Origin of the sequence: Rhodococcus sp. D-6, from assembly GCF_040256695.1 — a bacterium.
GTDB classification, from domain to species: Bacteria; Actinomycetota; Actinomycetes; order Mycobacteriales; family Mycobacteriaceae; genus Rhodococcus; species Rhodococcus pyridinivorans.
This window is the reverse complement of record NZ_CP132970.1, coordinates 1,434,229-1,491,899: the sequence shown is the minus strand read 5'-3', so window position 1 is coordinate 1,491,899 and position 57,671 is coordinate 1,434,229. Positions and strand designations below refer to the sequence as shown.

At 69.1% G+C, this 57,671-nt stretch carries 42 protein-coding genes, 2 tRNA genes and 1 riboswitch (2 of these 45 only partly in view); of the genes, 20 read left to right on the top strand and 24 right to left on the bottom strand.

Annotated features, from left to right (window positions below):
* Positions 1-363: the final stretch of a quinone-dependent dihydroorotate dehydrogenase gene (locus RBB84_RS07040; protein ID WP_064255565.1), read on the top strand. Its footprint begins 708 nt before the window's first position; only the last 363 of its 1,071 coding nucleotides appear in the window; its start codon lies off the left edge, out of view; its stop codon occupies positions 361-363.
* 56 nt (positions 364-419) lie between these two features.
* Here RBB84_RS07040 and RBB84_RS07035 read toward each other — a convergent pair whose 3' ends face one another.
* Positions 420-962 carry a YbhB/YbcL family Raf kinase inhibitor-like protein gene (locus RBB84_RS07035; protein WP_064255564.1) on the bottom strand — a complete coding sequence of 181 codons (543 nt, stop codon included), beginning with the start codon at positions 960-962 and terminating at the stop codon, positions 420-422.
* Between the two features lie 30 nt (positions 963-992).
* A complete protein-coding gene (locus RBB84_RS07030) occupies positions 993-2,345 on the bottom strand; it encodes a M20/M25/M40 family metallo-hydrolase (RefSeq protein ID WP_064060328.1) in 1,353 nt (450 codons plus the stop codon).
* A gap of 133 nt (positions 2,346-2,478) precedes the next feature.
* Here RBB84_RS07030 and RBB84_RS07025 point away from each other — a divergent pair.
* Positions 2,479-2,564 (top strand) — tRNA-Leu (locus RBB84_RS07025).
* A gap of 279 nt (positions 2,565-2,843) precedes the next feature.
* A tRNA-Leu gene (locus RBB84_RS07020) sits at positions 2,844-2,929 on the top strand.
* 75 nt (positions 2,930-3,004) lie between these two features.
* Here RBB84_RS07020 and RBB84_RS07015 read toward each other — a convergent pair.
* Complete coding sequence (locus tag RBB84_RS07015) at positions 3,005-3,238, bottom strand: PLDc N-terminal domain-containing protein (RefSeq protein ID WP_033096644.1); 234 nt, start codon at positions 3,236-3,238, stop codon at positions 3,005-3,007.
* An 86-nt stretch (positions 3,239-3,324) separates the two neighbouring features.
* Between RBB84_RS07015 and RBB84_RS07010 the strand changes: the two genes are divergently transcribed.
* From RBB84_RS07010 to RBB84_RS06985, 6 genes are all read left to right on the top strand, one after another.
* On the top strand, positions 3,325-4,794 hold the full coding sequence (locus RBB84_RS07010) for an SDR family oxidoreductase (RefSeq protein ID WP_051424822.1): 1,470 nt from the start codon (positions 3,325-3,327) through the stop codon (positions 4,792-4,794).
* A 123-nt stretch (positions 4,795-4,917) separates the two neighbouring features.
* Positions 4,918-5,286, top strand: coding sequence for a universal stress protein (locus RBB84_RS07005; RefSeq protein ID WP_006551545.1), 369 nt, complete (start codon positions 4,918-4,920; stop codon positions 5,284-5,286).
* 61 nt (positions 5,287-5,347) lie between these two features.
* On the top strand, positions 5,348-5,728 hold the full coding sequence (locus RBB84_RS07000) for a DUF2784 domain-containing protein (RefSeq protein WP_064256279.1): 381 nt from the start codon (positions 5,348-5,350) through the stop codon (positions 5,726-5,728).
* Between the two features lie 14 nt (positions 5,729-5,742).
* Positions 5,743-6,978 carry a saccharopine dehydrogenase NADP-binding domain-containing protein gene (locus RBB84_RS06995; RefSeq protein WP_033096643.1) on the top strand — a complete coding sequence of 412 codons (1,236 nt, stop codon included), beginning with the start codon at positions 5,743-5,745 and terminating at the stop codon, positions 6,976-6,978.
* 293 nt (positions 6,979-7,271) lie between these two features.
* Positions 7,272-8,309, top strand: coding sequence for a sulfite exporter TauE/SafE family protein (locus RBB84_RS06990; RefSeq protein ID WP_006551542.1), 1,038 nt, complete (start codon positions 7,272-7,274; stop codon positions 8,307-8,309).
* A gap of 297 nt (positions 8,310-8,606) precedes the next feature.
* Positions 8,607-8,828, top strand: a complete 222-nt coding sequence (locus tag RBB84_RS06985; RefSeq protein WP_231912013.1) for a hypothetical protein — start codon at positions 8,607-8,609, stop codon at positions 8,826-8,828.
* Positions 8,829-8,992: 164 nt separating this feature from the next.
* Here RBB84_RS06985 and RBB84_RS06980 read toward each other — a convergent pair whose 3' ends face one another.
* The 4 genes from RBB84_RS06980 to RBB84_RS06965 all read right to left on the bottom strand — a co-directional run bounded on the left by RBB84_RS06980 (position 8,993) and on the right by RBB84_RS06965 (position 14,633).
* On the bottom strand, positions 8,993-9,337 hold the full coding sequence (locus RBB84_RS06980) for a lysoplasmalogenase family protein (RefSeq protein ID WP_082921021.1): 345 nt from the start codon (positions 9,335-9,337) through the stop codon (positions 8,993-8,995).
* Between the two features lie 126 nt (positions 9,338-9,463).
* Positions 9,464-10,513, bottom strand: a complete 1,050-nt coding sequence (gene meaB, locus RBB84_RS06975; protein WP_006551539.1) for a methylmalonyl Co-A mutase-associated GTPase MeaB — start codon at positions 10,511-10,513, stop codon at positions 9,464-9,466.
* Between the two features lie 7 nt (positions 10,514-10,520).
* On the bottom strand, positions 10,521-12,767 hold the full coding sequence (gene scpA / locus RBB84_RS06970) for a methylmalonyl-CoA mutase (RefSeq protein WP_350247312.1): 2,247 nt from the start codon (positions 12,765-12,767) through the stop codon (positions 10,521-10,523).
* Entirely contained in the window at positions 12,768-14,633 is a 1,866-nt protein-coding gene (locus RBB84_RS06965) for a methylmalonyl-CoA mutase family protein (RefSeq protein ID WP_064256280.1), read from the bottom strand.
* A 278-nt stretch (positions 14,634-14,911) separates the two neighbouring features.
* On the opposite strand from RBB84_RS06965, the gene RBB84_RS06960 reads away from it, so the two are divergent.
* Positions 14,912-15,583 carry a TVP38/TMEM64 family protein gene (locus RBB84_RS06960; protein ID WP_006551536.1) on the top strand — a complete coding sequence of 224 codons (672 nt, stop codon included), beginning with the start codon at positions 14,912-14,914 and terminating at the stop codon, positions 15,581-15,583.
* On the opposite strand, the gene RBB84_RS06955 is transcribed toward RBB84_RS06960, so the two are convergent.
* Positions 15,562-29,310, bottom strand: coding sequence for a non-ribosomal peptide synthetase (locus RBB84_RS06955; RefSeq protein WP_064256281.1), 13,749 nt, complete (start codon positions 29,308-29,310; stop codon positions 15,562-15,564). The two genes, RBB84_RS06960 and RBB84_RS06955, sit on opposite strands and share 22 nt — an antisense overlap.
* 577 nt (positions 29,311-29,887) lie before the next feature.
* Here RBB84_RS06955 and RBB84_RS06950 point away from each other — a divergent pair.
* The 3 genes from RBB84_RS06950 to RBB84_RS06940 all read left to right on the top strand — a co-directional run bounded on the left by RBB84_RS06950 (position 29,888) and on the right by RBB84_RS06940 (position 31,767).
* On the top strand, positions 29,888-30,592 hold the full coding sequence (locus tag RBB84_RS06950) for a DUF6875 domain-containing protein (protein ID WP_006551533.1): 705 nt from the start codon (positions 29,888-29,890) through the stop codon (positions 30,590-30,592).
* A gap of 81 nt (positions 30,593-30,673) precedes the next feature.
* On the top strand, positions 30,674-31,255 hold the full coding sequence (locus RBB84_RS06945; protein WP_033096639.1) for a SatD family protein: 582 nt from the start codon (positions 30,674-30,676) through the stop codon (positions 31,253-31,255).
* Positions 31,252-31,767: a hypothetical protein gene (locus RBB84_RS06940; RefSeq protein ID WP_006551531.1), complete on the top strand. Its 516-nt coding sequence runs from the start codon at positions 31,252-31,254 to the stop codon at positions 31,765-31,767. The genes RBB84_RS06945 and RBB84_RS06940 overlap by 4 nt, the downstream gene beginning before the upstream one ends.
* A 17-nt stretch (positions 31,768-31,784) precedes the next feature.
* Here RBB84_RS06940 and RBB84_RS06935 read toward each other — a convergent pair whose 3' ends face one another.
* A complete protein-coding gene (locus RBB84_RS06935; RefSeq protein WP_006551530.1) occupies positions 31,785-31,994 on the bottom strand; it encodes a DUF2945 domain-containing protein in 210 nt (69 codons plus the stop codon).
* A 77-nt stretch (positions 31,995-32,071) separates the two neighbouring features.
* Complete coding sequence (locus tag RBB84_RS06930) at positions 32,072-33,397, bottom strand: DUF2254 domain-containing protein (RefSeq protein WP_197481839.1); 1,326 nt, start codon at positions 33,395-33,397, stop codon at positions 32,072-32,074.
* A gap of 132 nt (positions 33,398-33,529) precedes the next feature.
* Positions 33,530-33,619: riboswitch (glycine riboswitch) on the top strand.
* Between the two features lie 142 nt (positions 33,620-33,761).
* Here RBB84_RS06930 and RBB84_RS06925 point away from each other — a divergent pair.
* Positions 33,762-34,829, top strand: a complete 1,068-nt coding sequence (locus tag RBB84_RS06925) for a DMT family transporter (protein WP_064256282.1) — start codon at positions 33,762-33,764, stop codon at positions 34,827-34,829.
* Between the two features lie 129 nt (positions 34,830-34,958).
* On the opposite strand, the gene RBB84_RS06920 is transcribed toward RBB84_RS06925, so the two are convergent.
* The 3 genes from RBB84_RS06920 to RBB84_RS06910 all read right to left on the bottom strand — a co-directional run bounded on the left by RBB84_RS06920 (position 34,959) and on the right by RBB84_RS06910 (position 38,108).
* On the bottom strand, positions 34,959-36,200 hold the full coding sequence (locus RBB84_RS06920; RefSeq protein WP_024100834.1) for an SPFH domain-containing protein: 1,242 nt from the start codon (positions 36,198-36,200) through the stop codon (positions 34,959-34,961).
* A 2-nt stretch (positions 36,201-36,202) separates the two neighbouring features.
* The gene (locus RBB84_RS06915; protein WP_006551526.1) at positions 36,203-36,643 is read right to left on the bottom strand and encodes an NfeD family protein; all 441 of its coding nucleotides are present in this window, start codon (positions 36,641-36,643) and stop codon (positions 36,203-36,205) included.
* A 631-nt stretch (positions 36,644-37,274) separates the two neighbouring features.
* Positions 37,275-38,108, bottom strand: a complete 834-nt coding sequence (locus tag RBB84_RS06910; protein ID WP_006551524.1) for a DUF3097 domain-containing protein — start codon at positions 38,106-38,108, stop codon at positions 37,275-37,277.
* Positions 38,109-38,190: 82 nt separating this feature from the next.
* Here RBB84_RS06910 and RBB84_RS06905 point away from each other — a divergent pair, with 82 nt between their 5' ends.
* The gene (locus tag RBB84_RS06905) at positions 38,191-39,000 is read left to right on the top strand and encodes a hypothetical protein (protein ID WP_064256284.1); all 810 of its coding nucleotides are present in this window, start codon (positions 38,191-38,193) and stop codon (positions 38,998-39,000) included.
* Between the two features lie 35 nt (positions 39,001-39,035).
* Here RBB84_RS06905 and RBB84_RS06900 read toward each other — a convergent pair whose 3' ends face one another.
* Positions 39,036-39,866, bottom strand: coding sequence for a class I SAM-dependent methyltransferase (locus RBB84_RS06900; protein ID WP_064256285.1), 831 nt, complete (start codon positions 39,864-39,866; stop codon positions 39,036-39,038).
* 169 nt (positions 39,867-40,035) lie between these two features.
* Between RBB84_RS06900 and RBB84_RS06895 the strand changes: the two genes are divergently transcribed.
* On the top strand, positions 40,036-40,716 hold the full coding sequence (locus RBB84_RS06895) for a helix-turn-helix domain-containing protein (protein ID WP_024100829.1): 681 nt from the start codon (positions 40,036-40,038) through the stop codon (positions 40,714-40,716).
* Positions 40,717-40,729: 13 nt separating this feature from the next.
* On the opposite strand, the gene RBB84_RS06890 is transcribed toward RBB84_RS06895, so the two are convergent.
* The 8 genes from RBB84_RS06890 to RBB84_RS06855 form a co-directional block, all read right to left on the bottom strand.
* Positions 40,730-41,806, bottom strand: coding sequence for a ferrochelatase (locus tag RBB84_RS06890; protein ID WP_006551520.1), 1,077 nt, complete (start codon positions 41,804-41,806; stop codon positions 40,730-40,732).
* A 22-nt stretch (positions 41,807-41,828) separates the two neighbouring features.
* Positions 41,829-42,635: an NADH-dependent enoyl-ACP reductase InhA gene (gene inhA, locus RBB84_RS06885; protein WP_006551519.1), complete on the bottom strand. Its 807-nt coding sequence runs from the start codon at positions 42,633-42,635 to the stop codon at positions 41,829-41,831.
* A gap of 46 nt (positions 42,636-42,681) precedes the next feature.
* Positions 42,682-43,431, bottom strand: a complete 750-nt coding sequence (fabG1, locus tag RBB84_RS06880) for a 3-oxoacyl-ACP reductase FabG1 (RefSeq protein WP_024100828.1) — start codon at positions 43,429-43,431, stop codon at positions 42,682-42,684.
* 65 nt (positions 43,432-43,496) lie between these two features.
* Entirely contained in the window at positions 43,497-44,477 is a 981-nt protein-coding gene (locus tag RBB84_RS06875; RefSeq protein ID WP_064060318.1) for a VWA domain-containing protein, read from the bottom strand.
* Complete coding sequence (locus tag RBB84_RS06870) at positions 44,474-45,433, bottom strand: DUF58 domain-containing protein (protein WP_064256286.1); 960 nt, start codon at positions 45,431-45,433, stop codon at positions 44,474-44,476. Before RBB84_RS06870 ends, RBB84_RS06875 begins: the two co-directional genes overlap by 4 nt.
* Entirely contained in the window at positions 45,430-46,554 is a 1,125-nt protein-coding gene (locus tag RBB84_RS06865) for a MoxR family ATPase (protein WP_051121564.1), read from the bottom strand. Before RBB84_RS06865 ends, RBB84_RS06870 begins: the two co-directional genes overlap by 4 nt.
* 327 nt (positions 46,555-46,881) lie before the next feature.
* Positions 46,882-48,819 carry an NlpC/P60 family protein gene (locus RBB84_RS06860; RefSeq protein ID WP_350247306.1) on the bottom strand — a complete coding sequence of 646 codons (1,938 nt, stop codon included), beginning with the start codon at positions 48,817-48,819 and terminating at the stop codon, positions 46,882-46,884.
* Between the two features lie 359 nt (positions 48,820-49,178).
* Positions 49,179-49,727 (bottom strand): DUF6676 family protein, encoded by a 549-nt coding sequence (locus tag RBB84_RS06855; RefSeq protein WP_024100824.1) that lies wholly within the window; start codon positions 49,725-49,727, stop codon positions 49,179-49,181.
* A gap of 342 nt (positions 49,728-50,069) precedes the next feature.
* Here RBB84_RS06855 and acnA point away from each other — a divergent pair, with 342 nt between their 5' ends.
* Complete coding sequence (acnA, locus tag RBB84_RS06850; protein ID WP_016695699.1) at positions 50,070-52,874, top strand: aconitate hydratase AcnA; 2,805 nt, start codon at positions 50,070-50,072, stop codon at positions 52,872-52,874.
* 105 nt (positions 52,875-52,979) lie between these two features.
* On the top strand, positions 52,980-53,546 hold the full coding sequence (locus RBB84_RS06845) for a TetR/AcrR family transcriptional regulator (RefSeq protein ID WP_064256288.1): 567 nt from the start codon (positions 52,980-52,982) through the stop codon (positions 53,544-53,546).
* A 17-nt stretch (positions 53,547-53,563) separates the two neighbouring features.
* On the opposite strand, the gene RBB84_RS06840 is transcribed toward RBB84_RS06845, so the two are convergent.
* Together RBB84_RS06840 and RBB84_RS06835 are read right to left on the bottom strand one after the other, a co-directional pair.
* A complete protein-coding gene (locus RBB84_RS06840) occupies positions 53,564-53,815 on the bottom strand; it encodes a helix-turn-helix domain-containing protein (RefSeq protein ID WP_026061044.1) in 252 nt (83 codons plus the stop codon).
* Positions 53,816-53,935: 120 nt separating this feature from the next.
* Complete coding sequence (locus RBB84_RS06835; RefSeq protein WP_064256289.1) at positions 53,936-55,567, bottom strand: ABC-F family ATP-binding cassette domain-containing protein; 1,632 nt, start codon at positions 55,565-55,567, stop codon at positions 53,936-53,938.
* Between the two features lie 167 nt (positions 55,568-55,734).
* Here RBB84_RS06835 and RBB84_RS06830 point away from each other — a divergent pair, with 167 nt between their 5' ends.
* Entirely contained in the window at positions 55,735-56,850 is a 1,116-nt protein-coding gene (locus RBB84_RS06830; RefSeq protein WP_064256290.1) for a lycopene cyclase family protein, read from the top strand.
* Between the two features lie 97 nt (positions 56,851-56,947).
* Positions 56,948-57,671, top strand: partial view of a Ku protein gene (locus RBB84_RS06825; RefSeq protein WP_064256291.1) — the 5' portion only. The gene runs 326 nt beyond the window's last position; the window shows 724 of its 1,050 coding nt (coding positions 1-724); its start codon is at positions 56,948-56,950; the stop codon falls past the right edge of the window.

Here is a 57,671-nt window from a genome sequence, read left to right as displayed (position 1 = left end):
ATCGTCGCCACCAACACCACCATCCGCCGCGACGGTTTGAACACCCCGCAGAGCCGCATCGAGGAGATCGGCGCGGGCGGCCTGTCGGGCGCCCCGGTCGCCGAGCGGTCCCTCGAGGTGCTGCGCCGGCTGCGCACGCGGGTGGGCGATCGACTCACCCTGGTCTCGGTGGGCGGCATCGAGACGCCGGAGCAGGCGTTCGAGCGCATCCTCGCCGGCGCGTCGCTGGTCCAGGGTTACACCGGCTTCATCTACGGCGGTCCGTTCTGGGCGCGGCGCATCAACCGCGGTATCGCCCGCAAGCTGCGAGCGCACGGCTACCGCTCCATCGCCGACGCGGTGGGCGCCAGCACACGAGTGTGACCTGCAACGGACGGGGCCCGGGTCGTACTCGACCCGGGCCCGTCCGTCACGACCTGTCAGCGCACCTCGTAGGTGCCGGTCAGCAGACCGCGGGCGATGGCGTGCCCGAAAACGTTGAAGCCGAGGAAGGCCGGGCTCGACTCGGGCGTGACACCCTCGAGCACCTCGACGTCGAGTGCGTGCACCGCGACGATATAGCGGTGGTGGCCGTGTCCGGCCGGCGGAGCGGCACCGATGAACCCGTGGGCTCCGCCGTCGTGGCGCAGGGTCACGGCCTGCTCCGGAAGAGCATTCGAGTCGGCGCTACCCGCACCCGTCGGCAGTTCCGTGACCGAGGCCGGGATGTTCGCGACGGCCCAGTGCCAGAAACCCGACGCCGTGGGGGCGTCCGGATCGAACACCGTGACGACGAAGCTCTTCGTCTCGGCGGGGAAACCCGACCAGGACAGCTGCGGGGAGACGTCGCCGCCCCCGGGGATTCCGAACGCACCGCTGGCCTGCGGGAGTTTCCATTCCTCGCCCTCGGCGAAGTCCGCGCTGGTCACCTCGAGGATGGGCAGCTCGGGCAGGAACTTGTACGGGTCGTAATCGAAAGCCATTCCGGTCCTTTCGTGGCGGTTTCGTGTGTTCTAGGCGTGCATGAGGAAGTGTTCCATGACCCGGGTGCCGAAGCGCAGTGCCTCGACGGGGACACGCTCGTCGACACCGTGGAACAGCGCGGCGAAGTCCAGATCGGGCGGCAACTGCAGCGGCGCGAAACCGAAGCAGCGGATGCCGAGCTTGGCGAACGCCTTGGCGTCGGTGCCGGCCGAGAGCATGTACGGCACGGTCCGGCCGATCGGGTCGTGCGCGAGGATCGCCGCGTTCATCGCGTCGACGAGGTCGCCGTCGAAGGTGGTCTCGTACGGCTCGAGACCGGTGATCCACTCCCTGGTGACATTGGGCCCGATCAGCTCGTCGACAGTGCGTTCGAACTCGGCGAGCCGGCCCGGCAGGATACGGCAGTCGACGACGGCGTGCGCGGTGCGCGGGATGACGTTGGCCTTGTACCCGGCGTCGAGCATCGTGGGGTTCGCGGTGTCGCGCAGGGTCGCGCCCACGATGCGGGCGATCGACCCGAGCTTGGCGAGCGCCCCCTCGAGATCGGGCGAGGCCGGGTCGAAGTCCAGCCCGGTTTCCTCGCTCACGGCGGAGAGGAACTCGGCCACGGAATCGTTGACGACCAGAGGGAACGTGTGGGATCCGAGCCGGGCCACCGCGCGGGAGAGGACGGTGACGGCGTTGTCCTCGTGCAGGAAGGAGCCGTGCCCGGCGACACCCGTGGCGGTCAGGCGCATCCAGCGCATGCCCTTCTCGGCCGTCTCGACCATGTACAGGCGACGTTCGGTGCCGTCGGGACGCGGCACGGTCAGGGAGAACCCGCCGACCTCCCCCACGGCCTCGGTCACGCCCTCGAACAGCTCGGGCCGGTGCTCGACCAGCCACTGCGAACCGAACTTGCCTCCGGCCTCCTCGTCGGCGACGAACGCGAACACCAGATCGCGCGGGGGCACGATGTTCTCGACCTTGAAGTAGCGGGCGACGGCGATCATCATGCCGACCATGTCCTTCATGTCGACCGCGCCGCGTCCCCACACGTAACCGTTCTCGACGGCCCCGGAGAACGGGTGCACGCTCCAGTCCGCGGCCTCAGCCGGCACAACGTCGAGGTGGCCGTGGAGCATGAGGGCACCGCGGCTCGGGTCGGAGCCGGGCAGCCGCGCGAAGACGTTGCCGCGGCCCGGCGCTCCGGATTCGACGTAGGTCGTCTCGTAGCCGACCTCCTCGAGCACGGAGGCCACCCACTCGGCGCATTCGCGTTCGCCGCGGGTAGTGGTGGGTTCGCCGGTGTTCGAGGTGTCGAACCGGATGAGGCGGGAGACGAGGTCGACGACCTCCTCCTCCGCCCGGGACGGCTGGTGGGCGCTCGTGTCAATGGCCATGGTCGTATGTCTACCACCGCCCGTCCACCATCTCGACAGTTCGGATCACCGCAGGTGGAGGTGGCGATTTGGGACCGTGAGCGTGGTGGGTTACTCTTTCACAGCGCCCACGACGAGTGGGCGCGAGCACCAGGTCCGAGTGGCGGAATGGCAGACGCGCTAGCTTGAGGTGCTAGTGTCCTATTAACGGACGTGGGGGTTCAAGTCCCCCCTCGGACACTCTGAGTCGAGACAGACGACGAAGGCCCCGAACATCATGTTCGGGGCCTTCGTCGTTGTCGGGAGAAGATCGAGCGGGCGACAACCGATACCGCATTCGTCATCCGCTGCGGCAACGTGCTGCAGCGGATGACGAACAAGCGAGCGGATCCGCGCGAGGCGCGTCGAGTGCCGCGAGCACGCCTGAAGTGCCGTTTTGGGGATCGGACGCCCCATGCGCTACTGTTTCTTCAGCGCCCGCGGGAGCGGGTTCTACCGACATGCCCCGTGTGGGCGTCGGTCCGAGTGGCGGAATGGCAGACGCGCTAGCTTGAGGTGCTAGTGTCCTATTAACGGACGTGGGGGTTCAAGTCCCCCCTCGGACACTCCGAAACCCGAAGGCCCCGAACCGATATCGGTTCGGGGCCTTCGGTCCGTCCGGGGTCGGCGCGAGCAGACCCTCAGTCCCGGCGGCCCTTGCGGAAGTAACGGATCGGGCCGAAGAAGTTCACCGCGATGGTCAGCGCCCAGCGCAGCTTGCTGCCGTTGATCTTGTCGGCCGGTCGCCTCGCCAGATCGGCCCAGGCCGCGACGGCGAGCGACAACTGCACCACCGCGAGCAGGACCACCAGCACCTGCTGGGGGCGGCTCAGTTCGGCGAACTTCTTCTTGGACAAGGGGGAGCTCGGGCTCATCGTTCCTCCGGTACCTGCACGGGAATTCGGACACGATCATCCTGCCCGATACGATCGGGCATACAGCAGCACACGGAAAAAGGCAGATGAACCCCCACAGCGACACCACCGCCGAACCCGCCACCGACGGCTTCACCCGCATCGACCCCGACGACCTGGCCACCTGTCTGCGGGTGCTCGACCAGGCAGCGGGTCTCGACGCCGAACATCCCGACGCGATCGCCGTGCAGCGGGCCGTGGGGCACATGTTCAAGAAGTTCAAGCGGCTGCGCCGCAACGAGGCCCGCAAGCAGCGCGTCGACGCCGACCGTCAGGTGCTGTCCGCGACCGCCACCGCCTCCCCCACCCGCATCGACGACGAGACCGCCGGACTCCCGCTGGCGTCGTCGACTCGCGGTGCAAGCGCGGGAACGCTGCTGCGTCCGCGGCACTGCTACATCTGCAAGGACAAGTACACCCGCGTCGACGCCTTCTATCACCAGTTGTGCCCGACGTGCGCCGAGGAGAACCACGCAAAACGCGACGCGCGCACCGATCTGCGGGGCCGTCGCGCCCTGCTCACCGGCGGTCGCGCCAAGATCGGCATGTACATCGCGTTGCGGTTGCTGCGCGACGGCGCGCACACCACCGTCACCACGCGGTTCCCCAACGACGCGATCCGCCGCTTCACCGCGATGGAGGACAGCGGCGACTGGCTGCACCGGCTGCGCATCGTCGGCATCGACCTGCGTGATCCCGCCCAGGTGGTCGCCCTCGCCGACGATGTGGCCGCGCAGGGTCCGCTGGACATCCTCATCAACAACGCCGCGCAGACGGTGCGCCGCTCCCCCGGTGCCTACTCGGCGCTGGCCGAGGCGGAGGCCGATCCGCTGCCCGCCGGTCCGCGCCCCGAGGTCCTGACCTTCGGCAAGCCCTCGGACGCCCATCCGGCTGCTCTGGCCGGGTCGCTGCCGGCCGAGTTGTCGGCGCACTCGTTGACCTCGCTGGCACTGGTGGCCGGATCGGCGACACCCGAGCGGGTCGCGGCCGGCGTCGCCGTCGACGCCGGTGGCCTGCTGCCGGATCTCGTGCACACCAACAGCTGGGTCCAGACCGTCGGCGAGGTCGAGCCGCTGGAACTGCTCGAGGTGCAGCTGTGCAACTCGGTGGCGCCGTTCATCCTCGTCAACCGTCTGCGTCCGGCGCTCGCCGCGTCCCCGGCCCGCCGCAAGTACGTCGTGAACGTCTCCGCGATGGAAGGGCAGTTCGGGGGTCGCCGCTACAAGGGCGCCGGGCATCCGCACACCAACATGGCCAAGGCCGCGCTGAACATGCTCACCCGCACCAGCGCCGAGGAGACGCTCACCGACGGCATCCTCATGACCGCAGTCGACACCGGGTGGATCACCGACGAACGGCCGCACCACACCAAGATGCGGCTGGCCGAGGAGGGATTCCACGCCCCGCTCGATCTCGTGGACGGCGCCGCCCGCGTCTACGACCCGATCGTCCAGGGCGAGGCCGGCACGGACCTGTACGGATGCTTCCTCAAGGACTTCCGCCCGGCACCCTGGTGATCCGGACGCGGTGATCCGGACCCCGTGATTTGGGGAGACCGGTTCCACACCGTGGATCGTGGCCCACTCTCCGGGCCGCGGCGATAATGGATAACGTCCCCGCAGGCCCGCACGAGGAGAGTCATGACTGTCGCTGTCGTTCACGCCGATACCCCCGAAGGCCGGATCGCTCTGCAGGCCGCGGTGCGGGAGGCCGCCGACCGGCAGCAGTCGCTGGTGGTGCTCCACCCGCTCGACGAACCCGACGAGGTGGAAGGCGTGCGGGCACAGGTGAGCGAGGTGGCCGGTACCGACGGCTGGGAGTTGCTCTCGGCCGTCCACGACGGCGATCCGGTCGGCACGACCGTCGAACTGCTTGCGCGCAGCGGCGCCGAACGCGTGGTCATCGGCAGCCGCGGGCGCACCGCGACCGGCAAGTTCCTCGTCGAGCGGGCGGTGCAGCGGCTGATCACCGAGTCGTCGGTGCCGGTGCTCGTCATCAAGGCCGGCTGAGGCACCGCCCGCCCTCCGGCAACCGCGTTCGTTCCGAGGCCGTTCGTTCTACCCTGGGCACATGGCGTTCCGGGTGGTCGCCGACCTCACGGCCTTCGTGCATCTGCTCTTCGTGCTCTACGTCGCGTTCGGTGGTTTCCTCGCGTGGCGGTGGCCCCGCACGATCGTCGCGCACGTCGTCGCGGTGGTGTGGGGAGCGACCTCGGTGGCCGTGGGGTTCGGCTGCCCGCTGACCGCGGTGGAGAACTGGGCACGCCGCGAGGCCGGCCAGGAAGGTCTGCCGCCGAGCGGATTCATCGATCACTACCTCACCGGGGTGATCTACCCGGAGTCCGCGCTCGGCGCGGTCCGCGCCCTCGCCGCGCTCGCCGTACTCATCTCGTGGGTGGTGCTGTGGCGCCGGATCCGTGTGACGAAGGTCGCCCCCGAGACTTACTCCTGAGTAGGGTGAGGGGCATGACTGTCTCCCGGGATCTCGACATCGTTATCTACGGCGCCACCGGCTTCGTCGGGCGCCTCACCGCCGCCTATCTCGCCGAGAACCTCCCCGACGGCGTCGCCGTCGGACTCGCAGGACGTTCACGCACCAAACTCGAGAAGCTCGCCGCCGACCTCGGAACCGACTGGCGGCTGATCGAGGCGAACGCCGACGATCCCGCCTCGCTGACCGCGCTCGCCGAGTCCACCCGCGTGGTGATCACGACCGTCGGTCCCTACGCCACGTACGGGCTGCCGCTCGTGCAGGCGTGCGCCGAGGCCGGCACCGACTACGTCGACCTCACCGGCGAGGTGCTCTTCCACCGCGAGAGCATCGACCGCTTCGACGACGTGGCCCGGCGCACCGGCGCCCGCATAGTCCACTCGTGCGGTTTCGACTCCGTCCCGTCCGACCTCGGCGTCCATGCGCTCTACCGCGCCGCGGAGGCCGACGGCAACCTGCCGCTCACCGACACGACCTTCGTGCTCGGCTCCTTCCGCGGCGGGGTGAGCGGCGGAACCATCGATTCGCTCCGGCAACAGCTCGACGCGGTCCGCAAGGATGCCGCCGCACGGAAGATCGCCGCGCGCCCGTACTCGCTGTCCCCCGATCGGGCTCGGGAACCCGATCTCGGTCGCCAGAACGACTTCGCGTTCGTCGACGGCAAATCCGTGGCGCCGGAGATTTCGGGGCGGCTCGCACCGTTCGTGATGGCCTCCTACAACACCCGCATCGTGCGACGCAGCAACGCGTTGCGCGACTGGGCCTACGGACGCCGGTTCCGCTACCGGGAGGTGATGAGTGTCGGCTCCTCACCGCTCTCCCCCGTCCTCGCCGGGCTCGTCGGACTCGGCACGGGAGCCCTCGCCGCCGGCCTGTCGTTCCCGCCCACGCGGTTCGTCCTCGACAAGCTCCTGCCCGCGCCCGGTGAGGGACCGTCGGAGGAGACCCGCGAGAACGGTTACTTCACGGTGGATCTGTACGCTTCGACCGAATCGGGAGCTCGCTACACCGCGCGGTTCTCCGCGCAGGGCGACCCAGGTTACAAGGCCACGGCCGTGATGCTCGGCGAGTCCGCCCTCTCGCTCGCCCTCGGCGGCGCGGCCCTGCACGCCGGTGGCGGTGTCCTCACCCCCGCGGTGGCCTTCGGGGACGTGCTGACCGAACGGCTCCGCACGGCCGGTTTCGAGATCTCCGCGCGCCGCCTCGGCTGACCTCGCCTCCGGCGCGCCCGATCGGCGCGCCGGGCCCGCCGAGTGTGGCTCCGTCGCTTCGACGGGCTATGCTCGACCGGACCGGACGATCCGCGCGCGGAACGAGACCTGAGGACGTGACCATGGCTGCGACGAGTACCGAGATGGCTCCGGCCGCTCGTCTCGCGCTCATGCCGTTCTGGCCGACCCGTCGCGGCGCCTGCTTCGATTGTCTGTGTTGCACCCGGGAGTGTTGCTGAGCGCTTCGCCGCTCGTCCAACTTTTCGGGTTCTTCCAGCTTTCGGAGCCAACGCATGTTCAATCTGCTCATCTTCACGCTCGTCGGTGTCGGCGCACAGCTCGTCGACGGCGCACTCGGCATGGCCTTCGGTGTCACCGCGACCACCCTGCTGCTGTTCAGCGGTGTCGGTCCGGCGCACGCGAGCGCCGCCGTGCACCTCGCCGAGGTCGGAACCACCCTCGTCTCCGGTGCCTCGCACTGGCGGTTCCGCAACATCGACTGGAAGGTCGTGCTGCGACTCGGTGTTCCCGGTGCCATCGGCGCCTTCCTCGGCGCGACCGTGCTGTCGGGACTGTCCACCGAGGCCGCCGAACCGGTGACCGCCGGAATCCTGCTGGCCATCGGCGTATACGTCGCGTTGCGCTTCTCGGTACGACCCCCTGCGGTCGCCCACGCCCGCACCTCCCCGCACACCGCGAAATTCCTGTCGCCTCTGGGCTTCTTCGGCGGCTTCATCGACGCGAGCGGTGGTGGCGGCTGGGGACCGATCACCACCAGCACCCTGCTCTCCCGCGGTAAGACGGCACCGCGCACCGTGATCGGTTCGGTGAGCGCGTCGGAGTTCCTCGTCGCGGTCGCGGCGAGCGTCGGCTTCCTGTTCGGGCTCGGCCACGACTCCCTGGGCAATCTCGTTATCGTCGCCGGTCTCGCGCTCGGCGGTGCCCTCGCGGCGCCGGTCGCGGCCTGGCTGGTCAGCCGCGTCCCTGCGACGCTGCTCGGTACCGGCGTCGGCGGTGTCATCGTGCTGACCAACGCGCACAAGCTCGCCAAGACTGTCGACCTCTCCGGCGCGGCGCTGGCGGTGCTCTACCTCGCCATCGTCGCTGCGTGGCTCACGCTGCTGATCGTGTCCTGGAAGCGTTCGCGCCTCACCCCCGCGGAGAAGAGCGGTTCGCTCGAACCGCTGGCGCAGCCGACGCCGGCGGCACTGCTCGAAGGTACCGACGCGACGCCTCTCCCCGGGGCCCGTCCGGAGCCTCGCGAGGTGCCCGGACACAACGAAACTCGCCTGAATTCCACCACGTCACCACGGACTCCCGACGGGGCCTGATAATCGCTGTTATGCCCGCGTGCGGTGGTGCTTCCCGATCCCGCCATCGAAGCGGCCGGCGGATTCGCGCACAGCATGCCGATCGACATGGCCCGGCACCGCCTTCACCGCGGCCGGCGTCGAACTCCCCCAGGCCTGCGTGTCGATCACCGTCGGCGGCCGCGATGCCGCGATGGTCCTCGATCCCGCAGTGCCGTGACGGTCGCCAAGCAGCTTCTCGGGCTGTAACGCACGGTGTCGCAGCCTTCGACCGCCCGAGCAGAACCAAGATCACATACAACTCGTACGGACGCTACGATGCGCCGTGGGAATCTGCCCCGATACGCCGTCGCATCCGCGACCCTCGCCGGCGCCCTGCTCCTCGGAGCGTGCTCCTCCGGCGACGACGCCACCTCCGACACCACCTTCCACGCCGACACCGTCAGCGAACCGACCGGCCTCGGCAGCGACATCCTCGCCCGCTTCGACTCGTGCGACGATGTCGCGCCCGCCGTCGCCCCCTACATCGAGCGGCACTGAGCCTGCGCTCCTCGAACGGCGTGGACGAGTACAGCGTCTACTGCGCATGGGAGACCCCGGACAGCGTCACCAACCTCGACGAGATCCGGTCGGTGGAGATCGTCCTGCCACCGGGATCCGGCAACGTCCCGTCGGCGAGCGACCTCGAAAGCGGCGGTCTCGAACTACTCCCCGACGCACGACGCGTAGATCGCCACCGGGACGACGAGAATCCCTGCCGCCGAAGCGCACACGGCGACCATGGCGAACACTGCGAAGGTGTAGAGACCGACCACCCATGGGCGGGTCCGCAGCACGCTCGACCGCCGGTGCGGCCGCAACGCGACGATGTAGGTGAGCTGGGCGCACAGGACGAGACCCACCAGCACCAGGAACGCGGCATCACCGTCGACGAGGTCGGGTGCGCTGTCCCCCAACCATGAGACTCCCAGTGCCACAAGCGTGCCCACGACCAGCCGGTCGCGCGGTGCGGACGTGACGAGAACGAGTCCGAGCGCGAGCAGCGGCATGAGGAACCACTGCGAAACGTCGGTGAACGCCGAATCGGGCGCGAGAACCTGAAAACGAGATGAGCCGCCGCGACGATCGCGAACGCACCGAGAACGGTGACGGCGATCGTGCGGCGGCTCACGGGATCAGGAGTCCTCGCCGGACGTTCCGGGGTCGTGCACCCCGTCGAAGGCGTCGAGCAGGCGTTGCGCGGCGAGTGCGGCGGTCAGCGAACCGTCGCGCACCCCGGCCTCGACGTCCTTGCGGATCGCCCGCACGCGCGGGGAGGTCTCGAGACGACGCAACAGCTGGTCGTGCACCATCGTCCACGTCCAGTCCACCTGCTGACGGCGCCGGTTCTCGTCGAACATGCCCGCCTCGGTGAGCACTTTCTTGTGCTCGAGCACAGTGTCCCAGAAGGTGTCCAGACCGTTGCCGGTCATGCCGCTCATGGTGATCACCGGCGGCTTCCAGATCGCGTCGTGCGGATGCACCATGCGCATCGCGCCGGCGAGTTCGCGGGCGGCGACCCGCGCGTCGCGTTCGAACTCCCCGTCGGCCTTGTTGACGGCAACGAGGTCGGCGAGTTCGAGCACGCCCTTCTTGATGCCCTGCAGCTGGTCGCCGGTGCGGGCCAAGGTCAGGAAGCAGAAGGTGTCGACCATGTTCGCGACGGTCACCTCGGACTGTCCGACACCGACGGTCTCGACGAGGATCACGTCGAAACCGGCAGCCTCGAGCAGCACCATCGTCTCGCGGGTGGCCTTCGCGACCCCGCCGAGCGTGCCGGCCGAGGGCGACGGGCGGATGTAGGCGTCCCGCTGCACCGCGAGCCGCGCCATCCGTGTCTTGTCGCCGAGGATCGAACCACCCGTGCGGGTCGACGACGGGTCGACGGCCAGCACCGCGACCCGATGCCCCTGCTCGAGCAGATGCATGCCGAGCGCGTCGATGAAGGTCGACTTGCCGACACCGGGCACACCGGTGATACCGACACGAATCGCGTTGCCCGCGTTGGGAAGCAGGCGCAGCAGCAACTGCTGCGCCCGCTCCCGATGGTCGTCGCGGGTCGACTCGACCAACGTGATGGCCCGCGCGAGGCCGGCCCGCTCGTTGGCGAGCACGGCCTCGGCGAGGGCGTCGACGTCGATCTGCCGTCGGCGGGTCTGCGCGGCGCCGACCGAGGAGTCGCTCATGCCGACGTCAGCCTCCGAGGTGGTGGCCGAGCTGCGCGGCGAGCTTGGTCAGCAGACCGGTCGCCGCATCCGCGATCACGGTGCCGGGCGGGAAGATCGCCGCCGCACCCGCCGCGTAGAGCTCGTCGAAGTCGCCCGGCGGGATGACACCACCGACGACGATCATGATGTCCTCGCGGCCCACCTCGGCCAGCGCCTGCTTGAGGGCAGGGACCAGCGTCAGGTGACCCGCGGCCAACGACGACACGCCGACGACGTGCACGTCGTTGTCGGCCGCCTGCTGGGCGACCTCTTCGGGGGTCTGGAACAGCGGTCCCACGTCGACGTCGAATCCGAGGTCGGCGAAGGCCGTGGCGATCACCTTCTGGCCTCGGTCGTGACCGTCCTGGCCCATCTTCGCGACGAGGATGCGGGGGCGACGACCCTCCTCCTCGGCGAACTTCTCGACCAGTTCGGTTGCGGCGGTGATGTTGGTGGCCTTGCCGGCCTCGTCGCGGTACACGCCGCTGATCGTACGGATCTCGGCCTGGTGACGGCCGTAGACCTTCTCCAGGGCGTCCGAGATCTCACCGACGGTGGCCTTCGCGCGGGCCGCGTCGATGGCCAGCGCGAGCAGGTTGTTGTCGAGACCCTGGCTCTGCGCACCGGCGGCGCGGGTGAGCGCGTCGAGGGCGGCGCGGGTGGCCTCCTCGTCCCGGTCGGCGCGCAGTTGCTCGAGCTTGGCCAGCTGCTCGGCCCGCACACGCGAGTTCTCGACCTTGAGGACCTCGATCTCGTGGTCCTCGGTCACCTGGTACTTGTTGACGCCGATGACGGGCTGACGACCGGAGTCGATGCGCGCCTGGGTGCGGGCGGCCGCCTCCTCGATGCGCAGCTTCGGGATGCCCTCCGAGATCGCCTGCGCCATACCGCCGGCGGCCTCGACCTCGGCGATGTGGGCGCGGGCCTTGTCGGCCAGCTCGTGGGTGAGCCACTCGACGTAGTGCGAGCCGCCCCACGGGTCGATGGGCCGCGTGGTGCCCGACTCCTGCTGCAGCAGCAGCTGGGTGTTGCGGGCGATGCGCGCCGAGAAGTCGGTGGGCAGTGCCAGCGCCTCGTCGAGCGCGTTGGTGTGCAGCGACTGGGTGTGGCCCTGGGTCGCGGCCATCGCCTCGACGCACGTGCGGGCGACGTTGTTGAAGACGTCCTGTGCGGTGAGCGACCAGCCGGAGGTCTGCGAGTGGGTGCGCAGCGATTTCGACTTCGGGTTCTTCGCCCCGAACTTCTCGACGAGCTCGCTCCACAGCAGGCGACCTGCGCGCAGCTTCGCGACCTCCATGAAGAAGTTCATGCCGATCGCCCAGAAGAACGACAGGCGCGGCGCGAACTTGTCGACGTCCATGCCGGCGTCGAGTCCGGCGCGGATGTACTCCATGCCGTCCGCGAGGGTGTACGCGAGCTCGAGGTCGGCCGTCGCGCCGGCTTCCTGGATGTGGTAGCCGGAGATCGAGATCGAGTTGAAGCGCGGCATCTTCGCCGAGGTGTACGCGAAGATGTCGGAGATGATCCGCATCGACGGCTTCGGCGGGTAGATGTAGGTGTTGCGGACCATGAACTCCTTCAGAATGTCGTTCTGGATGGTTCCGGCCAGCTGCTCGGGCTTGACGCCCTGCTCCTCCGCCGCCACGACGTACAGCGCCAGGATCGGCAGCACCGCGCCGTTCATGGTCATCGACACCGACACCTGCGACAGATCGATGCCGTCGAACAACTGACGCATGTCGAGGATCGAGTCGATCGCGACACCGGCCATACCGACGTCACCCTGTACACGCGGGTGATCGGAGTCGTAGCCGCGGTGCGTGGCCAGGTCGAAGGCCACCGACAGGCCCTTCTGACCGGCGGCGAGGTTGCGCCGGTAGAAGGCGTTGGACTCGGCGGCGGTGGAGAAGCCGGCGTACTGCCGGATGGTCCACGGCTGGTTCACGTACATCGTCGGGTACGGCCCGCGCACGAACGGGGCCAGACCCGGGTAGCTGCCGAGCGGGTAGCCCTCGGCGACGACGGCGTCGCGGTCGGCCTTGGTGTAGACCGGCTTGACGTCGATGCCCTCGGGCGTCGACCACACGACGTCCTCGGTGCTGTAGTTGTTCGCCTCGGCGACGGACTCGACGAGCGCGGCGGCCTGCTCCGCGGTGGGAGCGGTGGGCGCCGGCGCGGCCGGGTCCGTCAACGGGACGTCGGCGAAGCTGCCGATTTCGTGTTCGACGCTCACTTACGCTCCCAGAGTGTTCAGCAGGTCGGTGAGGGCGGCGACGGCGTCGATGCGCGCGGTGAGGAAGCCGTCCGGACGATCGTCCCCCTGCGCGTCCTTCACGGCCTTCTCGGGTCCGGCCAGCAGCACCGTCGTGATCCCCGCCGCACGCAGCGCAGAGGTGGCCGTACCGGCCTGCTCGCCGTAGCGGGTGTCGGTGCCGCACAGCACGGCGACGGACGTTCCGGTGTCGCCCACCAGGGACGACAGGTCGGCGTCGAGATCGAGCGGTCCGGGATTGACCGCTTCGATGCCACCGGCGGCGAGCAGGTTCGTCGCGAAGGTCGCCCGTACGTTGTGTTCGGCGATCGGCCCGAGCGGGGCGAGCAGCACCCGCGGGCGGGCACCGTGCGAGGCCAGGTAGGTGTCCGAGCGGTCGCGCAGCGCCTCGAACGGTGCGGCGTACCGCGCGGCGGACGCGCCGGCCTCGGCGACACCGACCGGCAGCGGCTTCTCGGCCAGGTTCGGGAACTCGTTGACACCGGTCACCGAGAACGTGCGGTGCGCGATGTCGGACTCGCGGCGGGCACGCGTCTGCGCGACACGCTCGGCGATCAGCCCTGCCTCGAGAGCGGCGCGGTAGCCACCGGCCGCCTCGATCTCCTGGAAGAAGCCCCATGCCTTCTCTGCGATCTGCGCGGTCAGTTCCTCGACGTACCAGGAACCGGCGGCGGGATCGAGAACGCGCCCGAGGTTGGACTCCTCGAGCAGCAGCAGCTGGGTGTTGCGGGCGATCCGGGCGGAGAACGCCTCGGACACCTCGAGCACACCGGCCGGCAGTGCGGAGTCGAACGGCAGGACCGTGACGGCGTCGGCGCCACCGACACCCGCGCCGAACGCAGCGAGGGTCGTGCGCAGCATGTTCACCCACGGATCGCGCTGGGCCATCATCGCCGCGGAGGTCACGGCGTGCTGCGGAGCGTTGCCGGCCTCGGGGGCACCGGCGACCTGGGCGACGCGCGCCCACACCTGACGACCCGCGCGGAACTTGGCGATGGTCTGGAACTGGTCGTCGGTCGCGGCGAGACGGAACTCGAGCTGACCGAGCGCGGCCGCAACGGGAACCCCGGCGTCGACGAGTGCTCGCACATAATCGAGGCCGGCGGCGATCGCGGCACCGAGTTCTTCGGCGTCGGACGAACCGGCGTTGTGGAAGGCGGTGCCGTCCACGGTGAGGGCACGCACCGCTTCGGTGCGGTCGGCGGCGGCCCGTGCCAGTTCGACGGCCTCGTCGAGAGATACGTCGGGACGCTCGGAGAACGCGCTGGTGAGCGGCGCTGCACCGAGGAAGATGCGCACGGCGGCGCGGTCCTCGATATCGGTGCGGTTGTCGAGCACGGAGTACACGGCGGTGGTCGCTGCGACCGCGTCGGCACCGGCGTCGAGACGGACCGGCGCGAGGTCGAGGAGCACACCGTTGAGCGCGGTGTCGAGCGCGTCCACGGGGACCGCGCCGGCGCCGAGACCGAGCCACACCGAGCTGACGCCGTTGTTCAGGGCGTCGAGGATGCGCTCGTTGACCGAGGCCGCGTCGGTGCCGGTGAACCGGACGTCGACGAGCCAGCCGGTGTTGACGTCGCGCGTGGACGAGCCGCCGCGGACGAACGGGAACTCACCGGGCAGCGGCGCTTCGTCGCGCTCGTCGCGGACGCCGTACAGCGGCGCGACGGTGACGTCGTCGTAGGTCGTGGTCTCGAGCAGACGCTGCGGCTCGGGTCCGAGTTCGGCCGGGTCGACACGTCGGGACTTGGCCAGCACCCCCGCCACCGCGTCCTGCCACTGCGCATATGCGCGCGCGGCATCCTCGGCTTCTGCAGCTAATGACACGGGCGATTCCTCCTACTGCGGGTTTGCAGGCTTTGTACGGACGGCGTTGTCGGCCGGAGGTGGGCAACCTCGAAATGGGTAGGTTGCCTTCGGTGTGATGCTATCCCCGCACATCGCGCGATCGTTGTGGGGATCACCACAGTTTTTCTAGCGCTCGATAACGACGTCCTCGATCGGAACGTTATCGTGCCGCCTTCGTCACTCTGCTCGCGGGGATGCAAGAGACCGCCCGGCCGGTAGTGTGGACGCTCGTGACGAGGCTTGCCGCAGACCGCAGAGTGCTCGGCATCCTGGGCCTGGTGGCGGCTCTCGTCGTCGTAGCTCTCGTGGTGCCGCATCCGACGATCGCCCAGATCCGGGAGTGGTCGGAATCGGTGCACGGCCCGGCAATTGTCCTGGCGTTCTTCGCCGTCCACGCCCTGGTCACGATCGCCCCGATTCCGCGCACGGTGTTCACCCTCAGCGCCGGCGTGCTGTTCGGCAGTGCCGTCGGTATCGGCGTAACGGTCGCCGCCTCCACGGTCAGCGCCGTCCTGGCGTTCCTGCTCGTGCGGGCCGTCGGACGCAAGGCCGTGGAATCGCGCCTCACGCACCCGGCGGCGAAAGCGATCGATCTGCGGCTGGCACGCCGCGGATGGCTCGCGGTCGGCTCCCTGCGGCTGATCGCCGCCGCCCCGTTCTTCGTCGTGAACTGTTGCTGCGCCGTCTCGGCGGTCCGTCTCGTCCCCTACACACTCGCGACGGTCGTGGGCATCCTGCCGGGCACCGTGGCGGTCGTACTCCTCGGCGACGCCCTGACCGGGCAGACCGATCCGCGGCTGATGGTGATCACCGGGGTGTGCATCGCGCTCGGTCTCGCCGGGCTGTTGCTCGAGGCTCGACTCCCCGAGCCCGCCGGTTCGGCGCTCGACGCCGTCGTCGAGCCGGATCAGGATCCGGCGACGAGATAGTCGGCCAGAATCGGACCGAGGACGGCGAGCGCGGCCGGGGTCATCATCTCCAGATGGTCGCAGTCGATCGTGTGCTCGGTGATCGTGCCGGACACCCACGGCCGCCACAGGGCCGGTGACGCACCGTCGTCCGTGCCGAGCGATCGCGCCGCGGCGACGAACAGCAGGTCGCCGTCGAAACATCGCACGTCGAGCGTCGGCGCGGCCCGATGGACGTGCGCATAGGCCGTGAGGATCCGCTCCAGGTCGGCGGTGGACAGTCCGGTCTCGTGCCCGAGACTGCGGTTCACCGCGTCGAGCAGCTGCTCGGAGGTCATCTCGTCCGGCGTCGCGTGAGGCAGTTCGATGCCCAGTCCCGCCAGCAGCTCCGCGTGGGTGTGGGCACGCCGCTCGCGTTCGAGCGGGTAGTAATCGAGGACGACCAGGTCGACGGTCTCCCCCGCGGCGCGCAGTTCGACACCCATGTGGTGGGCGATCAGTCCGCCCTGGGACCAGCCGAGCACGGTGTAGGGACCTTGCGGTTGCACGGCCCGCATCTCCTCGACGTAGCGGTGCGCCAGTTCGGCGGGCGTCGCGTCGAGGGGTCCGCCCGAGAGGTACGGCAGTTGCAGCCCGTACACCGGCCGATCCGGCAGGTGGCGCAGCAGTCCCGCGTACACCCAGGACAAGCCGATCGCGGGATGTACGCAGAACACCGGTGGGCGGTGACCGTGCCCTCGCAGGGGGATCAGCACATCGAACATGCCGGTCGTCGGAGCAGTGGTCGCCGTCGGCTCGTCGAGGCGATCCGCGAGGCCGGCCGGTGTGGGGTCGAGGAAGACCAGGGACAGGGGAACTTCCCGGCCCAGCTCGCTGCGCAGCTTCGATGCCACGGCGGTCGCGGCGAGCGAGTTGCCGCCGAGGTCGAAGAAGTTGTCGTCGATCCCGATCCGGTCGCGTTCGAGGACGGAGGCGAACGCGCGGGCCACGGCACCTTCGGTCGGTGTGCGCGGCGCCCGGTAGGAAGCCCCGACCGGCGCGGCCGCCGGTAACGCCGACCTGTCCACCTTCCCGCTCGGGGTGACGGGCAGGCCCGGTAGCACGACGATCACCGACGGGACCATGTACCGCGGCAGTCCGGCGGCCGCGAAATGCAGGATCTCGGGCGCCTCGATCGGAACGGTCCCGGTGGGCACCACATATCCGACCAGCCGGTCGCCGCTACCGTCGTCACGCACTACGACCACGGCCTGGGCAACGGCCGGATGCCGGAGCAGTGCCGCCTCGACCTCCTCGAGCTCGATGCGCAGACCGCGCAGCTGGATCTGGAAGTCACTGCGCCCGACGTAGACGGGCTCGGCGCCCGCCGCGGTGCGGGTCCAGCGCATCAGGTCCCCCGTGCGGTACATCCGGCGCCCCGGTGCGCCGAGGGGGTCGGCGACGAAACGCGTCGCGGTCAGGCCGGGTTGTCCCGCATACCCTCGCGCCAGACCCGGTCCGGCGAGGTACAGCTCCCCCACCGCGCCGCCGGCGACGGGTTGCAGGTACGAGTCCAGCAGGTACTCGTCGAAACCGGGCATCGGCGGTCCCACGGTGGGATTCTCGCCGGGGACGAGCGGATCGAGCAGGTTCGACATCACCGTGGCCTCGCTCGGACCGTAGCCGTTGACCATGTGACGGCTCCGGGCCCACGTCTCCACCAGGGACGGCGGGCACGCCTCGCCACCGACGCTCACGAAGGTCAGAGCCGGCAGCGCGTCCCGATCCAGCGTCGCCAGCACCGCGGGTGTGGTGTACAGGTGCGTGATCTCCTCGTCGGCGAGCACACGCTCGAGGTCGTCGCCGGCGGCGATACCGGGTGGCACCACGACGAGCCGCGCCCCGGCCGAGAACGCGACGATCGTCTCCAGCAACGAGGCATCGAACACCGGCAACATCGCCTGCGCGACACGCGACTCGCGGTCGGCGACCGTCGAGAGCCGATCGACCAGCTCGGCGATACCGCGATGCGTCACGGTCACCGCCTTCGGCGTGCCCGTCGATCCGGACGTGAAGATCACGTACGCCGTGTTGTCGGCGCGCACCGGCGCGCGGCGGTTGATATCCGGCACCGGCGTTGCCGGCGCACCGTCGAGGTCGAGGTCCCGGACGGGCACGACGGATACCCCGTCGGGCACCGCCGGTTCGGGTCCGTCGACAAGCACGCAGAGCGGTGTGACCGTCCGGATCATCGCGGTGACGCGGTCGCGGGGTTGGTCGGGGTCGGCGGGCACGTAGACGGCACCGGCGCGGACGACGGCGAGCATCGCGACGACCCGCAGGAACGATCGCCGGATCGCCACCAGGATGGTGGTCTCCGGTACTGCTCCGCGGGAGACGAGCAGATGTGCGAGCCGCTCGACCCGCTCGTCCAGCTCCGCGTAGGTCCACTGCCTGCCCGCATCGACGACGGCGACGGACTCCGGGGACCGTGACATCCAGTCGTCGAGGATCTCCGTCCACATCCGTGAAGGGGCGGTGCCGGGAGCGGACACGACCGGCACCTCGTCCCCGAACAGGCGGAGGCGGCCGAGCGGCACCTCCGGCCGGTCGACGACGGCCTCGAGGACCTGGGCGACCTGCGACACGATCGCGTCGGCCGCGGCCCCGTCGAACAGGTCCGGACGGTAACTCAGTCGCAGCCGCAGCGCGTCGTCGACGTGTGCGATGAGGGTCAGCGGATAGTGGCCGGAATCGTGTCCGGTGACCTCGCGCACCTGCATGCCCGCGATGTCGACCGCGTCGGACAGAGCCGCACGGTCGACCGGATACGACTCGAACACCGTCAGGGTGTCGAACCCGGCGGCAGGTCCGGCGACCTGCTGGATCTCGGTGAGGCCGAGGTGATGCCGGTCGAGCAGCGCGGTCTGCTCGGCACGGATTCGCTCGACGAGCACGGCGAGCGTCTCGTACGGGTCGAGCCGGACCCGCACGGGAACCGTGTTGACGAACAGGCCGATCATCTCCTCGACCCCGTCGACCTCCGCGGGCCGCCCGGAGACGGTCGATCCGAACACGACGTCGCGCTGCGAGGTGAGCTTCGCCAGCACGATCCCCCACGCGACCTGCACCACCGTGCCGACGGTGAGTCCGAGGTCCCGGACGAAGGCCTCCAGGCGCCGGGTGTCCGCAGGATCGAGCGCCCGTGTGGTCTCCTCGGACAGGGCCTGCACGGAGGACTGCTCGGCGCCTGGGGCGACCAGCGTGGGCCGATCCGGACCGGCCAGGTACCGCGACCAGGCGTCGCGCGCGGGCGCCGGGTCCTGCTGCACGAGCCACCGCACGTAGTCCCGGTAGGGACGTACCGGCGGGAGAACCCCGGTGTCCGCCTCGGTGCCGTACAGCACGAGGAGTTCCTTCAGCAACAACGGCGCCGACCAACCGTCGAGCAGGATGTGGTGGTTGGTGAACACCAGCCGGTGATCGTCCGGTCCCATCCTGATCAGGCTCAGGCGCACCAGCGGTCCGTGCGCCGTGTCGAAACGCTGCGTCCGGTCCTCGGTCTGCAGTCGGACCAGTGCCACCACACGATCCTCGGGGTCCAGATCGCTCAGATCCCGCTCACACAACGGCAGTTCGACCGACGCCTGCACGACCTGCACGGGCGGGGACTCCCCGTCGAAGACGAAGTTCACCCGCAGGTTCGGATGCCGCGCCGCCAGGGCGGCCACCGCCCGCCGGAGGCGTCGCGGATCGACGACACCGCCCAGGTGCAGGGTCAGTTGCACCGTGTACGCGTCGATCGAATCGTTCCGGAGGGCATGGAACAGGAAGCCGGTCTGCAAGGGGGTGAGAGGCCACACGTCCTCGAGGCCGGGATAACGGCGCTCGAGCTCGTCGAGGCGCTCCTGGCTCAACGGGACCAGCGGCAGATCCGACGGGGTGTGCCCTCCCGCGCCCGGTTCGGCGACGTGACGGGCGAGGCCGCTCAGCATGCGTCGCCACCGTTCGGCCAGATCCGACACCTCCGGGCGGGCGATCACCCCGGTCGCATAGGCGAGATCCGCGCGCAGCACCGGACCGTCAGCGGTGTCGACGACCATGGCGTTGACGGAGATCACCGCCGGTACCGGCTGAGCGGGATCGAGGCCACCGCCGAAGTCGATGTCCGTGACGGCGTCCGGCAGCGTGCTCCGGCCGTGGAAGTTGAAGGCGAGCCGGGGTGCCGGCAGGGGTTCGAGCGCGGCGCGGCCCTCGTCGTCGAGATACCGCAGCATCCCGTATCCGATCCCGTGGTCGGGAACGGCACGCAGGTGTTCCTTGACGGTCTTGATCGCGGTTCCCGCTGCGGTGCCGCCGCGTTCCACGGCCTCCACGTCGATACCGGTCAGGTCCAGTCGCACCGGATAGGCCGCGGTGAACCATCCGACCGTCCGGGACAGATCGGCTCCCGGCACGACCTGCTCCTCCCGGCCGTGCCCTTCCAACGCCACGAGCACCCGAGCGAGGTCGATCCCGCGCTCGGCGCGCTGCGCGACGACGGCTCCGGCCAGGGCTGCGAGGAGACCGTCCACGATGCTCCCGTGGAAGGCCACCGGGAGGACGCTCAGCAGCGCGGTGGTCGCGGGAGCGGGAACCTCGACGGTGACGGTGTCGACGGTGGCCCCGACGTCGACCGCGGGGTCCAGCTCTCTGGCGCCGAGCAGCGCATCCGGACCCGACAGGGTCGAGATCCAGAACGGCAGTTCGGCCGCGCGCGTGCCGCGGCGGGTCGCCTCGACGAGACCGTGCGCCCAGCGGCGCATCGAGGTGCCCGTCGGTGCGGGATCCGGGTCGAGTCCGTGTTCGAGTCGAGCCGCCGCAGCAGCGAGGTCGCCCAGCAGGATCCGCCAGGAGACACCGTCGATCACGGCATGATGTGCCACGAGCAACAGCCGCGACGCGGGTCCCGCCTCGAATCGCACCGCCTGCAACATCACTCCCCTCCCGGGATCCAACCGTCCGGTCGCGGCAGCGTGCTCGGCGGCGGCGATCGCGGTGAATTCGGGCCCCGTGAGGTCGTCGACCCGGACGCGGCGCAGGATCGACGACGCCGAGACGGATCCGATGGGCCGTGTCTCGAGATGCAGCGCGTCAGGCGTTCCGGGCTCCGCGTGGAGCCGCGCCCGCAGCATGTCGTGCCGATCCACGACCGCCTGCAGGGCCGCGAGAAGGTCGGCCTCGCGGAGTCGGTCCGGCAGCGGAACCGACACCGATTGGCAGAAGCGCGGATACGTTCGGCCGTGCCCGACCAGCCACCGCAGTATCGGGGTGAGCGGAACGTCGCCGACGCCACCGCCCGGCAGTTCCTCGAGCGTCGGCGCGGCCCGTCCGGCCAGGGTGACCGCCGCGGCGAGCGCTACAACGGTCTTGTGTTCGAACACATCTCGGGGCGAGAGCACCAGTCCCTCAGCTTTGGCCCGCGCGACCAGCTGGATCGACATGATCGAATCGCCGCCGAGAGCGAAGAACGAATCCTGTGTTCCCACCCGGTCGACGCCGAGCACGTCGGCGAACACCCGAGCGAGGACCCGTTCGGTGTCGGTGGTCGGTGCGATGTAGCTGTCGCTCCGCGTCGCGACCTCCGGGGCCGGCAGCGCGCGGCGGTCGAGTTTGCCGTGCACCGTCACCGGCAGGTCGGCCATGTGGACGAACGCGGCCGGAACCATGTAGTCGGGCAACCGCTCTCGGACGAAGCGACGGACGTCGTCGAGTCGCTCCTCTGCGGCGGGGTCGTTGACATAGCGGGCGAGGCTGCCGATGTCATCGGCCGGACGGTACACATCGGTCAGCGCTGCATCGGCCTTGTCGTCCGGGTCGTCGCGGAAGACGATCACCTCCATCGATCCCGGTTCCTGCGACCACGTCACGGCGACCCGGTAGCCGAGTTCGGCGCCGAGCAGATCGAAGTCCGCAGGACCGATGCCGTCCGATCGTGGCCGGAGGTCCGGTTCCGGTACGAGCGTGTGGCCGGGCATCGCATCGAGGGAGGTCGTCGCGGCGATCACGGACTGCAGGGCGGTGTGCGGTACGCCGGTCACGCGCAGGGCGTCGGGACGGTCGGTCCGTAGCCGGTCGGCGAACGCGGCGAGTGTTCCGAATCCCGCCCAGGTCCGGCACGGAACATCGGCGAGCGACCTGGGTCCGGTACCGGTGTGCAGCACCACGCTGTAGCGGTACAGGCCGAGTTCGTTGGCCGTCCGCATCCGGCCGAGTTCGATGTCGACCCCGGTGACACCGGGCAGACGACGGAGCAGACCGGTGAAGAACTCGGGGGCGAGCAGCAGTTCCCGTTCGGAGAGCGCGGCACGGCGGACGCGTTCGCGGATCGTGTCCGCGGTCTCGGTGCCGTCGGCACGGGCGAGTTCCACGGAGGCGGCGAAGTACGGCAGCAGCGCCAGGTTCCGGACATCGCCGAGATGGATCGATCCGCCGGGTGCGAGCAGCGGCAGGATCTTCCGGAGCACCTCGAGCAGATACGCCGCATCCGGGAAGTACTGGATCACAGAATTGAGCACGACGGTGTCGAAGTACCGCTGGGGCAACCCCTCGGTCGCGTGCGCCGGTTGCGTCCTCAACGTCACCCGATCGGCCCACGGCTGCGATCGCACGGCGGAGTGCAGCGTCTCGAGCGTCGGGGCCGAGAAGTCCGTGCCCCAGTACTCGGCACAGTCGGGGGCCAGTTCTCGGAGCAGGAGACCGGAGCCCACGCCGATCTCGAGCAGACGCCGGGGCCGGAGCCGCCGCACGGCCCGCACTGCGGCGTCGCGCCAGTCCCACATCTGCTCGACCGGGATGGGCTGCCCGGTGTCGGTGGCGTTCCAACCCGCGAAGGCGCCGGTGTCGCCGCTGTCCTCGGGCGGCGGCGCGGAGTACACGTCGTCGTACAGTGCCCTCCACCGCTCGACGGTGCCGGTCGCGCGGGTCGGGTCGGCGAGCAGTGTCTGTTCCCGGTCGAGCACCACATACGCGACCAGTCGTCCGGTCTCGTGGTGGCCCGGAGTCTCCCGCACGACCACGGCGGCGCGGGCCACCGCCGGATGCGCACCCAGGACCGCTTCGATCTCACCGGGTTCGACCCGGAAGCCGCGGACCTTGACCTGATCGTCGCAGCGGCCCACAAATTCCAGGTGCCCACCCGGGCCCTCGGCATCGCTCGTCGAGCGGATCCACCGCACGACGTCGCCGGTGCGGTAGATCCGCTCCCCCGGCCCGCCGAACGGAGATGCCACGAATCGTGCCGCGGTCGTGGCCGGACGACCGGGATATCCGCGGGAGACCCCGTCCCCGGCGATGTACAACTCGCCGGGGACACCGGGAGGCACCGGCAGCAGTCCGGCGTCGAGGACGAGGACCGCCACTCCCGGGATCGGCGTGCCGATCGGGACCGACGCGCGGTCTCCTCGGGCGAACGCGTCCTCGATGAGGTACATCGTCGCGCACACCGTCGTTTCCGTCGGTCCGTACGCGTTGACGAGCAACGTCGAGGGATGCGATTCGTGAAAGCGGCGTGCGACCTCCGGGGACAGCACGTCACCGGCCGTGACCACCTGGTCCACACCGTCCCACACCCGCTCCGGAACGACGGCGGGGTCGGCGAGGGCGTGGAACAGCGGTGTCGGGACGAACATCGTCGTCACACCGTGTTCGGAGATCATCCGCGCGACCGTCGACGGATCGAGCAGACCGGGTGGCGCGAGCACCAGTTCGGTACCGCCGATCAGGGCGGGCCAGATCTCGTACACCGACGCGTCGAAACCCGGTGAGGACACCAGCGACATCCGGTGTCGCGGTCGCGAACCGGTCCATCCGTGCTCGACGAGGTGCACGAGATTCCGATGCGTGACGGCCACGCCCTTCGGGACACCCGTGGAACCGGACGTGTAGATCGTGTACGCGGTGTTCGACGGGTGCAGCAGCGCGATCCTGTCGAAGTCGGTGAGCGGTCGCGCATCGTCGGGCAGGGCGTGGGACGTCGGGCGGCCCGCCTCGTCGACGACCACGACGACGGCGGGGGTCGCATGTGAGGTGAATCGACTGTCGGTGACCAGCACGCGGGGCGCGGCGTCGGCGAGGACGAAGGCGGTGCGTTCGCTCGGATAGGCGGGGTCCAACGGCAGATAGGCGCCACCCGCCGCCGACACCGCGAGAAGAGCGACGACCAGTGCCGGGGACCGATCCAGGGCGACGACCACCACGGACTCGGGCCCCACACCCAACTCGACAAGCAGACGAGCCAGCCGGTTGGCCCGGGCATCGAGGTCGCGGTAGGTCCATCGGCCGGCGACGCTGGTCAGCGCCGGTGCGTCCGGTGTCGCCGCGACCCGTTCGGCGAGCACGGCCGGAACCGTCCGGTCATCGGTGGTGGCAGCCGGGCCGTTCCACGCGTCGAGGAGCAGGTCGCGCTCCGATCGATCGAGCAGGTCGACAGCGTCGACCCGTCGGTGCGGCGATCTCACGAGGGAGTCGAGGACACGGAGATACCGGTCCGCGAATCGTTCGACGGTGTCGCGCTCGAACAGATCGCTCGCGTATTCGATGCTGCCGAGCAGCCCGCCGTCCTCGGCGGACGCGCGCTCCGACACGCTGATGTACAGGTCGAACCGCGCGATGTCGGTCGCGACGGGCAGCATCTCGACGTGGATGTCCGGATGGTCCAGACTCGGCAGCGGGTTGTTCTGCAATGCGAATGCGACCTGGAACAGCGGGTGATGGGCGGTCGAGCGCGTCGGGGCGAGCAGTTCCACCAACCGTTCGAAGGGCGCGTCCTGGTTCTCGTAGGCGGCCAGCGCCTTGGCCCGCACGCGGTCGAGGACATCGGCGAGCGTCCATCGTCCGGTGATGCCGTCCACGCGCAGCACCCAGGTGTTGACGAAGAATCCGACGAGATCGGCGAGAGCCTCATCGGTCCGCCCGGCCACCGGACCACCGATCGTGATGTCGTCTCCCGCACCGAGCTTGTGCAGGAGCACCACGAGTGCCGACTGGAAGACCATCGACGCGGTGGCCCCGTGCTCGGCAGCCAGGTCGTCCGCCGCGATGCGCAACTCCGCGGGGATCGTGAACTCCACCCGGCCACCGCGGAAGGACTGCACCGCGGGGCGGGGACGGTCGAGCGGAAGAGAAAGGCATTCCGGGACCCCGGCCAGTTCTTCTCGCCAGTAGGAGAACTGCCGGTGCAGGATGCTTCCCGTCTCGTCCTCGTCCCCAAGCACCTCCCGTTGCCACAGGGTGTAGTCGGCGTACTGCACCGGCAGCGGACCCCATCGCGGTTCGGTCCCGGCCGAGCGGGCCGCGTATGCCAGCAGCATGTCGCGCACCAGCGGCACCATCGACGCGCCGTCGCCGGCGATGTGGTGCAGTACGAGCACCAGCACGTGGTCGTCGGAACCGGTCCGCAGCAGGGTGGCTCGCACCGGGATGTCGGTGGACAGGTCGAAGGGCCGCCGCGCCTCGGCGCGCACGGCCGCCTGCTCCTCGTCGGCGGACACCGCCCGCACGGGCAGCGACAACGAGGCCCGCTCGAGCGGCAGGATGCGCTGGAAGGCGACTCCGTCCGCTTCCTCGAACACCGTGCGCAGCGACTCGTGACGCGCCACGACATCGGCGAACGCCGCCCTCATCGCGGCGAGGTCCAGCCGTCCGGTCAGGCGTGCCGCCATGGGGATGTTGTAGGTCGGCGACGGACCTTCGTAGCGGTGGATGAACCACAACCGGGACTGCGCGTAGGACAACGGGATCCGGTCGGGTCGGCGTCGGGGTGTCAACGGCGTCCGGGCGACACCGCACTCCGCGAGGCGCGGTGCCAACTCGGCGATCGTCGGTGCTTCGAAGAGCATCCTGATGGGTGCTTCGACGTGCAGTGCGGACCGGATCCCCGCCACGACGCCGGTCGCCGACAGGGAATCGCCTCCGAGTTCGAAGAAGTTGTCGTCGACGCCGACCCGATCCGGGGACAGATGCAGAACGTCCGCGAAGACCCCCGTGAGAGTCCGTTCCAGCCCCGTGCGCGGAGGACGATGGAGTACGCCCCGGCGGTCCGGGGCCGGCAGCGCGGCACGGTCCAGCTTGCCGTTGGCCGTGATCGGCATAGTTGCCAGCGGCACCACCGCAGCCGGGACCATGAAATCCGGGAGTTCCGCCGCGAGCGCATCACGAATCGTCGAGGCATCCGGGACCGAACCGGTGCGCGGCACCACGTACGCCACGACCCGGTCGGATCCGGTCTCGCGCCGGACCACCGCCGCGGCCTGCTCGACGTCGGGGTGGCGGAGCAGTGCTGCTTCCACTTCGCCGAGTTCGATGCGCCGCCCCCGCACCTTGACCTGCAGGTCGGCGCGCCCCGCGTAGATCAGCCGCAGACCCGAGGTGGCCGCTGCGCTGTCGTTCTCTGCGCTGTCGTCGTTCGTCGACCACCGCACGAGATCGCCGGTGCGGTACATCCGCGACCCCGCCGGCCCGAACGGGTCGGCGACGAACCGCGTCGCCGTCGTCCCCGGTCGCCGGTGGTATCCCCGCGCCAGGGCAGGTCCTGCCGGATACAGCTCGCCGATCACCCCGGGCGGCACCGGATTCAGGCGTGTGTCGAGCACGACGGACCGGAATCCGGGTCCGAGAGTGCCTGCGGTGACCGGTCTGCCGGGCACGAGGTCCTCCGACGCCATCTGCACGGTGATCTCGCTCGGCCCGTACCCGTTGACCATGCGGCGGCCCGGCGCCCATTTCTCCACGAGCCATGCCGGGCAGTCCTCACCGCCGACGCTCACGAAGGACAGGTCCTCGGGGACCGCCGGATCGATCGTTGCAAGGACCGCAGGAGTGGTGCAGAAGTGGGTGATCCGCTCGGCGCGCAATGCATGTGCGAGGTCGTCACCGGCGGACGCATCGGGCGGGCCGATCACCAGGTGCGCCGCCGAGCCGAACGCCACGAGCAACTCCAGTACCGCCAGGTCGAAGCTCGGGGATGTCCCGTGCCAGACCCGCGCGTCGTGGTCGGCGAGGGTGCGGGTGTGCGCGACGAGGTTCGACAGTCCCCCGTGGGTGACGACCACGCCTTTCGGCTGTCCCGTCGATCCGGAGGTGTAGATGAGGTAGGCGGGTTGATCCGAACGCGCGGGCGCGCACCGGTCCGTGTCGGTCACCGGAGACCCGGTGTATCGCGTCGTCTCCGTGACCACCTCCGGATCGTCGACCGCGGTCCACGGCACGGTGCCGGGAAGCAGGGACCGTTCGCCGGTAGTGGTGAGTCCGAGCACGGCGCCGCAGTCGCGCAGCATGTACTCGATCCGGACGGGTGGATAGGCGGGGTCCACCGGGACGAAGGCCGCGCCCGTCTTCGCCACGGCCCAGATCGAGACGATCGAGTCGACGGACCGGGCCATGCCGATCGCGACGAAACGTTCCGGTCCTGCGCCGCGCTCGGCGAGCATGCGGGCCAGCCGATTCGATCGTTCGTCGAGTTCCCGGTAGTCGATCCGGGTCTCGCCGCACGACACTGCGGTGGCCGCGGGGGTGCGGAGTGCAGCGTCGGTGAGGATTTCCGGCAGCAGGCGTTCGGTCACCGGCGGCGGACCCGTCACGGGAGCGAGTGCGGTCCGTTCGGCTGCGTCGAGCAGATCGATGTCGCCGACCCGTATCTCCGGATCCTCTTCGACCGTCAGGAGGATACGTTCCAGTCGGCGGGCGATGCGCTCGACGGTCGGCGCGGTGTAGACGTCCGTGGCGTATCGGATGCGGAGCACGTCCGTGGACGTCGACTCGCGCCCGGCACCGTCGCCGGATCGCGGACGCTCCAGATCGATACGCAGGCCGACGTCGCCGAGGACGGCGTTCTCCACCTCCCTGTCCGCATCGCCCCGTCCTTCGACGGTGACGCGGAAGAGTGGGGCGCGCGATCCGTTCCGTGTCGGCGCCAGCGCGTCGAGCAGTGTCGCGGCAGGTATGTCGGCGTGTGCGAGAGCGTCCCGAGTCCCCCGGGAGATGTCCTCGAGGAGATCTCGGAACGGCTCGTCGAGGCGCACCCGGGTGCGTAGGGGCAGAACCGTGCGAGCAGGAGCGGTACCGGCCGGGGCAGGGACACCGAGGACGACGTCGTCGGTACCACTCGACCTGGCGACGAGGATCGCGGTGGCAGCCTGCAGGATCGGGACACGATCGTCGGCACATTCGGCGCTCGCTCGACCCGGTCCGATGCCGAGGGGATGGACGAACTGCGCCCACGCCGAAGCAGATCCCGCGTTGCCCGCCCGTCCACCGGCAGGTGCCTGCGTGGACGGTGACAGGGCGGGCGGGGTAGGTGCACCGGCCAGAAGGTGCCGCCAGTGATCGAGCACGGTGTTCCGCCGGTAACGAGGTGCGGCCGCTCCGGCGCTCGGCGGGTGGATCGAACCGACCGGCGTTCGAGGGTCGGCTGCGACGAACTGCTCGAGGATCTCGGTGAAACAGATGCACTGCGCCTGTATCTCGTTCTCCTCGTATCTGTTCGGATTCGCCCGGAATTCGATCACGGTGCCGACCGGCACACTGCGGCGGTGGACGGTGATCAGCCGGTCCCCGACGGGCCCGCGCGACAGGACATGTGGTGTTCCCACGATGTCGCCCAGTACGGGTTGCTGATCGAACAGCATGACGTTGACCAGGGGGACCGAGAAGCGGGACACCGGTTCGGATGTCGCCCGGCGGATGTCGTCGAGTCCGCACGCCTGGTGTCGGAGGGCTCCGACGAGCTCGACCTGCATCAGCCGGACGAGATCCTCGACGGGTTCGCTCGGATCCACCCGGATCCGCAGGGGAACCACGTTGACGAGCATTCCGGCGGAGCGTCGCAGCTCGGCCGTCGTCCGCGCCGACACCGGGATGTTCACGAGCACGTCGTACCGTCCCGACCGCCGCGAGAAGAAACAGGCGGCGGCCGCGAGTACCACTGCGGCCGAGGAGGCGTCCCGCGTCGGCGGGGACCCCGACAGGTAGACGTCCGCAGTGTCCGACAGATCCGTCTCCGCCGTGATGGTCCGGACCGCCGGGGGCACCTCGGTGGTGTCGACATGGGGCAGGTCGCGGATCCGCTCGCTCCAGTACTCACGGTCCGCGACGAATCGGTTCGACGCGCGATACTGCCGGTCCTTCTCGTACAACGTCCGCAGATCCGCCGGCGGCTTGTCCGGCGGCGGCTTGTCCGGCGGGGCCCCGTCCTGGCCGGAACTCCGGGAGGCGAGTGCCCTGGAATAGAGTTCGGCTCCCCTGCGAACGATGATCATCGCTCCGAACCCGTCGAGCGCGATGTGATGGGCTTTGACGTACACGAGGTAACTGGCATCACCTGTGCGCAGAACCACTATGCGGCACAACCGGTCTGCCATCAGGTCGACGGGTGCTTCCACATCCCGCCGGAGCCACTCCTCGGCCACCCCCCGCGGATCGGATTCGTCACGGAGGTCGACGACCTCGGTGGGTACATCGAGGTCCCGGTCGACGACCTGGTACGGACGGCCGTCCACGTCGACGAGGCGCAGGAGGACGGTCTCGAACTCCCGACCGGCGGTCGTCGACGCCCACTTCAGCAACTCGAGATCGAGTTCTCCACGGAACTCCACGTATTGGGCAATGACGAAAGGGACTTCGGGTACGAGTTGCTGGGCGAGCCAGATACCGTACTGGGCCGGAGTCAGCGGAAACGCACCCGCGCGCGCGTCGTCGGAGTTCTGCGCGGTGCCTGCGACGGGAGTGGCCACAGCGCCCCCTTCACGAGGATGTGTGCAGCGGCAGCGGCGAACGGGAGCGCCTCGTCGAGCCGGATGCCCTCGAGCATCGTGCACAGCTCGCGAGCGGGAACGACCGAGTCTGCACGCCGCTTCGAGAATGTATGCGTCAGCGTAGGACGGGGACGGGGTTGCTGCAATGCCGTGCAGTAGAACGAGATCGAGATGCGACCAGGACATCTCGCAGAGGACGACGCTCGCACATCCCGACATTCGGCATTTTGACACCATAAACCTTAGGTTTGTTTGATGGGATGGATAGAAACCTTCCGTCCGCGCTATGCTCGTTTTACAAACTTAGAATGCAAAACTCTCGGTAAACTCCGGACGAAGGGGAATTCACGCCCGGCCCGACGGTCGCACGAGTACTGAATCCACGAGAGCGGACGATGCACGAGGCCGGACCGGTGCAGTCGATTATGTTGCACTGCAACAATTTCCACTTCTTTCATGTCTATTGCTCGAAACAGCCTTCCGACAATCCTTCCCGGGAACCCTCCCCAGTTCCCACGAACACGCGACATCCATCCCCTGGAGGGAGGAAGCGCAGATGCCGATCCAGAGACGAATCGGACCTCGTTCGGGCACGGTCTGGGTGGACCTGTTCGGTGAAACCTCCGAGTACGCAGACGAAGCGAGCGCCCACCTGTTGAGAAGGTGGGCGAGCGGGTATCTCACCGAACCCAACCCCGACCTCGGCCGCAGCGGGCCCGTGTGCCCGTTCGTTCGCCCGTCGATCGGCAAGCAGCTCTTCGGAGCTGCATTCGTCCACGGATCCGGAATCGACGCCGGGGCACTCGGCACGATCGTGGAGGACCAGTTCGACCTGTACACGACGCTCTCACGCGAGGACGATCGCGACCGGAGCCTGAAGACGCTCGTGACCGTACTGCCCGACCTCACCGGCTTCGAGGTGATCGACGTCGTCCACACGGAATTCAAGTCGCGGTTCGTCGAACACGGTTTCATGCTCGGCCAGTTCTACCCGGGCTGCACCCAGCCGGGTCTGTGGAATCACGACTTCCATCCACTCGACGCCCCGTTGCCGATGCTGGTCGCCCGCCACATGATGACGACCGATTTCCCGTTTCTCGTTGGTCGCCAGGAATGGCTGTGCGCCTACTTCAAGAAGTTCGCCCCGGCACTGCCGTCGACACTCCGCCTCACCATCGCGAAACGGATGAAGTACGACGGCGATGCGGTGGACGCGATCACCGCCCATCATGAGCTGACGGGGAACGAGCCGGGCCGATAGGCTGTACGCGTCCCTGTCCCACATTCCGAGCGTCAAGCTTCAGGTCTTGATTATCGACAATCAAGCCCTCACACTTGACGCATGTTCGTCTTGACGGTCGACCAGCGGAGCAGCCGCCGAGACATCGACCGCGTGGCGGACCTCCTCACCGAACTGCAGGATGTTCCGCTGGTACGGCCCTTCGATCGCACCGCGGGCGACGAGGTCCAGGCCGTCGCGGACGATCCCGCCCTCGTCGTCGATCTCGTCCTCGACCTCCTCCGGAGGGAACGCTGGAGTATCGGGGTGGGAATCGGCCCGGTAGAGACCCCGCTCCCCGAACAGACACGCGCCGGCCGCGGACCCGCCTTCGAACACGCCCGCACCGCCGTCGAACGCGCCAAGAACGCCCCTGGGCAGGTCGCGGCCGAAGGCGACGACACCGAGGCCACCGCCGACGTCGACGCCGCGCTCACCCTGCTCGCCACCGTCGTCCTGCGCCGCACAGACCAGGGGCACGAGGCGGTCGACCTCGCTCGTCAGGGCCTGTCGCAGGCGCGGATCGCCGAGCGTCTCGGCATCAGCAAACAAGCGGTGTCCCAGCGCCTCGCCACCGCCGGGTGGCAGGCCGAACTGGCCGGACGCGAACTCGTGCGGCGACTCCTGGAAAGGGCCGACCGTTGACCGTCCTCTCACTGGTGTGCCTGGCCGTGGCTGCTCTCGCACCCGCACTCGCGCTGCGCCCGAGCATGCCGGTGTGGCCGGCCGCCTCGTTGAGCATTGCGGGTCTCGCCGGTTCAGCCCTCGCCGCCACCGCGACCACACCGGTTCAGGGAGTCGCGCTCGCGGCCACGCTGATTCTCACCGCCACGGCGGCGATCACCGGGGGCGGACCCGCGGTCCTCGTGGCGTTCCGGATCGCGCGGCGGCAACCCGATGCCGGTCCCGAGCCCACCCCTCCCCCGGGCCCGCTCCGCGGCGGACGCGTCATCGGCGTGCTCGAACGCGGAGCGGTCACCGCCTCGATCCTCGCCGGATGGCCTGAAGGGATCGCCGTCATCATGGCGGTGAAGGGTCTCGCCCGTTATCCCGAACTACGCGAGCCGAACGCCTCCGAACAGTTCATCATCGGCACGTCCACCTCGGTGCTGTGGGCGGTCGCGGTGTGCGGAGTCGGGCAGGCGCTGATCACCTGACGCCGGGATCTCCACCGTCAGGTCTTCTTCAGCGCACTCCCCTTGTGCATCGCGACGTGATCGGTCTTGTCGCTCCGGATCTCGTACTGCGGCTCGTCCTCGCTGCACCGCCGCGTGCGCCCCTTGAACTCCACGTCCTCCGTGTGCTTCGCGATGATCACGCCCTCGACGTATCCGGCTTCGGAGTTCCATCGGACGTGGTCACCGACGGAGAAGTGGGTCGCCATGTCGTCGTCCTCCCGATCGGCTCGCTTCCTGTGGCAGTCGGATAGCCGTCTCCCATCGGTCCTACACCCCAGGACGATCAGTCCGTCCGATGCTCCGCGGGATCCGCGGACCCCTCGGCGACGGCACGGAAACGTTCGAGGTCCTCCGGACGGAACTCGGGCCGGGCGACCACCGCGTCGACGAGCAGACGCAACTGGTGCTGCAAGGCCGGCACCGACCCGGTGCGCCCCTGCTCGGAGAGATGATCGATGAGCATGCGCAGCACCCGGGCGAGCGCCGTGGCCACGTGCAGCTGCGCCGAGCCGGCCTGCCGGATCTGTTCGAAGGCGTGCTCGACGTACTCGTCGGGCGACAGGATCCACGGACGCAGCAGAATCCGGCCGTCCGCACCCCCGATCGCCGGCACCGGACTGTCGGTGACCAGCAGGGTGCGCAGCAGACTGCCGAGCCGGAGCACCACCTCGGTGGCGGTCGTCGGGTCGTTGATCGCCTGGCTCAGTGCGCGCAGCGCGATGTCGACGAGTTGCCGCAGCGCGAAGTCCACGTCCTGTTGCATGGTGCGCGTATTCGAGATCTCCACGGCCGCCTCGAGCCGCCGCAGGACCACCGCCCGTTCCGGCTTCGGATGGATCCGTAGCAGCGGTTCCCCGCAGTGAATGTACGCGCCGGGACGCGTCTCCATCCGCACGACCGAACCCGGCGGTACCACGGCGAGAACGAGCTCGGCCGGCGCCTGGGTCACCCAGCCGTCGCGCCGGGCGTACACCGTCGCCCCCTCGGTGAAATCCGGCTCCGGCACCCGGTCGACGTGGATCTCGCCGCGCGAACTCCGGCTCGTGTTCGAGATGACCTTCTCGGCCTCCGAGGCGATGCTGCGCACCACCTCCCCGACCTGCAGACCGTGGGCCAGCCGGTTGAGATAGGCGATGATGAGCACCACGGTCGACACCGCGAGGACCACAGCGAGGGTGGTCGACAGTGTCGGGGCAGGTGCGGCGTCGTCCGCGCCGATGTGGCGCAGTGTCAGCACGCAGTAGACGAAGGTCGCCACCAGCACCCCGATCACCGTCTGGCTGGCCCGATCCCGGATGAAGGACCGCATCACCCGCGGCGAGAACTGGCTGCTCGCCAACTGCAGGCTCACGACGGTCAACGAGAAGACGACACCGGCGGTGGTGATCGTGGCACCCGCCACGGTGCTCAGCAGCCAGATCGCGGCGTTGCTGTTCATCTTCATGCCCCACGCGAAGGGGCCGAAGGCCCGATCGATGTAGCCGCTCACCTCCGCGAGCACGGCTCCGGCGACGACGACCAGCGCGGGCAGCGCGAACAGACTCTCCCGGAATCGGTATACGCCCGCGGCGATCCGCAACTGCATCCACGGTCTCGGCAGAGCACTCATGTCGACCAAGCTAACCATCCGGTCTCCGCACCGCGGGCACTCGCAGCGAACTGTGGGCACGCGCACCGGATGTCCCCTGCGGCGCGGTCACGACGAGTCCATGAGATACTCGACGGACAATTGAACAGCCACCGAACCGCGGCGGGAGAGTCCCGCACACAGCGGGCGCCGAAGGAGCAACCTCCCCGGGAATCTCTCAGGCCCCCAGACCGCCGCGGCGAGGCTCCTCTGGAAAGCAACTCTTCCGGGTTCACCGAAGGTGTAAGCGGCTCCGTCCGCGAAAGCTCTCAGGTCCGATGACAGAGCGGGGAACGACAACACCCGCTGGTGCTCGTTTCGTGCACCCTGGACCCGAGGTAGACGTGTGACCGTTTCCCTGGGCGCGCCCCTGCGCGCCGATGATGCCCTGGGCGCGCCTTCGCGAGCCGATGATGCCCTGGGCGCGCCTTCGCGAGCCGATCATGCGCTGCTCGAGCAGCGCGCCGAAATTGCACCGACCGAGTCGCGTGGCACTGTTCTCCCTTCCTCCCCCGCCCCGAAGTCGCCGCCGCGTACGAACCGGCGACTCGGGATCGCCGCGATCGTGCTGTCCGCGACCGCGATGGGCGCCGCAGGATTGTTCGGCCGCAAGGCCACTCCCGAAGGCGCGGTGCTCGGTGAAGCACTGACGCTCGGGCGGATGGCGGTCGGAGCGATCGGCATGCTCGTCCTGATCGCGCTGTCCCGCCGCCTCGGACAGTTGCGCCGGACCCGCCTGTCCTGGTCGGTCGTCGGTGGCGGTGTGCTCCTCGGACTGTCCCTCGCGACCTATCTGTCCGCCACGGTGTTGACCGACCTGTCCCGTGCCGTGGTTCTCCATTACCTCGGCCCCGTCGTCGCGACGGCCCTCGCCCGGGTGTTCCTGAAGGAGAGGGTCGGTCGCCTCGACGCCCTGTCGATCGGCACGGCGTTCGCCGGCATGTTGCTCGCCGCCGGCCTGGTGGGCGGTGAATCGTCCGGGGGCGAGCACGAGACGCTGGGTACCGTGCTGGGCGCTGCCTCGGGAGTCTTCTACGGCGGGGCCCTGCTGTGCTACCGCTATCGCACCGACATGCCGTCCGACGTCCGGTCCCTGTGGAACTTCGTCTTCGGCGCCGTCGCGGCAGGTGGGATGGTCGCGGTGACTCGACCCGACCTGTCGGGGATGACCGCGACGCACTGGTTGTGGGCCGGTGGGTTCTTCGTCGTCTGTGGTCTGTTCGCGCTGGGGCTGCTCGTCGTCGCAGGCAAGCACCTCCGCGCCGCGGAACTGTCCGGCCTGTCCTACCTCGAAGTCGTGGTCGCGCTGATGATCGGCATGGTCGCCTTCGGAGAGTCCGTGACCGTGCTCGCCGCCGCGGGCGCCGGTCTCATCGTGGTGGCGATGGCACTGCCGATGCTCGGCCGCCGATGACACTGCCGATGCTCGGCCGCCGATGACACTGCCGATGCTCGGCCGCCGATGACACTGCCGATGCTCGGCCGCCGATGACGAGTGGGAGGGCGCGCCGGTCGGCGCGCCCTCCCACTGAACCGGTTTCCGTTACTGCTGTTGCGGCGGCTCGGCCGGCTGCTCGGATGCGTCGTTCGTCATCCAGCGCTGCGCCGGCGGCGTTGCGGGCAACGCCGACTGTCCTTCACCGGCACCCCCCTGCGTCCCCTCCGTGGCGAGACCCGTCCGCACTGCGGGGTCGACCGGCTTGCGCGCGACCGCCTCGGCTTCGGCGACGGCCTGGGCCACCTCGGGGTCGCGCTTGGTCGCGAACCAATCCTCGACCTCGGCACTGTCGTCCTCGGGCCGTTGCAGTTCCTCGTCGACAGGACTCGGCTCGAAGCGGAAGACGCCGTCCTCGCCGGGCGCGCCGAGCGTCCGCGCGAATCCTTCGAGCGCCTTGCCGAAGTCGCTCGGCACCACCCACATCTTGTTCGCATCGCCCTGGGCCATCTGCGGCAGGGTCTGCAGGTACTGGTAGGCGAGCAGCTCCGGAGTGGGCTTGCCGGCCTTGATCGCGGCGAAGACCTTCTCGATGGACTTCGCCTCGCCCTGGGCCTCGAGGTAGCGCGCCGCGCGATCACCCTGCGCGCGCAGGATCCGCGACTGCCGGTCGGCCTCGGCTTCGAGGATCGCGGCCTGCTTCGCACCCTCGGCGGAGAGGATGCGCGACTGCTTGTCGCCCTCGGCGGTCTTGATCGCGGATTCACGGTGACCCTCGGCCGTGAGGATCATCGCGCGCTTCTCGCGGTCGGCCTTCATCTGCTTCTCCATCGATTCCTGGATCGACGGCGGCGGATCGATGCTCTTGAGTTCGACCCGGGCGACACGCAGGCCCCATCGGCCGGTCGCTTCGTCGAGCACACCGCGGAGCTGACCGTTGATGGAGTCGCGGGAGGTGAGCGTCTCCTCGAGGGTCATTCCGCCGACGACGTTGCGGAGCGTGGTGACGGTGAGCTGCTCGACCGCGGCGATGTAGTTGCTGATCTCGTAGACCGCCGCCTGCGGGTTCGTCACCTGGAAGTACACGACCGTGTCGATGCTCAGCGTCAGGTTGTCCTGGGTGATGACCGGCTGCGGCGGGAACGAGACGACACGTTCGCGTAGATCGACCTTCGCGCGGATGCGGTCGACGAAGGGCACCAGGAAGGTGAGCTGACCCGACGCCGTCCGGTAGTACCGGCCGAGACGTTCGATGACCGCGGCCTCCGCTTGCGGTACCAGCGATACCGATTTGGCCACGACCACCACGACCAGTGCCACCACTACGGCGAGCACGATCAGAGCTTCCATCCTCAGACACCCCTCCACACGACGGCAGTCGCGCCGTCTATCTGCATCACTGTCACTGTCGTTCCCGGCCCGTACACCTCGGTGGCGTCCAGCGGCCTGGCGGTCCACACCTCACCGTCGATCTTCACGCGCCCGGAATGCTCCCCCACCTGCTCGAGGACCAACGCGTGCTTGCCCGGGAGAGCGTCGATCCCGGTGGGCAGAGCGGGCGGCTGGGAGTACCGGCGCCTCAGCATCGGCCGGACACCGAGCAGCAGAACCAGCGAGGCCACGGCGAAAATCACCGCGTCGATCCAGACGGGCAGATCGGTCACCGCGGAGACACCGCCGGTGACGAGCGCTGCACCGCCGAGCATCAGCAGCGCGAAATCGCCCGTGAGCGCTTCGCCGGCCGCCAACGCCACTCCGGCGATCAACCAAATCAATGCGGCCACGATCACCATCGAACCACAAATCGGACATCCTGGCAGATGCCCTGGTGGAGGAAGCGGTCTTGGTCCCTCGTCCTCGAGGCTGCTTTCCGCAGGGAAGATCTCAGGTCGGTAATTCTATATTCTTCGGCTTTCCGTCCCGACCGGAATGTCACCCCGGCTTCATAAGTGGAGGCAACCGAAACGCATCCTTCTGCCGTTGTGAAATCGGTGATACCGTCCCCGAACTACCGGCATCACCCCCGCGCGTTCGCTCCTCGTGGGAGCTCGATCAGCTCGTCACGCGGTTCCACGCGGCCATCGACGACATCGAGGACCCGTACGAGCGCGCCGTCGAATGGATCGTCGAAGCGGGCCGCACCGTTCGCTACCACCCGGTCGCACGACGATTCGTCGACAACGAAGCCGCCCTCCCCCTCCACCGACAGCTGATGTCCGCATCCGTTCCCCAGGCTTCGCACCCGAGGAGTCCGGCAATGGAAGTCACTCCCGCACAGCGCGTTCGCGCAAACATCGAGGACGATGTACCCGTCGCCGACCGCACCTTCGTCCGGTCGCCGGCAGACCGCCGCATCCGGCCGATGTTCCTGTTCCGGGCGCTGTCGCTCCAGGACACCCACCCCACCGTCATGGTTGCGCTCGGTCAGCCCTCGTCGGGTTCGGTGACGAAGTCGACGAGGCGCTCCACGGCGCCGATGAGGTGCGATTCGAGATCGCGGAAGGAGTTCACGGCGTTGTAGACGCGCCGCCAGCCGTCCTGCGGCGTGCCCCAGCCGAGTTCACGGCAGACGCCGGTCTTCCAGTCCTGTCCGCGCGGAATGGAGGGCCAGGCGTCGATGCCCACGGCCTTCGGTTTCACGGCCTGCCACACGTCGATGTAGGGATGGCCGGTGACCATCACGTGCGGACCTAGATTCGCGGTGAGATGCTCCTCCTTGGACCCGGTGACGAGGTGGTCGGCGAGCACACCGACGCGTCGGCCCGAGCCGGGTTCGAACTCGGCCAGCCTGGCGCCGAGATTGTCGAGGCCCTCGAGTTGTTCGACGACCACGCCTTCGACCCGCAGGTCGTGCCCCCACACCCGTTCGACGAGGGCGGCGTCGTGCACGCCCTCCACCCAGATCCGGCTTCCCCGCGCCACGCGTGCGCGCAAACCCTCCACCCGGGTGGATCCCGAGGCGGATCTCGTCGGTGCGGAGGCGGGACGGATCTTCGGTTTGACGAGGGTGACGGGTGCTCCGTCGACCAGGAAGGCCGCGGGGCGCATCGCGAACAGACGGGTGCGTCCCTGCGCGTCCTCGAGCCGCACGAAGTCGCCGTCGTGGGTCTTCTCGATTCCCACGATCGCGCCGCACCAGCCGGATGCGGCGTCCTCGACGACGACGCCGCGCTCCGCTGCGAGTTCGGGAACGGCCTTCTTCTTGGTGCGGGCGTGACCGGCGTAGATGTCGCCGCCGTAGATATCGCGTGGGCTCACGCCAGTCCACCCTAGGACATTGCGCGGGACCGCTCGCGCTGCCACGCCGGACCGCCGTGCGCGGTCGCCGTATGCTTTCGGGGTGAGTTCTCCGAGCCTGACGCTGACCGTGTGGGCGGGGTCGTGGCTGTCCGGTCACGCCTCCCCCGACGATGTGATCGATGCGCTGCACGAGTGGGCGCCGATGCATCTCGTGGGTGCCCACGATGCGGCGACGGCCTCCGCGGCGGATCTGCCCGACAAGGGTGTCGCCGACGGTGCCGCCCTGCTGCTCACCCTGATCCGCCGCGTCGATTCCGCCGCCGGCGCCGGTCTGCATCTCGTCCTTCCCGCCCCGGGCGACGTCCGCGCGTTGCCTGCCGGTACGGCGTTCGCCTCCGCGGCGCTGGCTGCCGGTGAAGGCGTCGTCGTGGGAGCGCCCGGAACCCCGGGGCTGGGTCTGGTACCCGTGATCGAGGGTCCGGACGTCCTACGGTGGAACGTCTTCACGCTGCCGGCGGTACCCGAGATCGCGGTCGACGGTGGTCTCGGTGCGGCCGAGTTCGCGATCCGCGAGGCGGTTCGTGATGCCGCCTCCGCGTTGAGCGGAATCCCGACGGTGGGCACCGACGGGCGCCGCACCGATCCGCGGACGGAGATCGCCGAGAAGGTCGCCGAACTCGCGCGGCACCGCTATCCCCCGTCACTGCCCGCACGTGCCGTGCGCGTCCTCGACACCGCAGACCAGGTCGCGGCGATCCTCACCGTGGCCGGTCGCGGAGGGGGTCTGCGGGCCGGTTCGGTGTCCGCCGCCACCGGCCGCGAGGGCGCGCTGCAGCCGCTGTGGGGCGCGGTCCGCGAGGCCCGCACCGGTGCGGTCGCGGCGGCTCTGCGGGCCGAGCACCATCACTGACCGCGGCCGACAGTGCGCGTCGACTCCAGTGCGCGTCAACTCCGTTGCGCGGTGACCAACAGGTACTCCCAATTCATCGCTCCCCCACCGAGATCGTGACGTTGGGCGAGTTCGAGCAGGTCGAGATCGAGAGCCGCGACCCGATCGTGGTCGTCCGCGATGTTGCGGTACACCGCGATGGTGGGGCCGTAGGCGGACTTGAAGAACTCGCGGAAGTCCTCCCCGGTCGCGAAGCGTTCGACGCGCAGGTTCTCGGTGCGTGCCTGCAGGTCGGTGACATGGTCGCCGATCAGCTCGCGCACGTGCACCTCGTCGCCCCACAGCGGCGGCGGCTGTGCACCCGGCGGGGGCGGTGGCGCATACGGTTTCATCGTCGCGAACATCTGCCCGATGAAGCCGGTGGGGGTCCAGCTCAGTAGCCCGATACGTCCGCCCGGGCGGGTCACCCGGAGCAGTTCGTCGGCCGCGGCCCGGTGGTGGGGCGCGAACATCACTCCCACGCAAGAGATCACGGCATCGAAGCTCGCATCGTCGAACGGGAGCGCTTCGGCATCGGCTTCCTGCCAGTCGAGCGTCGCACCTGCCGCTTCGGCGTCACGGCGGCCGACCTCGAACAGTTCCGGGGTCAGGTCGGTCGCGAGCACCGTCGCACCGGTGAGCGCGGCGGGGATCGACGCATTGCCCGATCCGGCGGCGATGTCCAGGACACGGTCGCCCGGACCGATTCCGGTCGCGGCCACGAGAGCGGGGCCGAGTTCGGCGATGACCTCGGTCGCCACCGCTGGATAGTTGCCGAGTGCCCACATCGCCCGGTGCTTGGCCTTCAGGGCGAGATCGGCGTCGTGTGTCGTGGAGATGTCGGTCATCAGAGGATTCCTCCTGTCGAGGGACCCGGCTTCGGCACCGTCTCGGAAGCGGCCCGGGTCACAAATCGACTGTAGGAACGCGGACGCGGTGTCCTCCAGTACACAATCTGTACTGCACCGCCGCTCATCCGTGCTGGTCGCGGCGGTCCGACCGGCCTACGATCCGATCATGGGCCCGCCCTACCACCAGTTCTGTCCCGTCGCCAAGGCGATGGAGTTGTTCGACGAGAGGTGGACGCTGCTCGTGGTGCGCGAACTCGTGCTCGGCAGCGAACGGTTCAACGACCTCCGACGCGGCCTGCCCCGCATGTCGCCGACGCTGTTGTCGAAGCGGATGCACCAGCTCACAGCGGCGGGCATCGTGCAGCGCCTCGAGGACGGAAACGACGTCCGATACGTGCTCACCCCGGCGGGACGCGATCTCGAGACCGTCGTCGACGCACTCGGTGCGTGGGGCACGCGGTGGACCGGGAAACTCGGCGAGGTCGACCTCGATCCGCGACTGCTGATGTGGGACATGCACCGGCACGTCGACCATGCGGCCCTGCCGGAATCCCGGGTGGTCGTGGAGTTCGTCTTCCCGACGGTCACTCACGCGTCGCGCCGGTGGTGGATGGTCATCACGCCGCACGACGTCGACGTGTGCGACGAGGACCCGGGATTCGAGGTCTCGATCCGGGTGACGACGGGACTGCGGGAGCTGACCGAGATCTGGCGTGGCGAAGCGACCTGGCCGGACGCGTTGCGCTCGGGCGCCGTAGTCGTCGACGGTCCGAGCGCCCTGCGCCGATCGCTGCCCCGCTGGTTCGACTCCCCTCTGGCCTCACCGGCCGGGCACTCCGCCCGGTGAGGCTCGGAGGCATCTATCCGTTCGCGGCGGGCCGGGACGGGCGTTTCGGCGGCTCACAGCACCCGACGGCGCACAGGCTCCCGTTGCACGCGGACCCGAGCAGCGGTTCGGTGCCGCAGCGACGGGCGGTGACCCCCTCCCGCTGTTCCTCGACGAGCTCGCGGACGAGTTGCGCGAAGCGCGGGTCGGTTCCGGCCGTCGCCGCACGAGAGAAGCCCATGCCCAGCTCAGCGGCCCGATCGCGAGCCTCGGTATCGAGATCCCACACGACCTCGAGATGATCGGAGACGAACCCGACCGGCACGACCACGACGGCTCGGACTCCCCGTTCGTGCAGCGCATCGATGTGGTCGACGATGTCGGGTTCGAGCCACGGCACCTGCGGCGGACCGGACCGCGACTGCCACACCAGGTCGTAGTCGCCCTCGCCGAGCGCCTCGGCCACCAACCGCGCCGCTTCGGCGACCTGCCGGCTGTAGAGACGGCCGCCCTCCTCCGGCGGACCACCGGTCGCGTCGAAGGAGGTCGGAACGGAGTGCGCGGTGAACACCACGCGCGCGGAATCGCGCACGTCGTCGGCGAGTTCGACGCGGGCCGCGCGCACGGCGTCGGTGACGGCATCGAGGAACAGCGGGTGGTCGTAGAAGTGCCGCAGCTTCGTCAGCTGCGGGGCGTCCTCGACGGCGTCCCGCGCCCGCGCGATGTCCTCGTGGTACTGCCGGCAACCCGAGTAGCCGCCCCAGGCGGAGGTCGCGAACACCAGGGCGTTACGGATCCCTTCGTCGCGCATCCGCGCGACGGTGTCCTCGACCATGGGATGCCAGTTGCGGTTGCCGAAATAGATCGGCAGATCGATACCGTGCACGTCGAACTCGGCGCGGACGGCGTCGATGATCGCCCGGTTCAAGGCGTTGATCGGCGAGACACCCCCGAAGTGCAGATAGTGCTGCGCGACCTCGTCGAGTCGTTCCGGCGGGATCCCTCGTCCGCGGGTGACGTTCTCGAGGAACGGCCGCACGTCGTCGGGTCCTTCCGGTCCGCCGAACGACAGCAGCATCAGCGCGTCGTACGCCCCGGGGGTGTTCGTCATGGGAGTGCCTTCCGTCGTACGGTCAGCTGCCGAAGCCGACCTGGGAGTGGAAACCACCGTCGACGTAGACGATGGATCCCGTTGTCCCGGGTAGCCAGTCGGACAGCACCGCACACACGGTCTTCGCCACGGGCGTCGGATCGTCGACGTCCCAGCCGATCGGGGACGCCGCCGACCAACCCTCGTTCAGACGGTTCATCTCCGCGCCCGGGCCGGTCGCGTCGCCCGCGATGGCCTTGGCCGCGAGCGTCTTGATCGGGCCGGCGGCGACGAGGTTCGAACGGATACCGCGCGGGCCGACTTCCTTGGCCACGTAGCGGTTCACCGACTCGAGCGTCGCCTTGGAGACACCCATCCAGTTGTAGAACGGCACGGCCCGGGACGGGTCGAAGTCCATTCCGACGATCGAACCGCCCTCGTTCATGACGGGTAGGACGGCCTTGGCGAGCGCGCCGTAGGAGTAGGCCGACACCTCGAGCGCCACCGCGACGTCCGTCCAGGGCGCGTCGAGGAACGGGCTGCCCAGGCAGGACCGGGGTGCGAAACCGATGGAGTGGACGACACCGTCGATCCCCTCCGGTGCGAGTTCGCGGATCTTGTCGGCGAGACCGTCGAGATCCTCCTGGTTCTGCACGTCGAGGCAGATCGCCGGCGGCACCGGCTGCGGGAGACGCTGCGCGATCCGGTCGATCAACCGGAGTCGCTCGAAGCCGGTGATGATCACCTTCGCGCCCTGTTCCTGCGCGGCCTTCGCGGTGTGAAAGGCGATCGAGGCATCGGTGATGATGCCGGTGACGAGAATGGTCTTGCCCTCGAGCAGTCCGCCCATGAGTGTGTCGGTCCTCCAGTGAGATTCGGATGTGGTCGCGAGACCGTCAGTGGCCCATGCCCATGCCGCCGTCGACCGGGATCACGGCGCCGGAGACGTAGGCGGAGTCGTCGGAGGCCAGGAAGCTGACGACGGCTGCGACGTCCTCGGGCTTGCCGAGTCGCTGCAGCGGGATGAACTTCTTCGCCGTGTCGCGCAGGTCGTCTGACAGATCCGCAGTCATGTCGGTCTCGATGAAACCGGGAGCGACGACGTTGGCCGTGATCGATCGCGAACCGAGTTCGCGGGTGACCGAACGGGCGAGCCCGATGACACCGGCCTTCGAGGACGCGTAGTTGATCTGACCGGCCTGACCGGCGAGGCCGACCACGGAGCCGAGGAAGATCATGCGGCCCCAACGGGCACGGAGCATCGCACGGTTGGCGCGCTTGGCGCACCGGAAGGCGCCGGTGAGGTTCGCGTCGATCACCGAGCTGAACTGGTCCTCGGTCATGCGCATCAGCAGGGTGTCGTCGGTGATGCCCGCATTCGCGACGAGCACCTCGACGGGACCCTGATGCTCCTCGACCTCCTTGAACGCGGCGTCGACCGAGTCGGCGTCGGTGACGTCGCACCGCACACCGAACAGGTCGTCGGGCGCGCCCGAACCGCGGTGGGTCACGGCGACCCTGTGGCCGTCCGCCTGCAGGCGACGGGCGACGGCGAGGCCGATCCCGCGGTTTCCACCGGTGACGAGGACGGATCGGGGGGTGGCACCCGCGCGCGTGGACGCTGCGGCACTATCTGCGTCAGTCATGCATTCCAACCTATCTGGTGGCCTGGCCGGGACGGAAAACGCTCCGTGAGCGTGCACAAGGTGGATCAGGGCAGCCGCTGGCGCAACACCATCGCGGCGCCGAGCCCCGCGATCACCGAGAACGCTCCGAGCATGAGCCACGGACGGCTGGCGTCGCCGCGGGTCGTCTCGAAGCCGATCTGCTCCTCGAGCGTGTTGTAGGCGTCCTCGAGTTCTTCGAGGCTTGCCGCCGTGAAGAAGCTCCCGCCCGAGAGATTCGCGATCTCCTTGAGCGACGGATCGTCGACGGGCACGGGGATCCGATCATCCTCGATGGTGACGGTGCCCGTCTGGGTGCCGAACGAGATGGTCGAGACCGGGATTCCCTTCTCCGCCGCCTGCCGCGCCGCGGTGAAGCCCCCGCGGGGATCGTCGGGACTCTCGGGGACGGTCTGTTTGCCGTCGGACAGCAGCACGATCCGCGCGGGCGGCGCCTGGTCGCTACCGCCGAGCACGGCGGCGAGCGTGTCGATCGACTGCATCGCCGTGAAGATCGCCTCGCCGGTCGCAGTGCGCTCGCTGAGCTGCAGGTTGTCGATCGCGGACTTGCTCGCCTCCCGGTTGGTGGTCGGCGAGACCAGGACCGAGGCGGTACCCGAGAACGCGACGAGACCGAGGTTGATGCCGGGCGTCAGGTCGTCGGCGAACTGCTTGGCCGCCTCCTGTGCGGCGGCGAGTCGTGTGGGCGCGACGTCCGTGGCCTCCATCGACAACGACACGTCGATGACAAGCACGACCGTGGCCCGGTTGCGCGGCACCCGCTGTTCGGCGGTCGGGCCGGCGAGCGCCACGGTGAGGAAGACGAGTCCGACGAGCAACAGTGCGACGGGAATGTGCCGAGCGCGTCCCGGGCGGGCGGGCGCGACCTTCTCGAGCAGCTCGAGATTGGTGAAGCGCAGCGTGTTCGTCTGGCGCCGGCGCTGGACCAGCACGTATGCGCCGCCGAGGGCGGCGACGACGAACAACAGCAGCAGCCACCACGGTGAAGTGAAACCGGACAGGCTCATCGTCCCCCCTGCCGTGAGGGTGCGCCGAAGCTGTGCCGCCGGGCCGCGACGAATCGGACGACATCGCCGATCCAGTCGCGGTCGGTGCGCAACGTCAGCACCGGTGCACCTGAACTGCGCAGCGCCTGGTGCACGGCCGCGCGATGCTCGACGGCGGCCTGCGCATAGTCGGCCCGCAGTTCGGGAGTAGTCGTGAATTCACGGGTGCGGCCCGTTTCCGGGTCGTGCAGCACCACGTCGCCCAGATCGGGCAGTTCGAGGTCGCGGCGATCGACGATCTCGACAGCGAGCAGTTCGTGCCGGCCGGACAGTGCCCGCAGGGAGCGCTCCCAGTCGAGAGGGCCGAGGAAATCGCTCACCACGACCGCCAGACCGCGGCGGCGCTGGGGACGTCGCAGCGACTCGACGAGCCCCTGGAGATCACCGCGGGTCCCGTCGGGTGCGTGCGGGGTTGTCGCGACGGTACGCAACAACGATTGGGCGTGCAGCCGCCCACCACGCGCGGGGACGCGGGCCGTCTCGTTGCCGGTGGAGATCACCGCGCCGATCCGATTCCCGCTGCCGGTGGTCAGATGCGCGAGCGCGGCCACCGCTGCGATCGCCAGGTCGCGCTTCTCACACATGCCGGTACCGAAGTCCAGGCTGGCCGAGAGGTCGACCGCGAGCCACGTCTCGAGTTCCCGGTCGGCGACGGTCTGCCGCACGTGCGGGTGCGTCGTGCGCGCGGTGACCGACCAGTCCATCTGCCGCACGTCGTCACCCGGCTGGTACTCGCGGGCGTCCCCCGGCTCGGAACCGGGGCCCGGGATCAGACCGAGATGGTCGCCGTGCAGGACGCCGTCGAGACGGCGCCGCACGGTGAGCTCGAGGGTGCGGAGCGCGGCGGTGAGCGCGGGATCGCGCAATTCACCGGTCCGGAACCGCGGTGGCGACCCGTCGTGAGGACGTGTGCTCACCGCGCGCCCGCACCTCCCTGCGGATCAGGTGCACCGATGGGCGCCTGCTGACCGGCAGCGGCCCGCGGATCGGCAGGCGCCGGGCCGGGGGTCGCGGTCGGCACGGGTGCGTTCGCCTGGGGCGCGACCTGCGGAAGACCCACGGTCTGCAGGATTCGGGTGATGATCTGGTCCGGGGAGACGTCGTCCGCGAGCGCGTCGTAGGACAGCACCAGGCGGTGGCGGAGCACATCGGGGATGACGTCGACGATGTCCTGCGGCACCACGTAGTCGCGACCGCGCACGAGCGCCAGGGCACGCGCCGAGGAGATGATGCCGAGCGTCGCGCGGGGCGAGGCGCCGTAGGCGATCCAGCCCTGCACGTCGTGCAGGCCGAGCTCGGCGGGCCGACGCGTCGCGAAGATGACCCTCACCACGTAGTCGACGAGCGCGTGGTGCACGAACACACGGCCGGCGATCTTCTGCAGGCGCAGGAGCTGCTCGTTGTCGAGCACCTGCTTCGGCTCGGGAGCGGCGACACCCATCCGGTAGACGATCTCGCGTTCCTCCTCCACCGACGGATAGTCGACGAGGACCTTGAACAGGAAACGGTCGCGCTGCGCTTCCGGCAGCGGATAAACGCCCTCGTTCTCGATGGGGTTCTGCGTCGCCATCACGAGGAACGGCTCGGGCATCGGGAAGGTCTTGCCACCGATCGTGACGTGGCGTTCGGCCATCACCTCGAGCAGCGCCGACTGCACCTTCGCCGGGGCGCGGTTGATCTCGTCGGCGAGCACGAAGTTCGCAACGACCGGTCCGAGTTCTGTGTCGAACTCCTCGCGTCCCTGCCGGTAGATGCGGGTACCGACGAGGTCCGTCGGCACGAGGTCGGGAGTGAACTGCACGCGGGAGAACGACCCACCGACGACCTTCGCGAAGGTCTCGACGGCCAGCGTCTTCGCGACACCGGGAACGCCTTCGAGCAGCACGTGCCCGCGCGCGAGCACACCGACCAGCATCCGCTCGACCAGCAGGTCCTGGCCGACGATCACGCGCTTGACCTCGTAGATGGCCCGTTCGAGGAGACGGACGTCGTCGGCGGGGTCGTACGCCTTCGCAGGAGCGTCGCCGGGTTTCCGCATGTTCGCGCCGGACACCTGCGGAGCCGGACCGTTCGCACCGGCCGCCTTCGGCGCCGGCGCGGCACCCGCCGCAGCCTGGTTGTTCTTGCGTCCGTCGTTACCGCCCTGGTCGCCCGGCGTCGCCGAACCGGACGTCCCACCCTCGCGTGAGGTCACCAACAATCCACCGCTTTCGCCTACGTCGCTCCGCTGGAAACACCTGCTGCACCACTATTGCAGGTGCCGGCTCGGTGTGTCGTCGCCCCTGCACCGACCGGGAGACGGCACCCGGAAACGACCGGATGGCGCCCGCCCTCGGTGGTACGAGGGCCGCGGCAAACCTCGCCCTCACGACACCATGCGCACCACGTACGGTGTCATGCCGCCCCAGCGTACCGGCGAGATCTTCACGAACGATCCCGACTGCGGCGCCTCGAGCATCTGCCCGTCGCCGAGATACAGCGCGACGTGCTGGCTGGCGTTGGGCCCGTAGAAGATCATGTCGCCCCGTCTCATCTGCGACGACGGAACCTGGGTACCGGCCGTGTACTGGTAGCCGGTGTAGTGCGGGAGCGAGATGCCGATGCCCGCGAACGCGTAGATCATCAGTCCGGAGCAGTCGAAGCCGACCTTGGCGTAGTCGCCGTGGACATCGGCGACGCCGCCGTCGCGAATACCGCGGGTCGGGCCGTTCTCGTTGCCACCACCCCACGCGTACGGGACGCCGATCTGGGACATCGCACGGTCGATGACGATCTCTACCGCAGCGGGACCGGTGACGGACGGACGCGACGGGGTCCCGGGCGTCGAATTCGGTGTGGAGGGGCGGGAACCCGATCCCCCGGTCCCCGATCCGGGGGTCTCCACGACGGGGTCGCCCGGATCCGGGTTCTCCCAGTCGATCCCACCGTCGTCGCCGCTGTCCTCGTCTTCGTCCTCGTCGGGGATCGTGCCGCTGTCGGTGCCATCCGGGACGGATCCATCGTCGGTACCGTCTGGGACGGTTCCACCGTCGGTACCGTCCGGGACCGTGGCGTCGTCGGTGTAGTCCGGTGCAGCCGTGTCGGTGCCACTCGTATCGGTGCCACTCGTATCGGTGCCACTCGTATCGGTGCCACTCGTATCGGTGTCACTCGTATCGGTGTCACTGCCCTCCGGCGCTCCGGATTCGGTGGTGACCTCACCCGGTGAGGCGACGTCGCTCTCGCCGGTCGACGGAGACTCCTCGATCAGCGTGTGGGGGCGACGGCCGTTGGCGAGTTCCGCCGCACGTTCCCGGGCTGCGGCGTCGGCGGCGACACGCTCGGCTGCCGCGGCTGCCGCGACCCGTGCCTCCTCGGCGGCCGCCGCGGCAGCTGCTTCCTCGGCTGCGCGGCGACGGTCCCAGTCCTGGTACTGCGCGCGTTGCCCTTCCAGGCCCGCAACGTTCACGCGGGCCCGGTCGAGTTCGCTCTGCGCGTTCGCACGTTCCTGCTCGATGCGCGACTTCTCCGCGGCCTGCCGACCGAGTTCCGCTCGCGCGACGGCAATCGCGGCCTCGGCCTCGGCCCTGCGCTGCTCGGCGGCTTCCGCCGCCGCATCGGCCTCGAGCTTGGCCGCGCGTGCCCGCGAGTGGGAGTTGGCCTCCTGGGCCCGGGCGCGCTGGAGCGCATCGAGCACCGCGGCGCGCCCGGCGGATAGCAACCGCATGACCTGGGCGCGGTCGAGCAGATCGTCGGGACCGTCGACGTCGAGGAAGGCCGCGAGGGAGACCGAGTTGGCACCACGGGTGTAGCTGTCGCGGACGAACGCGTCGAAGTTCTTCTGGGCAGCGAAGATCCGGTCGGCGGCGTCGTCGAGTGCGCGGCCGGAATCCACGACCACCCGTTCGGCGAGATCCGCTGCGTCGCGCGCGCTCTGGAGATCGACGAGGGCGCGGTTGACGTCCTCGCGGCGGATGGCGACGTGCGCGTCGAGCTCGGCGAGCTGCTGATCCGCGCCGGCGATCCGGACGATCAGCTGCCCGACCCGGTCGATGTTGGCCGCGACGGCCGCACCAGCGCGGTCGATCTCGGCGTCCGAAGGGTTCGGCGGCGGGGGCGGTGCGGCGGACGCCGTCGTGGTCACGGTAAGGAGCACGGCTGTGACCAACCCCAAACCGGCGAGGAGCGTGCCGGTGCGCGTCCGCGGGGTGCGACCGGGCGTCGGACCGTCGGGTCGACGGCCTGCAGTGAGCGTCGTGGCGGTGCCGTCCGGCCCCGACCGTCGCGGAATCCCTCCGTGGATACCGAACCGTCTCACTTGCATCTCCCTCGGTCGCACCTGGTGGCCGAGACATCCGGCCGGACGACCCGAGGAAGGCAGGCAGCATCCGCTCGCCGTGGGTGCCCCACGGCTCACACGCTGCAGTCGTACACCGGCTGCGGACAGCGTCCCCACGAGCCGGGTTGTGACACACCTTCCCCAAGAGCGTCATGAGAACCGTACGACACCTCAGGGGTATGTCGCATGACAGTCACGAAGATCGGCCGGAAGAACTCCGAAAGAACACGGAGCGGACACCGAGGAACACCGTGAGGACAACGAACGATCTTCCCTGCCGGATTCCGTCACGATCGGGGCGAGGACAACCCGGAGAAGATCTCCGCGGTGACGGGAAAGAGACCTCAGACGTCCTTGGCCGATGACGATCCGTTACCTCCGGCAACGGTCGCGTCACCGTCCGCGCGGCGGCGTTTGGCGAGCCAGGTCGCGCCGGCCGCAAGGGCGACCACCGCGACGATCAGCAGCGTCATCAGCGTCCAGGGCGGTGACGGCTCGAGCACCGAGTCGACGAAGTTGCGTGTGGAGACCACCGGATCGCCGGTGTAGGTGCGATCCTGGGCGGCCTCGAGAGTGACGCGGTCGAGATCCTCGCTGAACGTCCCGACCCATCCCGGGCTGAGGACCAGCACCGTTCCGCCGTCCTCGGCGCCGACCTCCGTCGCGAGATCGCGCAGCTGCGAATCCATACGGGGGTCCCGGTCGAGTACGACCACGCTGAGGTCGATCCCGTTCTCCTGCGCGCGCTGCACCTCGGCGACGAGGTCGTCGACGTACTGCGAGGGCGCCGCCACCTGGTCGTCGGCGAGATCGGCGAGCACTTTTTCGACCGAGACCCCGGCAGGAAGATCCGTGAGCGCAGGGCCCGGTATGCGAAGCAGTGGCGCAGACATCTCTCTCCGGTGGTGCAGGGTCGGAAGCCGGGCGATACGGCGATCCGGTCGCGCGGAGACGACACGAAGCGCCACACCCGTGCGGCAAGGGAGAACACTACGCGATCGCGCGACGGCGGCTCGAAGCACTCGTCGCGAGCAGGACCGATGCCGGTGGGACGCCTCGTCGACACGACGGACCCGACTTCGGTTCAATACAGGACAAGCGTACTGTTAGAATCGAGGGCGAGACGCCACGACTACTGCATCCGGGCCACGGGCCGCGGGCGGACGTCGTGTGCCTCGCTTCAGCCGTCGACACAGCCCCGTCGGCGGCCAGCCGAAACGACGAGTGGAGCTGACGTGAGCACCAGTAGTGATTCGTTCGGCGCCAAGGGTTCGCTGCAGGTCGGAGACAACTCCTACGAGATCTTCCGCCTGTCGGCCGTCCCCGGCACCGAGAAACTTCCTTACTCTTTGAAGGTCCTGGCCGAGAACCTGCTGCGCACCGAGGACGGTGCCAACATCACGGCCGATCACATCCGGGCCATCGCCAACTGGGATCCCTCCGCCGACCCGAGCATCGAGATCCAGTTCACGCCCGCGCGCGTGATCATGCAGGACTTCACGGGTGTCCCCTGTGTCGTCGACCTCGCCACCATGCGTGAGGCCGTGACCACCCTGGGCGGCGACCCGAACAAGGTCAACCCCCTCTCCCCCGCCGACATGGTCATCGACCACTCGGTGATCCTCGACTACTTCGGTCGCGCCGACGCCCTCGAGCGCAACGTCGACCTCGAGTACGAGCGCAACGGCGAGCGTTACCAGTTCCTGCGCTGGGGCCAGGGTGCCTTCGACGACTTCCGCGTCGTTCCCCCGGGCATGGGCATCGTCCACCAGGTCAACATCGAGTACCTGGCCCCGACCGTCATGGTCCGCAACGGGCAGGCCTACCCCGACACCTGCGTCGGCACCGACTCGCACACGACGATGGTCAACGGCCTCGGCGTGCTCGGCTGGGGCGTCGGCGGCATCGAGGCCGAGGCCGCGATGCTCGGCCAGCCGGTCTCCATGCTCATCCCGCGCGTGGTCGGCTTCAAGCTCACCGGTGAGATCCAGCCCGGCGTGACCGCGACCGACGTCGTGCTCACCGTCACCGACATGCTGCGCAAGCACGGCGTCGTCGGCAAGTTCGTCGAGTTCTACGGCGCCGGCGTGGCCGAGGTCCCCCTCGCCAACCGCGCGACCCTCGGCAACATGAGCCCCGAGTTCGGTTCGACCGCAGCGATCTTCCCGATCGACGGCGAGACCATCAACTACCTGCGCCTGACCGGCCGCAGCGACGAGCAGCTCGCTCTCGTCGAGGCGTACGCCAAGGAGCAGGGCCTGTGGCACGATCCGAGCCGCGAGCCCGAGTTCTCCGAGTACCTCGAGCTCGACCTGTCGACGGTCGTCCCGTCGATCGCCGGCCCGAAGCGCCCGCAGGACCGCATCCTGCTGTCCGAGTCGAAGGTCGCCTTCCGCAAGGACATCCACAACTATGTGGAGGAGAACCTCCCGGCCGAGCACACCAAGCTCGACGAGGCCGTCGAGGAGACCTTCCCGGCGTCCGACCCGGCCGTGCTGTCCTTCGCGGACGACGGTGCCGTCGACGTCCACTCGGCCGCCAACGGCGCCCACGGACGTCCGTCGAAGCCGGTCAAGGTCGTCTCCGAGGAGCGCGGCGAGTTCGTCCTCGACCACGGCGCCGTCGTGGTCGCGGGCATCACCTCCTGCACCAACACCTCCAACCCGTCGGTCATGCTCGGCGCCGCGCTGCTCGCCCGCAATGCCGTCGAGAAGGGCCTGTCCACCAAGCCGTGGGTCAAGACCAACATGGCTCCGGGTTCGCAGGTCGTCAACGACTACTACGAGAAGGCCGGCCTGTGGCCGTACCTCGAGAAGCTCGGCTTCTACCTCGGTGGCTTCGGTTGCACCACCTGCATCGGTAACACCGGCCCGCTGCCCGAGGAGATCTCGAAGGCCGTCAACGACAACGACCTCTCGGTCACCGCGGTGCTCTCCGGCAACCGCAACTTCGAGGGTCGTATCTCCCCCGACGTGAAGATGAACTACCTGGCCTCGCCGCCGCTGGTCATCGCGTACGCGCTCGCGGGCACGATGGACTTCGACTTCGAGACCGACGCGCTGGGCAAGGACAAGGACGGCAACGACGTCTTCCTGAAGGACATCTGGCCTTCCGCCCAGGAGATCGACGACACCATCAAGTCGGCGATCAACCAGGACATGTTCCGCAAGTCCTATGCCGACGTCTTCAAGGGCGACGAGCGCTGGCAGAACCTCGAGACCCCCGAGGGCGACACCTTCGCGTGGGACGAGGACTCGACGTACGTCCGCAAGGCTCCGTACTTCGAGGGCATGACGATGGAGCCGGACGCCGTCAGCGACATCAAGGGCGCTCGCGTCCTCGCGCTGCTCGGCGACTCGGTCACCACCGACCACATCAGCCCGGCCGGTCCGATCAAGCCGGGCACCCCGGCCGCGCAGTACCTCGACGCCCACGGTGTCGAGCGCAAGGACTACAACTCGCTCGGCTCGCGTCGTGGCAACCACGAGGTCATGGTCCGCGGCACCTTCGCGAACATCCGTCTGCAGAACCAGCTGCTCGACGGTGTCTCCGGTGGTTACACCCGCGACTTCACCCAGGACGGTGCTCCGCAGGCGTTCATCTACGACGCCTCGCAGAACTACCAGAAGGCCGGCATCCCGCTGGTCGTCCTCGGTGGCAAGGAGTACGGTTCCGGCTCCTCGCGTGACTGGGCCGCCAAGGGCACCCGCCTGCTCGGCGTCAAGGCCGTCATCACCGAGTCCTTCGAGCGCATCCACCGCTCGAACCTCATCGGCATGGGCGTCATCCCGCTGCAGTTCCCGGCGGGCGAGTCGGCCGCGTCGCTGGGCCTGACCGGCACCGAGGTCTTCGACATCGAGGGCATCGAGAAGCTCAACGAGGGCGTCACGCCGAAGACCGTCAAGGTCACGGCGACCAAGGACAACGGCGAGAAGGTCACCTTCGACGCTGTCGTCCGCATCGACACCCCCGGTGAGGCGGACTACTACCGCAACGGCGGCATCCTGCAGTACGTGCTGCGGAACATGATCCGCGGCTGAGAGCAGTGCTCGTGACCCGCTCGGTCACATCTGTGTGAAGCGGCGGGCCCGGGACGAGACTCGTCTCGGGCCCGCCGTCTCCATCGAGCAGAAAGGAAGTGGCGCGTGCCCAAGGTCAGTGAGGACCATCTCGCCGCGCGGCGCAGGCAGATCCTCGACGGTGCCCGTCGCTGCTTCGCCGAATACGGTTACGACGGCGCGACCGTGCGACTGCTCGAAGATGCCACGGGTCTGTCCCGTGGCGCGATCTTCCACCATTTCAAGGACAAGGACGGGCTGTTCCTCGCCCTCGCTCAGGAGGATGCGAGGCGGATGGCCGACGTCGCGGCCAACGAGGGTCTCGTGCAGGTCATGCGCGACATGCTGTCCTCCCCCGACCAGTTCGACTGGCTCGGGACGCGGCTCGAGATCACGCGCCGTCTCCGCACCGACCCCGAGTTCGCGAAGGCGTGGACGCAGCATTCGGCCGAACTCACCGAGGCCACCGTCGGACGCCTCGAACGGCAGCGGGAAGCGGGCCGGCTGCGCGACGACGTGCCGACCGAAGTCGTCCTGGGTTATCTCGACCTCGTGCTCGACGGACTCGTCGCCCGCCTCGCTTCTGGGCACACCGAACAGAACCTCGTCGCGGTTCTGGACCTCGTCGAGGAATCCGTGCGCCGGCGCGACTGACGCGCCGGATCCGTTCCTCACGCCTTCTCGTCGCTCGCAGCCGCCCGACGACGGTTCGGGCCGCCGCGGCCCCGCAGCCGCACCTGCGACTCCACGAGAACGTTGTGCACGAAACCGTAGGATCGACCGGTTTCCTGCGCGAGCCTCCGAATGCTCGCGCCTTCCTCGTAGCGGCGCTTCAGATCCTCCTGCAAGCGGTCCCGCGATTCCCCTGTAACTCGGGCTCCCTTCGCGTAGGTCGTCTCTCCACCACCGGAATTTCGCGCCATCGGATCCTCCCTGCGCCCTCGCCAAAGGTCCCTTTCCCAGGCTAGAGGACTGTCAGGTTGCGCGGACGCAGATCGGACCAGCGGGAGCGGATCAAGGGGCGGATCCGACCGGAGGCCCGATCAAGCAAGCTGGATGAGCTCGAGGTATTCCTGGGACCAGTGGTCCTCGGTTCCGTCGGGAAGCAGGATCACACGTTCCGGGTCGAGGGCCTCGGCCGCACCCGGATCGTGGGTGACCAGCACGACGGCACCCTCGTAGCTCCGCAGCGCGTCGAGCACCTGCTCGCGCGAGACGGGATCGAGGTTGTTGGTCGGCTCGTCGAGGAGCAGCACGTTCGCCGCGGACGAGACGAGCCCCGCCAGGGCGAGTCGCGTCTTCTCACCGCCGGAGAGCGTTCCGGCCGGCTGCTCGAGCTGCGGACCGGTGAACATGAACGCGCCGAGCAGTCCCCGCAGGTCCTGTTCGCCGGCGTCGGGAGCGGCGTGCCGGATGTTCTCCCACACCGACGCCGAGTCGTCGATGGTGTCGTGTTCCTGCGCGAAGTAGCCGATCTTGAGGCCGTGGCCGGGTACGAGCTCGCCGAGATCGGGTGTCTCCACTCCGGCGAGAAGACGCAGCAGGGTGGTCTTTCCAGCGCCGTTGAGACCGAGGATGACCACACGGCTGCCGCGGTCGATAGCGAGGTCGACGCCGGTGAAGATCTCGAGCGAACCGTAGACCTTGGTCAGTTCCTTGGCCATCAGCGGAGTCTTCCCGCAGGCGGCCGGCGTGGGGAACCGGATCTTGGCGACCTTGTCGGCGACGCGCACGTCGTCGAGGTCGTCGAGAAGCTTCTCGGCGCGCTTGGCCATGTTCTGAGCCGCGGTGGCCTTCGTGGCCTTCGCTCCGAGCTTCGCGGCCTGCTTCTGCAGGGCGGACGCCTTCTTCTCGGCGTTCGCACGCTCACGGCGACGACGCTGCTCGTCGGTGGCACGCGCGTCGAGGTACTTCTTCCAGCCCATGTTGTAGATGTCGGCCTCACCGCGCACCGCGTCGAGGAACCACACCTTGTTCACGACATCGGCGAGCAGGTCGACATCGTGGCTGATGACGATCAGACCGCCGTCGTGGTTCTGCAGGAAGCCCCGCAGCCAGGTGATCGAGTCGGCGTCGAGGTGGTTGGTCGGCTCGTCGAGCAGCAGCGTGGTGTCGGACTTCCCGCCGGACCCGTCCGAGGCGGCGAACAGGATGCGGGCGAGTTCGACACGGCGGCGCTGACCACCCGACAGCGTGTGCAGCGGCTGGCCGAGGACGCGGTCGGGCAGGCCGAGGCTGTGACAGATGCTCGCGGCCTCGGATTCGGCGACGTATCCGCCGAGCGTCGCGAAACGCTCTTCGAGCGAACCGTACTTGCGCACGGCACGGTCGCGGATCTTCTCGTCGACGGCCTCCGCCATGAGTGCCTGCTGCTTCTCCATGCTGCGGAGGATCTCGTCGAGGCCTCGCGCCGAGAGCACCCGGTCCTTGGCGAGGACGTCGAGATTGCCCTCCTTGGGATCCTGCGGGAGGTAACCGATATCTCCGGAACGGATCACGGTGCCGGCGTAGGGTTCGCCTTCACCCGCGAGGATCCGCAGGGTCGTGGTCTTGCCGGCACCGTTGCGCCCCACGAGGCCGATCCGGTCCCCGGCCTGCACCCGCAGCCCCGAGCCGGGGGCGGTGAGCAGCGTCCGCACGCCGGCGCGGACTTCGAGGTCGGTAGCGGTGATCACGCACGGGCTCCTAGAACGAAAGACGATGGATGGGTGCCATGGTGGCAAACAGCCGGGCACACGAACCACTCATTTTACCGTGACAGCACCTCTCCCCCACGGTGAGATGCACTACCCCTCGCCACGCGCGGCCGGGTTCTCCCCGCGCGCGACCTAGGCTGGCGCCCGTGACCCACCTTCCCTCCACCGACCTCGTCGTGGCCGGACTCGGCCCCGCCGGCCGTGCATTGGCGTTCCGTGCCGCCGCGGCCGGACTGTCGGTGACGGCCGTCGACGTGCGTCCGCAGCGTCGGTGGTCCGCGACCTACGCAGCGTGGGCCGACGAACTGCCCGCCTGGCTGCCCGACGAGGTGGTGGCAGCACGCATCGACAGGCCCGCGGCGTGGACGACCGGGCCCCGCATCGTCGATCGCGCCTACCGGGTGCTGGACACGGCGTGCCTGCAGGACTTCCTCGCCCTCGACGCCGTCACGGTGGTCACGGATCGGGTGCGCGACGCCGATGCGGACGGCGTGGTCCTCGGCGACGGACGCCGGGTGACTGCCCGCTACGTCGTCGACGCCCGCGGGGTTCCCGCCGAACCGGAGCGCGCCCAGCAGACGGCATTCGGGCTGATCGTCGACGATGCGACCGCAGCTCCGGCACTCGACGGCCACGACGCCTGGTTCATGGACTGGCGCCGCGACAACGGCACGGGCCCCGACGACGTGCCGTCCTTCCTGTACGCGGTGCCGGTCGGCGACGGACGCACGATCCTCGAGGAGACCTGCCTCGTCGGCCGCCCGGCACTCGGTCTCGGCGAACTCGAACAGCGCCTGCACATTCGCCTCGCAGCGCGAGGCGTGCACACGACCGGCGACGAGCAGGTCGAACGGGTGCGCTTCGCCGTCGAGGGCGCACCGACGGCACCCGGGGTGATCGGCTTCGGCGCTCGCGGTGGTCTCATGCATCCGGCCACGGGATACGCGGTGGCCACCGCCCTGTCCACCGCGGATGCGGTGATCGACGCGATGCGCCGCGGCGAGGACCCGCAGCGCGTCCTGTGGCCGGTGCGCGCCCGCTCGGTGGCGACCCTGCGGCAGATGGGACTGCGGGTCCTACTGCGACTCGACGCACGCGGAGCGATCGAGTTCTTCGACGCGTTCTTCGCCCTGCCGGTCGAGCAGCAACGCGCCTACCTGTCCGGTCGCGACGACGCGACCGGCGTGGCGGCCACGATGTGGCGGCTGTTCCGGGTGCTGCCGATGGGTGCGCGCAGAACGATTCTGCGTTCGCTCCGCTGATCCGCCGGGTGCGGTGTGTGGCGAAGGTCTCGGCGAACCACCCGGTGAGTTTCGCAGCTTTCCAGCGTGGTCCCGAGGTGTCGATCATGATGGACACATGCGGTCGATCTGGAAAGGCTCACTCGCGTTCGGCCTCGTCAACGTGCCGGTGAAGGTGTACTCGGCGACCGAGTCGCACGACATCTCCTTCCACCAGGTGCACGCGAAGGACGGTGGGCGGATCAAGTATCAGCGTGTGTGTACCGAGTGCGGTGAGGTCGTCCCCTACCAGGAGATCGACAAGGCGTACGACTCCGAGGACGGCGAGCGGGTCGTGCTGACCGACGAGGACTTCGAGAAACTCCCCGCCGCCGAGAAGCACGAGATCCCGGTGCTGCAGTTCGTGCCCACCGAGCAGATCGACCCGATCCTGTTCGAGAAGTCCTACTATCTCGAACCCGATTCGTCGTCGCCGAAGGCCTACGGCCTGCTCGCCGCGACTCTCGAGCAGAGCGACCGGACGGCGCTGGTGCACTTCACCCTTCGTCAGCGCACCCGGCTGGCCGCCTTGCGCACCCGCGACGGACTGCTCATCCTGCAGACCCTGCTGTGGCCCGACGAGGTCCGTGCGGCCGAGTTCGAGTCGCTCGACGACATCGAGAAGCCGAAACAACGCGAACTCGCGATGGCCGAGACCCTGGTCGAGTCGATGTCCGACGATTTCGATCCCACCGAATTCACCGACGAGTACCAGGTGGAACTGCGCACGCTGATCGACGAGGCCCTCGCCCGCGGCGGCGAGAAGGTCTTCCAGGTCGCCGAACACGACACCGGCGAAGAGG

Coding starts and splice junctions, on each gene's coding strand:
- RBB84_RS06930 (WP_197481839.1), bottom strand. CDS start 33,397: ATGAGTGCTCTGCCGAGACCGTGGATGCAGTTGCGGATCGCCGCGGGC.
- RBB84_RS06915 (WP_006551526.1), bottom strand. CDS start 36,643: ATGGTGATCGTGGCCGCATTGATTTGGTTGATCGCCGGAGTGGCGTTG.
- RBB84_RS07015 (WP_033096644.1), bottom strand. CDS start 3,238: ATGAGCCCGAGCTCCCCCTTGTCCAAGAAGAAGTTCGCCGAACTGAGC.
- RBB84_RS06980 (WP_082921021.1), bottom strand. CDS start 9,337: ATGCCGCTGCTCGCGCTCGGACTCGTTCTCGTCACGTCCGCACCGCGC.
- RBB84_RS06995 (WP_033096643.1), top strand. CDS start 5,743: ATGACTGTCTCCCGGGATCTCGACATCGTTATCTACGGCGCCACCGGC.
- RBB84_RS06950 (WP_006551533.1), top strand. CDS start 29,888: ATGCCGATCCAGAGACGAATCGGACCTCGTTCGGGCACGGTCTGGGTG.
- fabG1 (WP_024100828.1), bottom strand. CDS start 43,431: ATGACTGACGCAGATAGTGCCGCAGCGTCCACGCGCGCGGGTGCCACC.
- RBB84_RS07005 (WP_006551545.1), top strand. CDS start 4,918: ATGACTGTCGCTGTCGTTCACGCCGATACCCCCGAAGGCCGGATCGCT.
- meaB (WP_006551539.1), bottom strand. CDS start 10,513: ATGAGCGACTCCTCGGTCGGCGCCGCGCAGACCCGCCGACGGCAGATC.
- RBB84_RS06865 (WP_051121564.1), bottom strand. CDS start 46,554: ATGCGGAAACCCGGCGACGCTCCTGCGAAGGCGTACGACCCCGCCGAC.
- RBB84_RS06875 (WP_064060318.1), bottom strand. CDS start 44,477: ATGAGCCTGTCCGGTTTCACTTCACCGTGGTGGCTGCTGCTGTTGTTC.
- inhA (WP_006551519.1), bottom strand. CDS start 42,635: ATGGGCGGACTGCTCGAGGGCAAGACCATTCTCGTCACCGGCATCATC.
- RBB84_RS07010 (WP_051424822.1), top strand. CDS start 3,325: ATGAACCCCCACAGCGACACCACCGCCGAACCCGCCACCGACGGCTTC.
- RBB84_RS06895 (WP_024100829.1), top strand. CDS start 40,036: ATGGGCCCGCCCTACCACCAGTTCTGTCCCGTCGCCAAGGCGATGGAG.
- RBB84_RS06935 (WP_006551530.1), bottom strand. CDS start 31,994: ATGGCGACCCACTTCTCCGTCGGTGACCACGTCCGATGGAACTCCGAA.
- RBB84_RS06900 (WP_064256285.1), bottom strand. CDS start 39,866: ATGACCGACATCTCCACGACACACGACGCCGATCTCGCCCTGAAGGCC.
- RBB84_RS06855 (WP_024100824.1), bottom strand. CDS start 49,727: ATGTCTGCGCCACTGCTTCGCATACCGGGCCCTGCGCTCACGGATCTT.
- RBB84_RS06860 (WP_350247306.1), bottom strand. CDS start 48,819: ATGCAAGTGAGACGGTTCGGTATCCACGGAGGGATTCCGCGACGGTCG.
- RBB84_RS06840 (WP_026061044.1), bottom strand. CDS start 53,815: ATGGCGCGAAATTCCGGTGGTGGAGAGACGACCTACGCGAAGGGAGCC.
- RBB84_RS06920 (WP_024100834.1), bottom strand. CDS start 36,200: ATGGAAGCTCTGATCGTGCTCGCCGTAGTGGTGGCACTGGTCGTGGTG.
- RBB84_RS07035 (WP_064255564.1), bottom strand. CDS start 962: ATGGCTTTCGATTACGACCCGTACAAGTTCCTGCCCGAGCTGCCCATC.
- RBB84_RS07000 (WP_064256279.1), top strand. CDS start 5,348: ATGGCGTTCCGGGTGGTCGCCGACCTCACGGCCTTCGTGCATCTGCTC.
- RBB84_RS06985 (WP_231912013.1), top strand. CDS start 8,607: ATGCGCCGTGGGAATCTGCCCCGATACGCCGTCGCATCCGCGACCCTC.
- RBB84_RS06990 (WP_006551542.1), top strand. CDS start 7,272: ATGTTCAATCTGCTCATCTTCACGCTCGTCGGTGTCGGCGCACAGCTC.
- RBB84_RS07030 (WP_064060328.1), bottom strand. CDS start 2,345: ATGGCCATTGACACGAGCGCCCACCAGCCGTCCCGGGCGGAGGAGGAG.
- RBB84_RS06945 (WP_033096639.1), top strand. CDS start 30,674: ATGTTCGTCTTGACGGTCGACCAGCGGAGCAGCCGCCGAGACATCGAC.
- RBB84_RS06890 (WP_006551520.1), bottom strand. CDS start 41,806: ATGACGAACACCCCCGGGGCGTACGACGCGCTGATGCTGCTGTCGTTC.